Origin of the sequence: Bradyrhizobium sp. 191 (assembly GCF_023100985.1) — a bacterium.
Lineage (GTDB): Bacteria > Pseudomonadota > Alphaproteobacteria > Rhizobiales > Xanthobacteraceae > Bradyrhizobium > Bradyrhizobium diversitatis.
In genome coordinates this window covers 1,934,845-1,990,706 of the sequence record NZ_CP064692.1, presented here as the reverse complement: position 1 = coordinate 1,990,706, position 55,862 = coordinate 1,934,845, and the positions used below count along the sequence as shown (strand labels likewise).

At 64.8% G+C, this 55,862-nt stretch carries 51 protein-coding genes (2 of these 51 only partly in view); 29 read left to right on the top strand and 22 right to left on the bottom strand.

Annotated features, from left to right (window positions below; all coding sequences use genetic code 11):
- From paaC to IVB23_RS09100, 7 genes are all read left to right on the top strand, one after another.
- Positions 1-671, top strand: partial view of a 1,2-phenylacetyl-CoA epoxidase subunit PaaC gene (paaC, locus tag IVB23_RS09130; protein ID WP_247803287.1) — the 3' portion only. It extends 106 nt beyond the left edge of the window; only the last 671 of its 777 coding nucleotides appear in the window; its start codon lies off the left edge, out of view; the stop codon is at positions 669-671.
- On the top strand, positions 665-1,168 hold the full coding sequence (paaD, locus tag IVB23_RS09125) for a 1,2-phenylacetyl-CoA epoxidase subunit PaaD (RefSeq protein ID WP_247803286.1): 504 nt from the start codon (positions 665-667) through the stop codon (positions 1,166-1,168). Before paaC ends, paaD begins: the two co-directional genes overlap by 7 nt.
- A 136-nt stretch (positions 1,169-1,304) precedes the next feature.
- Positions 1,305-2,387, top strand: a complete 1,083-nt coding sequence (gene paaE / locus IVB23_RS09120; protein ID WP_247803285.1) for a 1,2-phenylacetyl-CoA epoxidase subunit PaaE — start codon at positions 1,305-1,307, stop codon at positions 2,385-2,387.
- A gap of 101 nt (positions 2,388-2,488) precedes the next feature.
- Positions 2,489-2,938 carry a hydroxyphenylacetyl-CoA thioesterase PaaI gene (gene paaI / locus IVB23_RS09115; RefSeq protein ID WP_247803284.1) on the top strand — a complete coding sequence of 150 codons (450 nt, stop codon included), beginning with the start codon at positions 2,489-2,491 and terminating at the stop codon, positions 2,936-2,938.
- A 38-nt stretch (positions 2,939-2,976) separates the two neighbouring features.
- Entirely contained in the window at positions 2,977-4,308 is a 1,332-nt protein-coding gene (gene paaK, locus IVB23_RS09110) for a phenylacetate--CoA ligase PaaK (protein WP_247803283.1), read from the top strand.
- Between the two features lie 51 nt (positions 4,309-4,359).
- Positions 4,360-5,364 carry a zinc-binding alcohol dehydrogenase family protein gene (locus tag IVB23_RS09105; protein ID WP_247803282.1) on the top strand — a complete coding sequence of 335 codons (1,005 nt, stop codon included), beginning with the start codon at positions 4,360-4,362 and terminating at the stop codon, positions 5,362-5,364.
- Positions 5,365-5,479: 115 nt separating this feature from the next.
- Positions 5,480-6,535: a YeeE/YedE family protein gene (locus tag IVB23_RS09100; RefSeq protein ID WP_247803281.1), complete on the top strand. Its 1,056-nt coding sequence runs from the start codon at positions 5,480-5,482 to the stop codon at positions 6,533-6,535.
- Here IVB23_RS09100 and IVB23_RS09095 read toward each other — a convergent pair.
- A complete protein-coding gene (locus IVB23_RS09095; RefSeq protein WP_131867030.1) occupies positions 6,514-7,428 on the bottom strand; it encodes a DMT family transporter in 915 nt (304 codons plus the stop codon). The genes IVB23_RS09100 and IVB23_RS09095 overlap by 22 nt on opposite strands.
- An 82-nt stretch (positions 7,429-7,510) precedes the next feature.
- Here IVB23_RS09095 and IVB23_RS09090 point away from each other — a divergent pair, with 82 nt between their 5' ends.
- Positions 7,511-8,959: a PLP-dependent aminotransferase family protein gene (locus IVB23_RS09090; RefSeq protein ID WP_247803280.1), complete on the top strand. Its 1,449-nt coding sequence runs from the start codon at positions 7,511-7,513 to the stop codon at positions 8,957-8,959.
- 9 nt (positions 8,960-8,968) lie between these two features.
- Here the strand turns inward: IVB23_RS09090 and IVB23_RS09085 are convergent, their stop codons facing one another.
- Genes IVB23_RS09085 through IVB23_RS09065 form a run of 5 tightly spaced genes read right to left on the bottom strand, consistent with a single transcriptional unit; the run spans position 8,969 to position 13,719 of the window.
- Positions 8,969-10,192: an alpha/beta fold hydrolase gene (locus tag IVB23_RS09085; RefSeq protein WP_247803279.1), complete on the bottom strand. Its 1,224-nt coding sequence runs from the start codon at positions 10,190-10,192 to the stop codon at positions 8,969-8,971.
- 25 nt (positions 10,193-10,217) lie between these two features.
- Positions 10,218-10,877 carry a sulfite oxidase-like oxidoreductase gene (locus IVB23_RS09080; RefSeq protein ID WP_247803278.1) on the bottom strand — a complete coding sequence of 220 codons (660 nt, stop codon included), beginning with the start codon at positions 10,875-10,877 and terminating at the stop codon, positions 10,218-10,220.
- Positions 10,878-10,880: 3 nt separating this feature from the next.
- Positions 10,881-12,203, bottom strand: coding sequence for an MFS transporter (locus IVB23_RS09075; protein WP_247803277.1), 1,323 nt, complete (start codon positions 12,201-12,203; stop codon positions 10,881-10,883).
- Between the two features lie 35 nt (positions 12,204-12,238).
- On the bottom strand, positions 12,239-13,459 hold the full coding sequence (locus IVB23_RS09070; protein ID WP_247803276.1) for a cytochrome P450: 1,221 nt from the start codon (positions 13,457-13,459) through the stop codon (positions 12,239-12,241).
- A gap of 50 nt (positions 13,460-13,509) precedes the next feature.
- On the bottom strand, positions 13,510-13,719 hold the full coding sequence (locus tag IVB23_RS09065) for a ferredoxin (RefSeq protein WP_197967088.1): 210 nt from the start codon (positions 13,717-13,719) through the stop codon (positions 13,510-13,512).
- A 136-nt stretch (positions 13,720-13,855) separates the two neighbouring features.
- Between IVB23_RS09065 and IVB23_RS09060 the strand changes: the two genes are divergently transcribed.
- Positions 13,856-14,503 (top strand): TetR/AcrR family transcriptional regulator, encoded by a 648-nt coding sequence (locus IVB23_RS09060; protein ID WP_247803275.1) that lies wholly within the window; start codon positions 13,856-13,858, stop codon positions 14,501-14,503.
- Here IVB23_RS09060 and IVB23_RS09055 read toward each other — a convergent pair.
- From IVB23_RS09055 to IVB23_RS09045, 3 genes are all read right to left on the bottom strand, one after another.
- Positions 14,500-15,150: an arylsulfatase gene (locus IVB23_RS09055; RefSeq protein WP_061878161.1), complete on the bottom strand. Its 651-nt coding sequence runs from the start codon at positions 15,148-15,150 to the stop codon at positions 14,500-14,502. The two genes, IVB23_RS09060 and IVB23_RS09055, sit on opposite strands and share 4 nt — an antisense overlap.
- A 10-nt stretch (positions 15,151-15,160) precedes the next feature.
- Positions 15,161-16,579 (bottom strand): amidase family protein, encoded by a 1,419-nt coding sequence (locus IVB23_RS09050; RefSeq protein ID WP_247803274.1) that lies wholly within the window; start codon positions 16,577-16,579, stop codon positions 15,161-15,163.
- A 111-nt stretch (positions 16,580-16,690) separates the two neighbouring features.
- Positions 16,691-17,467, bottom strand: coding sequence for an SDR family oxidoreductase (locus IVB23_RS09045; protein WP_061878159.1), 777 nt, complete (start codon positions 17,465-17,467; stop codon positions 16,691-16,693).
- A 154-nt stretch (positions 17,468-17,621) separates the two neighbouring features.
- Here IVB23_RS09045 and IVB23_RS09040 point away from each other — a divergent pair, with 154 nt between their 5' ends.
- Entirely contained in the window at positions 17,622-18,695 is a 1,074-nt protein-coding gene (locus IVB23_RS09040; protein ID WP_061878158.1) for a tartrate dehydrogenase, read from the top strand.
- Positions 18,696-18,750: 55 nt separating this feature from the next.
- The gene (locus IVB23_RS09035) at positions 18,751-20,169 is read left to right on the top strand and encodes an IS4 family transposase (protein ID WP_247803273.1); all 1,419 of its coding nucleotides are present in this window, start codon (positions 18,751-18,753) and stop codon (positions 20,167-20,169) included.
- A gap of 211 nt (positions 20,170-20,380) precedes the next feature.
- Here the strand turns inward: IVB23_RS09035 and IVB23_RS09030 are convergent, their stop codons facing one another.
- The 4 genes from IVB23_RS09030 to IVB23_RS09015 form a co-directional block, all read right to left on the bottom strand.
- Positions 20,381-21,454, bottom strand: coding sequence for a malate/lactate/ureidoglycolate dehydrogenase (locus IVB23_RS09030; RefSeq protein WP_247803272.1), 1,074 nt, complete (start codon positions 21,452-21,454; stop codon positions 20,381-20,383).
- An 11-nt stretch (positions 21,455-21,465) separates the two neighbouring features.
- Positions 21,466-22,377 (bottom strand): NAD(P)-dependent oxidoreductase, encoded by a 912-nt coding sequence (locus IVB23_RS09025; protein WP_247803271.1) that lies wholly within the window; start codon positions 22,375-22,377, stop codon positions 21,466-21,468.
- A gap of 12 nt (positions 22,378-22,389) precedes the next feature.
- A complete protein-coding gene (locus IVB23_RS09020) occupies positions 22,390-23,640 on the bottom strand; it encodes a Zn-dependent hydrolase (RefSeq protein WP_247803270.1) in 1,251 nt (416 codons plus the stop codon).
- A gap of 120 nt (positions 23,641-23,760) precedes the next feature.
- Entirely contained in the window at positions 23,761-24,678 is a 918-nt protein-coding gene (locus IVB23_RS09015) for a LysR family transcriptional regulator (RefSeq protein WP_061878154.1), read from the bottom strand.
- A 120-nt stretch (positions 24,679-24,798) separates the two neighbouring features.
- Between IVB23_RS09015 and IVB23_RS09010 the strand changes: the two genes are divergently transcribed.
- The 6 genes from IVB23_RS09010 to IVB23_RS08985 all read left to right on the top strand — a co-directional run bounded on the left by IVB23_RS09010 (position 24,799) and on the right by IVB23_RS08985 (position 30,377).
- Positions 24,799-25,614 carry a putative hydro-lyase gene (locus tag IVB23_RS09010; RefSeq protein ID WP_247803269.1) on the top strand — a complete coding sequence of 272 codons (816 nt, stop codon included), beginning with the start codon at positions 24,799-24,801 and terminating at the stop codon, positions 25,612-25,614.
- 89 nt (positions 25,615-25,703) lie between these two features.
- Positions 25,704-26,948, top strand: coding sequence for an ABC transporter substrate-binding protein (locus IVB23_RS09005; RefSeq protein WP_247803268.1), 1,245 nt, complete (start codon positions 25,704-25,706; stop codon positions 26,946-26,948).
- A 196-nt stretch (positions 26,949-27,144) separates the two neighbouring features.
- Entirely contained in the window at positions 27,145-27,978 is an 834-nt protein-coding gene (locus tag IVB23_RS09000) for a branched-chain amino acid ABC transporter permease (RefSeq protein ID WP_245524680.1), read from the top strand.
- Positions 27,978-28,961: a branched-chain amino acid ABC transporter permease gene (locus tag IVB23_RS08995; protein WP_247803267.1), complete on the top strand. Its 984-nt coding sequence runs from the start codon at positions 27,978-27,980 to the stop codon at positions 28,959-28,961. Before IVB23_RS09000 ends, IVB23_RS08995 begins: the two co-directional genes overlap by 1 nt.
- Positions 28,958-29,689, top strand: coding sequence for an ABC transporter ATP-binding protein (locus IVB23_RS08990; protein ID WP_194388663.1), 732 nt, complete (start codon positions 28,958-28,960; stop codon positions 29,687-29,689). The genes IVB23_RS08995 and IVB23_RS08990 overlap by 4 nt, the downstream gene beginning before the upstream one ends.
- Positions 29,673-30,377 carry an ABC transporter ATP-binding protein gene (locus IVB23_RS08985; RefSeq protein ID WP_158668161.1) on the top strand — a complete coding sequence of 235 codons (705 nt, stop codon included), beginning with the start codon at positions 29,673-29,675 and terminating at the stop codon, positions 30,375-30,377. The genes IVB23_RS08990 and IVB23_RS08985 overlap by 17 nt, the downstream gene beginning before the upstream one ends.
- Here IVB23_RS08985 and IVB23_RS08980 read toward each other — a convergent pair.
- Both IVB23_RS08980 and IVB23_RS08975 read right to left on the bottom strand, forming a co-directional pair.
- Positions 30,374-30,709, bottom strand: a complete 336-nt coding sequence (locus IVB23_RS08980; RefSeq protein ID WP_197967098.1) for a hypothetical protein — start codon at positions 30,707-30,709, stop codon at positions 30,374-30,376. The genes IVB23_RS08985 and IVB23_RS08980 overlap by 4 nt on opposite strands.
- A gap of 53 nt (positions 30,710-30,762) precedes the next feature.
- Entirely contained in the window at positions 30,763-31,437 is a 675-nt protein-coding gene (locus tag IVB23_RS08975) for an aldolase (RefSeq protein WP_247803266.1), read from the bottom strand.
- 105 nt (positions 31,438-31,542) lie between these two features.
- On the opposite strand from IVB23_RS08975, the gene ltnD reads away from it, so the two are divergent.
- The 7 genes from ltnD (at position 31,543) to IVB23_RS08940 (ending at position 42,853) form a co-directional block, all read left to right on the top strand.
- A complete protein-coding gene (gene ltnD, locus IVB23_RS08970; protein ID WP_247803265.1) occupies positions 31,543-32,457 on the top strand; it encodes an L-threonate dehydrogenase in 915 nt (304 codons plus the stop codon).
- Positions 32,458-32,472: 15 nt separating this feature from the next.
- On the top strand, positions 32,473-33,255 hold the full coding sequence (gene otnI, locus IVB23_RS08965; protein WP_247803264.1) for a 2-oxo-tetronate isomerase: 783 nt from the start codon (positions 32,473-32,475) through the stop codon (positions 33,253-33,255).
- Positions 33,252-34,523, top strand: coding sequence for a 3-oxo-tetronate kinase (gene otnK / locus IVB23_RS08960; RefSeq protein WP_247803263.1), 1,272 nt, complete (start codon positions 33,252-33,254; stop codon positions 34,521-34,523). Before otnI ends, otnK begins: the two co-directional genes overlap by 4 nt.
- A 167-nt stretch (positions 34,524-34,690) precedes the next feature.
- A complete protein-coding gene (locus IVB23_RS08955) occupies positions 34,691-36,382 on the top strand; it encodes a methyl-accepting chemotaxis protein (protein WP_061878144.1) in 1,692 nt (563 codons plus the stop codon).
- Positions 36,383-36,626: 244 nt separating this feature from the next.
- Positions 36,627-38,321, top strand: coding sequence for a PAS domain-containing methyl-accepting chemotaxis protein (locus tag IVB23_RS08950; protein WP_247803262.1), 1,695 nt, complete (start codon positions 36,627-36,629; stop codon positions 38,319-38,321).
- Positions 38,322-38,490: 169 nt separating this feature from the next.
- Positions 38,491-41,670, top strand: coding sequence for an efflux RND transporter permease subunit (locus IVB23_RS08945; RefSeq protein ID WP_247803261.1), 3,180 nt, complete (start codon positions 38,491-38,493; stop codon positions 41,668-41,670).
- Positions 41,657-42,853: an efflux RND transporter periplasmic adaptor subunit gene (locus tag IVB23_RS08940; RefSeq protein WP_247803260.1), complete on the top strand. Its 1,197-nt coding sequence runs from the start codon at positions 41,657-41,659 to the stop codon at positions 42,851-42,853. The genes IVB23_RS08945 and IVB23_RS08940 overlap by 14 nt, the downstream gene beginning before the upstream one ends.
- Positions 42,854-43,004: 151 nt before the next feature.
- Here the strand turns inward: IVB23_RS08940 and IVB23_RS08935 are convergent, their stop codons facing one another.
- Together IVB23_RS08935 and IVB23_RS08930 are read right to left on the bottom strand one after the other, a co-directional pair.
- Complete coding sequence (locus tag IVB23_RS08935; RefSeq protein ID WP_247803259.1) at positions 43,005-44,522, bottom strand: acetyl-CoA acetyltransferase; 1,518 nt, start codon at positions 44,520-44,522, stop codon at positions 43,005-43,007.
- A gap of 116 nt (positions 44,523-44,638) precedes the next feature.
- On the bottom strand, positions 44,639-45,772 hold the full coding sequence (locus IVB23_RS08930; RefSeq protein ID WP_247803258.1) for a nitronate monooxygenase: 1,134 nt from the start codon (positions 45,770-45,772) through the stop codon (positions 44,639-44,641).
- 360 nt (positions 45,773-46,132) lie between these two features.
- Here IVB23_RS08930 and yghU point away from each other — a divergent pair, with 360 nt between their 5' ends.
- Positions 46,133-47,008 carry a glutathione-dependent disulfide-bond oxidoreductase gene (gene yghU, locus IVB23_RS08925; protein WP_061878138.1) on the top strand — a complete coding sequence of 292 codons (876 nt, stop codon included), beginning with the start codon at positions 46,133-46,135 and terminating at the stop codon, positions 47,006-47,008.
- Between the two features lie 59 nt (positions 47,009-47,067).
- On the opposite strand, the gene IVB23_RS08920 is transcribed toward yghU, so the two are convergent.
- From IVB23_RS08920 to IVB23_RS08910, 3 genes are all read right to left on the bottom strand, one after another.
- Positions 47,068-48,345 (bottom strand): acyl-CoA dehydrogenase family protein, encoded by a 1,278-nt coding sequence (locus IVB23_RS08920; RefSeq protein ID WP_247803257.1) that lies wholly within the window; start codon positions 48,343-48,345, stop codon positions 47,068-47,070.
- 290 nt (positions 48,346-48,635) lie between these two features.
- Positions 48,636-49,016, bottom strand: coding sequence for a VOC family protein (locus tag IVB23_RS08915; protein ID WP_061878136.1), 381 nt, complete (start codon positions 49,014-49,016; stop codon positions 48,636-48,638).
- A 132-nt stretch (positions 49,017-49,148) separates the two neighbouring features.
- Entirely contained in the window at positions 49,149-49,928 is a 780-nt protein-coding gene (locus IVB23_RS08910) for an SDR family oxidoreductase (RefSeq protein WP_061878135.1), read from the bottom strand.
- A 189-nt stretch (positions 49,929-50,117) separates the two neighbouring features.
- On the opposite strand from IVB23_RS08910, the gene IVB23_RS08905 reads away from it, so the two are divergent.
- From IVB23_RS08905 to IVB23_RS08895, 3 genes are read left to right on the top strand one after another with little or no spacing between them, the layout of a single operon-like run.
- On the top strand, positions 50,118-50,906 hold the full coding sequence (locus IVB23_RS08905) for an enoyl-CoA hydratase/isomerase (protein WP_061878134.1): 789 nt from the start codon (positions 50,118-50,120) through the stop codon (positions 50,904-50,906).
- Complete coding sequence (locus IVB23_RS08900) at positions 50,903-51,889, top strand: phosphotransferase family protein (protein WP_247803256.1); 987 nt, start codon at positions 50,903-50,905, stop codon at positions 51,887-51,889. Before IVB23_RS08905 ends, IVB23_RS08900 begins: the two co-directional genes overlap by 4 nt.
- Positions 51,890-51,892: 3 nt before the next feature.
- Positions 51,893-52,270, top strand: a complete 378-nt coding sequence (locus IVB23_RS08895; RefSeq protein ID WP_061878132.1) for a DUF6285 domain-containing protein — start codon at positions 51,893-51,895, stop codon at positions 52,268-52,270.
- Between the two features lie 141 nt (positions 52,271-52,411).
- Here the strand turns inward: IVB23_RS08895 and IVB23_RS08890 are convergent, their stop codons facing one another.
- Complete coding sequence (locus IVB23_RS08890) at positions 52,412-53,191, bottom strand: enoyl-CoA hydratase-related protein (protein ID WP_247803255.1); 780 nt, start codon at positions 53,189-53,191, stop codon at positions 52,412-52,414.
- 214 nt (positions 53,192-53,405) lie between these two features.
- On the opposite strand from IVB23_RS08890, the gene IVB23_RS08885 reads away from it, so the two are divergent.
- Entirely contained in the window at positions 53,406-54,680 is a 1,275-nt protein-coding gene (locus IVB23_RS08885) for an acyl-CoA dehydrogenase family protein (protein ID WP_247803254.1), read from the top strand.
- 178 nt (positions 54,681-54,858) lie between these two features.
- On the opposite strand, the gene IVB23_RS08880 is transcribed toward IVB23_RS08885, so the two are convergent.
- Positions 54,859-55,862, bottom strand: partial view of a fatty acid--CoA ligase gene (locus IVB23_RS08880; RefSeq protein WP_247803253.1) — the 3' portion only. 574 nt of this gene lie beyond the right edge of the window; only the last 1,004 of its 1,578 coding nucleotides appear in the window; its start codon lies beyond the right edge, outside the window — the gene reads right to left on this strand; its stop codon occupies positions 54,859-54,861.

The window sequence follows — 55,862 nt, the reverse complement described above, 5'->3', positions numbered from 1 at the left end:
GGCACGCGCCAATGCTGGAAGAGGACATGGCGCTTTCCAACATCGCGCTCGACCTGATCGGCCAGGCACGGGAGCTCTACACCTTTGCTGCGAAGGCCGAACGTAGGGATAACGACGAGGACAAGCTCGCTTACATGCGCGACGTGCGGCAGTACCGCAATCTGCTCTTGGTTGAGCAGCCGAATGGCGACTTTGCCCAGACGCTGGTGAGGCAGTTCTTCTATTCCGCCTTCGCCGACCTTTACTGGCGTGCCATGATGAGCTCGCGCGATACGACGCTTGCCGCCATTGCCGCCAAGTCCGAGAAGGAGAGCGCATATCACCTGCGCCACGCCTCGGAATGGATCATCAGGCTCGGGGACGGCACAGACGAAAGTCATCGGCGGGCGCAAGCCGCGATCGATCATCTCTGGGCTTTCACCGGCGAGATGTTCTCGGTCGACGACGGCGAGCGCGCCCTGATCCAGGCCGGCATCGCCGTCGATCCCGAGACCTTGCGCGGTCGCTGGCTGCAGACGATCTCCGATGTCGTCAGCGAAGCCACGCTCGTCTTGCCGCAGAACAACTGGATGCAGCAGGGCGGCCGTACGGGTCGGCACAGCGAACATCTCGGCCATCTCCTCTCCGAGCTGCAATCGATGCAGCGCACCTTTCCGGGGTTGACATGGTGAGCGTGCTGGAGCGCGACAGCGAGCTGCGCCGGCGGGCCTGGGATGCTGCGGCGAGCGTGGTTGACCCGGAGATTCCGGTCTTGACCATCGCCGATCTCGGCGTGCTCCGTGAGATCGTTCTCGACGGCGATCAGGTCGAAGTCAAAATCACCCCGACTTACTCGGGTTGTCCGGCGATGAACATGATCGCGCTGGAAATCGAGCTGGCGCTGGAGCGCGCCGGTTTCCGTCATCCGAAGGTGCGAACCGTGCTGTCGCCGGCGTGGACCACCGACTGGATGAGCGAGGACGGGCGCCAGAAGCTGCGTGCCTACGGCATCGCGCCGCCGCAAGCGTCGAGCTCGCGCCGCGCGCTGTTCGGCGAGCAGGCCGTCGCGTGCCCGCAATGCGGCTCTGAGAACACCGAGCTGCTCTCCGAATTCGGCTCGACCTCCTGCAAGGCGCTGTGGCGCTGCAAGGCCTGCCGCGAACCCTTCGATTACTTCAAGTGTCATTGAGGCGCACGATGCCAACCCCGTCGTCATTGCGAGGAGCTCTTGCGACGAAGCAATCCAGACTGCTTCCGTGGAAGGACTCTGGATTGCTTCGCTTCGCTCGCAATGACGACAGAGAGACCGAACAAGGGTGTCCGTAATGTCCGCAGCCGCACCGCGCTTCCATCGCCTGGCCGTCAATGACCTCCGCCGCGAGGCGTCCGACGCGGTCTCGATGACCTTCGCCATTCCCGGCGAGTTCGCTCGCGATTACGCCTTCACGCCCGGCCAGTATCTCACGCTCCGCACGATGCTGGATGGCGAAGAGGTGCGCCGCTCCTATTCGATCTGCTCCGGCCCCGACGACGGCGAGATCCGCATCGCCGTGAAGAAGGTCGATGGCGGGGCGTTCTCGAGCTGGGCGGCGGACGAGTTGAAATGCGGCGATGAGCTCGACGTGATGACGCCGACCGGCCGCTTCGGCGTGGTCCCGCCGGCCGATCGCGCGCGCATCCATGTCGGCTTTGCCGCCGGCTCCGGCATCACGCCGATCCTGTCGATCGTGAAGGGTGTGCTTGCCCGCGAGCCGGACAGCCGCTTCTTCCTGTTCTACGGCAACCGTACCACCGACAACATCATGTTCCTCGAAGCGCTCGAGGAGCTGAAGGATCGCTTCATCGATCGCCTCTCGCTCTTCCACGTCATCTCCGGCGAGGAGCAGGACATCCCGATCCTGCATGGCCGTCTCGACGGCGACAAGGTGAGGGTGCTGCTGCGCTCGCTGGTGCCGGCGGGGAGCGTCGATCACGTCTTCATCTGCGGCCCGCTTGGCATGAGCGAGGAGATCGAGGCGACCTGCCGCGATCTCGGCATTGCCGAAGAGCGTATCCACGTCGAGCGCTTCGTCTCTGAGTTCGGCGGCAAGCCGCGGCCGAAGAAAGCCGCTGCGCCGGATGCGCCGCCGAAGGCGATTGCGTCGCTGATCATCGACGGCAAGCGGCGCGACGTGCCCGTCGCAGAGGATGAGGCGATCCTCGATGCCGCGCTGCGTGCCGGGGTCGATTTGCCCTTCGCCTGCAAGGGCGGGATGTGCTCGACCTGCCGTGCCAAGCTGGTCGAGGGCGAGGCGCCGATGGACATCAACTATTCGCTGGAACCGTGGGAGTTGAAGGCCGGCTTCGTCCTGACCTGCCAGGCAAAGCCATCGTCCGAGCGTGTCGTCGTCGATTATGACCATGTCTGATCGGGCAGATCAGACCCCATGAATGCAAATGCGTCGCATTATTTGACAGCTTGAGCCAACCAGCAGAACATCATGTGCGAGCATCTGGCCCGGAGAAGCGCGTGAACGTCAAAGCCGCCCTGTCGCCTGAGGATATTGCCCGCGCCTGCGCTGACGCGATGTGGGCGGAGGACGATGCGTCCAAGGCTCTCGGCATGGAGATCGTGGAGATCGGCCCGGGCTTCGCAACGCTCGCCATGACGGTGCGTCCGGACATGGTCAACGGCCAGCGCATCGCTCATGGCGGGTTCATCTTCACCCTCGCCGACTCCGCCTTCGCGTTCGCCTGCAATTCGCAGAATGAGCGCGTGGTCGCGGCGCAGGGGCAGATCACCTTCATTAAGCCGGGCAAGCTCGGCGACCGTCTCATTGCGACGGCGCGGGAGATCACTCGCGGCGGCCGTTCCGGCATCTACGACGTGCGCGTGACCGCGGGCGACACCGTCATCGCGGAATTCCGCGGACATTCTCGCGTCATTCCCGGCACGTGGCTGCCGGCGCCAGATCAATAAGACCAAGGAAAAGAACAAACCAATGTGGGGAAACGAGGATGGCTCTGACGAGGCTCAAGGAAGGTGCCGGTACCTATAGCGCCGAGATGGACGCACATGAGCGCGCCTCGCGCGACGAGATCATGGCGCTGCAGAAGCAGCGGCTGGCCTGGTCGCTGAAGCACGCCTACGACAACGTCGCGCATTATCGCAAGGCCCTCGACAAGGCCGGCGTGCATCCGTCCGACTTTCGTGAGCTGTCCGATCTCGCAAAGTTTCCGTTCACGGCGAAGACGGACCTGCGCGACAACTATCCTTTCGACATGTTCGCCGTGCCGCGCGAAAAGCTGGTGCGCGTGCATGCCTCGTCCGGCACCACGGGCAAGCCCATCGTCGTCGGCTATACCCAGCGCGATATCGACACCTGGTCGGAGGTGATGGCGCGCTCGATCCGCGCCGCCGGCGGGCGCACTGGGATGATCATCCACAACGCCTACGGCTATGGGCTCTTCACTGGCGGGCTAGGAGTGCACTACGGCGCCGAAAAGCTCGGCTGCACGGTGGTGCCGATCTCCGGCGGCATGACCGAGCGGCAGGTGCAGCTCATCAACGACTTCCGGCCTGACATCATCACGGTGACGCCGAGTTACATGCTGGCGATCCTCGACGAGTTCAAGCGCCAGAAGCTCGACCCGCGCCAGTGCTCGCTCAAGATCGGCATCTTCGGCGCCGAGCCCTGGACCAATGCGATGCGCGGCGAGATCGAGGACGCCTTCGACATGGACGCGACCGATATCTACGGTCTTTCCGAGGTGATCGGCCCCGGCGTCGCGCAGGAATGCATCGAGACCAAGGACGGGCTGCACATCTGGGAGGACCATTTCTACCCCGAGGTGATTGACCCCGAGACCGGCGCGGTGCTTCCGGACGGGGAGAAGGGCGAGCTGGTGTTCACCTCGCTCACCAAGGAAGCCTTTCCGGTGGTCCGCTATCGCACCCGCGATTTGACGCGACTGCTGCCGGGCACGGCGCGGCCCGGCATGCGGCGGATGGAGAAGGTGACCGGCCGCTCCGACGACATGATCATCCTGCGCGGCGTCAACCTGTTTCCGACCCAGATCGAAGAGGTGTTGCTCGCGACCGACTGGTGCGGCGGGCACTTCATCCTGGAACTGACTCGCGAAGGCCGCATGGACGAACTGACCATCATCGCGGAGGCGCGGCCCGAGAGCTGGGATGGCCGGGGTCTGCTCGACCATGCGGACCGGATCTCGACCCACATCAAGAACACGATCGGGATCAGCTCCAGGGTGCAGGTGGTCGCGCCCGCCACGCTGGAACGTTCGCTCGGCAAGGCCAAGAGGCTCTACGACAAGCGGCCCAAGGATTGACTTGACCGCGCCCAGGGGCGACAAGGCCCGCGAGAAATCGCGGGTCTTTCCATGTCGACAGCCGAAGCCAAAACCGTCGAAGCACGCTGTGTGCGCCTTGCCTCAAAGGCTGAAAGCGCCGCCGCGCTTGCGCCAGTCGTGGAGCGCCCGACACTCACGCGCGGTCCGAACGATGTTCTGATCGAGGTGAAAGCCGCAGCCGTCAATCCATCCGACGTCAAGGCCGCGACCGGGCTGATGCCCTATGCCGTGTTCCCCCGAACCCCTGGCCGCGACTACGCCGGCGTGGTGATCGACGGGCCGGCCGAGACAGTCGGCCACGAGGTGTTCGGCTCGTCCGGTGATCTCGGGATCCGCCGCGACGGCAGCCATGCGAGCCATCTCGTCGTCGAGGCCGATGCTGTCGTGGAGAAGCCCAAAACCGTGTCCTGGGAGGAGGCCGCCGGCATCGGCGTGCCCTTCGTTACCGCGATGGAAGGCTTTCGCCGCGCCGGCATTCCGAGGAGCGGCGAGACCGTGCTGGTGATGGGCGTCAATGGCAAGGTCGGCCAGGCCGCAGTGCAGATCGCGACCTGGCAGGGCGCGCGCGTCATCGGCGTGGTGCGCAAGGCGGAAGCCTACGAGGGGCATAGCAGCGCGCCGGTCGAAGTGATCGACGCCTCTGCCATTGACGTTGCTACACGCGTGCGCGAATTGACCGGCGGGAAGGGCGCCGACATCGTCTTCAACACGGTCGGCGATCCCTACTTCCAGGCCGCGCACAAATCACTTGCCCTTCGCGGCCGCCAGATCCTGATCGCCGCGATCGACCGCATCGTGCAGTTCAACATCCTCGAATTCTACCGCGGCCAGCACACCTATGTCGGCATCGACACGCTGGGCCTGCCGTCGGCCGCCACAGGCGCGGTACTGCGCGACCTTGGTCCGGGCTTTGCGAGCGGACATCTGAAGCCGTTTCCGATCAAGGCGAGTGCCGTCTATCCGCTCGAGCGCGCCAAGGAGGCCTATGTCGCCGTCGCCGGCTCCTCGCGCGACCGGGTCATCCTGAAACCGTAACCCACCGTTATTGCGAGCGCAGCGAAGCAATCCAGAAAAGCATCCGCGGAGACAGGCTGGATTGTTTCGCTGCGCTCGCAATGACGCGGAGTGTCGAGAGATCTGAGAACAGCCGATGGAAGTTAGCCAGATCGTCATCCTCGCCGGTCTCGTCATCGGGCTCGTCTACGGTGCTGTCGGCCTGCTCAGCGGCTTCTGCCTGATGAGCAGCATGCGCGGCTTTCTGGCGGAGGGAGACGGGCGGCTGGTGCGGAGCTATGCGCTGGCGATCGCCGTCGCGATCGCTGCGAGCCAGTTCCTTGCCGGCAACGGCATGGTCGATCTCGGCAAGTCGATCTACCTGCAGCAGTCATTCTCGGTGCCTGTGCTCTTCCTCGGCGGCCTGCTGTTCGGCTACGGCATGGTGCTGTCGAACGGTTGCGGCTCGCGGGCGCTGGTCCTGCTCGGCCGCGGCAATCTCCGTTCCTTCGTCGTCGTGATCGTGCTCGCCATTGCCGCACAGATGACGCTGAAGGGCCTGATCGCGCCGGCGCGCATTGCGGTGGTCCAGGCCTCGCAAACGACCGTCAGCGCAAATTCGCTGCCGTCCGTGCTGATGATGCTCGGTCTCACGGAATCGCTTTCGCGCGCGCTTGCCGCCGCCGCGGCGGTCGTCGCGCTGATGCTGTTCGCCTTCGCGCACCCAGCGTTTCGTCGTTCGCCGGGTCAGATCGCGGCAGGTGTCGTCGTCGGCCTGCTCGTCGCCGGCGGCTGGTACGTCACCGGCTGTCTCGGCGCAGACGACTTCAACCCCGTCCCGGTGACCTCGCTCACCTTCATTGCGCCGATCGCGGATACTCTGCAATACGCCATGCTCTCGACCGGTCTGACGCTGAATTTCGGCATCGCGACGGTGGCCGGCGTCTTCGGCGGCAGTCTGGTGACGGCGCTCGCTACGGGCCGGTTCAAGCTCGAAGGCTATTCCTCGCCGCGTCACATGCTGCGCTCAGGCAGCGGCGCGGCGCTGATGGGCATCGGCGGCGTGATGGCGTTCGGCTGCTCGATCGGGCAGGGGCTCACCGGCATCTCGACGCTTGCGCTGGGGTCGTTCGTGGCGCTCGCCGGCATCCTGCTCGGCACGACGGCGGGCCTGCGCGGTGCGCTTCGGGTTCAACCCCTCGCAGTGGCCTGACCGCGCAGCAGTCGGTCGCCGAGCGTCGCAAGGCCGATGCCGCTGACGATCAGTCCGGCCGCGATGGCAAGGCTCGCGTCGATCGGCTCGCCCAGCAGGATCGCGGCACTGGCGATGCCGACGAGCGGCGTCGCGGTGGTCCCGAGCGACGTCGTCAGCGCCGAGATGCTCTTGTTGACCATCGACATCGCCCAATAGGCCAGCACCGTCCCGATCAGGCCCGAATACAGGAACAGCGACACGAGCCGCCATGACCAGTCGACTTGCGGCAGCCCGTCGATGATCATCGCCAGTGTCGACAGCACGGCCGTGGCCACGAGCACCTGCCAGAGCAGGAGCTGGAGCGGGGACGCGATCCAGCGATGCGCGCGGATATAGATGATGTTCGCGGCCCAGGAGATCGCGGCCAGGATGACCATGCCGGCGCCGAGCAAGACGCCTGCATTGGTCCAGTCGATCGAGGACGGATTCAGGATGACGGCAAGCCCGAACAGCCCGAGCAGGGCGCCGGCAAGCTTCGGCGCGGTCAACGTGCCCTGTCCGAGGATGGGCGCGGCGAGTGCGACCCAGAGCGGCGTGGTGTAGCCGAGCACGACGCCCTTGCTCGCGGGCAGGAAGCGCAGGCCCGCCGCGACGAGGATCGAGAACAGCGTCATGTGCAGCAGCGCGACGCTGAGGATGACGGGTATATCGCGCCGTTCCGGGATTACCAGATTCTTGCTCAGTCCGAGGATCACGACGAGGCCGACCAGAGCGATCCAACTCCGGATCGCGGCGGTCCACAGCGGCGAGACAAATTCCACGAGTTGCTTCGTCACCGACCAGTTCACACCCCAGGCCAGCACGACGATGAGAAACAGGCCGACGGCCGCGCGGGGTGAAAGTGAGTTCATCTCGGAGTCCTTGAAGCAGTCCAGTTCGCCGGATAGCATCGCCGCTGGCACCGGAAAAAGCACCAGATCGGAGAATAATGAGATGCCAGTTTCGGAAGAGGTGATCTCCGCCCTGATCGACTTGAAACGGACGGACGACGCCGGGCTGGTGACGCAGCTGACGAGCCAGCTTAGAGACCTGATCGCGAGCGGCCGTCTCGGGAAGGGCCGTACGCTGCCGTCGAGCCGTCGGCTCGCGAGCGATCTCGGCGTCTCCCGCAACACCGTCACTTATGCCTACGAACAGCTTGCCGCCGAGGGATATGTTGCGGCATCGCACGGCCGCCGTCCCGTGGTCACGGTCGATGGTGGCGGAGATCGTCTAGGAGCGGGTGCTGCTGTGGTGCGCGAACGCTCCGGTAAGCCGCGACTGTCGCCCTGGGCCTTGAATCTCAAGCAAACCGACTGGCCGATGTCCTATCAGGCATCACTGAGGCCGTTGCGCCCGGGGCATGGCGATTTCAGAGAGTTTCCGGACGAGGTCTGGGCGCGTTGCTTGCGCCGCAATGCCGTGCGTGCAGCCAGGCGCGAGCTCGGCCCGGTCAACCGGACGCGCCTGCGCAAGGTGCTCGCGGATTATCTGGCGACCAGCCGGGGTGTCCGGGCCGCCGCAGGCCAGATCATGATCCTGCCGAGCGCGCAGGCTGCGTTGACCTTGATTGCCGCGACCATCATCACGCCCGGCGATGAGGTCTGGGTCGAGGATCCCGGTTATCCCGGTGCTGCGGCCGCCTTCCGGGCGTCCGGCGCACGCGTGAGCGGTATCGGACTGGACGAGCAGGGTATGCAACGGATGCCGGGCCTTGCGGCGCCAAAACTGATCTTCATGACGCCCTCGCATCAGCATCCGACGGGGCGGCTGATGTCGCTGGCCCGCCGCGCCGAGTTTCTCAGCCTGAGCAGGCCCGGCAAGACCTGGATCGTGGAGGACGATTACGACGGCGAATTCCACTATGACAGCAGGCCGGTGCCGGCCTTGCAGGGACTCGATGCCCATGGCCGCGTGTTCTATGTCGGCACTTTCTCGAAGGCGATGACGCCGGATATCCGGCTCGGCTATCTCGTGGCGCCGCCGGCACTGGCCAGCACCCTGGAGATCGCGCAGCGGCATATCGGGCTGATCGCTTCGAGTCACATCCAGGAAGCACTCTCCGAGTTCATCGCCGATGGGCATTTCCTCGCACATCTGCGCCGGATGCGCCGGCTCTATCACGCGCGCCGCGATCACCTCGTCGAGGAACTGGAGCGACAGCTCGGCGGGGTGCTCTCGGTCGAAGTGCCTCCTGGAGGCATCCAACTCGTCGCCCGACTCAAGCGCGGGCGCACTGATCAGGCGGCGGCGAAGCGGCTGGTTGCGGCGGGGGTCGAGACGCGCGCCCTGTCGAGCCTGGCGGTTGGCCGGCCCCGCGATCGCGGCCTGCTGCTCGGCTTCGCGGCGTGGCGCGAGAGCGAGATCAGCGCGGCCGTGCGGACGATGGCATCGTGCTTCTAGTGCTGGCGCCTAGTCCACCGCCTTCGTCACGATGCGGATCTCCGACGTCAGCGTCCGGTGCACCGGGCATTTGTCGGCGATCTCCATCAGCTTCTTGCGTTGCTCGGCATCGAGGGCGCCGTCCATCGTGATGTCGCGCTCGATCTGGTCGAGCATGCCGTCGCGGGTCTCGCATTCTTCGCAGTCTTTTGCATAGATCTTGGAATGCTTCAGCGTGACGGTCACGCGCTCGAGCGGCAGTGACTTGCGGTCGGCATAGAGGCGCATGGTCATGGAGGTACAGGCGCCGAGGCCAGCGAGCAGGAAGTCATACGGGCCGGGCCCCGCATCTGCGCCGCCGGCCGCGACCGGCTCGTCGGCCACCAGATGATGCGGCCCGACGGTGATGATCTGGTTGAACTTGCTCTTGCGGGTCTCCTGCACCACGACCTTTCGCGGATCCTCGGGTAGATCCATCGCTTTTGCGGGCTTTGCTGCGTCAATGTAGCGGCTCGCCCAGGCCGCGATGACGTCGGCCGCGTAAAGCGCGTCGGTGGGCTTCGTCAGCAGATGATCGGCATGATCGAGCGAGACGAAGCTCTTGGGATGCTTCGCCGCAACGAAGATCTTCGTCGCATTGTCGATGCCGACGGTGTCGTCGACAGGCGAATGCATCACCAGCAGCGCCTTGTGCAGGCCGGTGACGTCCTTCATCAGCTCGTGCTCGGCGATGTCGTCGAGGAATTCACGCCTGATCCGGAACGGACGTCCCGCGAGCGAGACTTCGACCTCGCCCTCGGTGCGGATCTTGTCGATATGCTCCTTGAACAGACCGGTGACGTGGGCGGGATCGGACGGCGCCGCGATGGCCACGACCGCCCTGGCTTCGGGGATCTGTCCTGCTGCCGCGAGGATCGCGGCACCGCCGAGGCTGTGGCCGATCAGGATCGACGGCGCCTTGCGGATGCTGCGCAGATGATCGGCCGCGCGCACGAGATCGGCGACATTGGAGGAGAACGTCGAATTGGCGAAATCGCCCTCGCTGGAGCCGAGCCCGGTGAAGTCGAACCGCAGCACCGCAATGCCTTTGGCGGCGAGCGCGACCGCGATGCGCTTGGCCGCCAGCGCGTCCTTGCCGCAGGTGAAGCAATGCGCGAACAGCGCGAACGCCGCGGCCTCGCCGTCAGGCAGCTCCAGCGCGGCCGAGAGCTGATGGCCGCCTTCTCCGGTGAATTGAAAGCGTTCGGTCGGCATGGGCTTCCCCCGTCCTTGCTAGAACTTAATCGCCCGAATAGCGTTGTTCGGCCCAGGGATCGCCGCGGTTATGATAGCCGCGGACTTCCCAGAAGCCCGGCGCGTCCTCGGTCAGGAATTCGATGGCCTGGAGCCATTTGGCGCTCTTCCAGAAATACAGATGCGGCACCACCAGCCGCACCGGGCCGCCATGCTGCTCGCTCAGGGGCTGGCCCGACCAGCTATGGGCGAGCAGCGCGTCCTCGGCGGCGAAGTCTTCCAGTGGGAGGTTGGTGGTGTAGCCGTCGTAGGAATGCAACACGACGAAGCGCGCATCCTCGCGCGGCTGACAGGCCGCGAGCAGCTCGCGCGTCGCGAGTCCCTCCCATTCATTGTCGTAGCGCGACCAGGTCGTCACGCAGTGGATATCGGAGGTGAACCGCGCCTGCTTCTGTGCAATGAACTCGTCGAAGGTCCAGAACACGGGGGTTTCGATCGCGCCGTAGACGTCGAGCCGCCAGCGCTCGCGCGAGACCGGCGGTACGACGCCCAGATCGAGCACCGGCCAGTCCTTGGTGAGGTGCTGACCGGGCGGCAGGCGCTGATCTTCCGGACGCGTGATCTTGCCGGTGAGGAACCGGCCCTCGCGCGCCCACTTCTCCTTGGTGCGCGTCAGCTTGCTGTCGGATGGCGTCTCGTCGGTCATGGCCTACTCGTGCCGATGCATTGCGGAGGCGTGCTTGGTATCGCGCATGGTTGAATAGATGATCAGCGACAGGCAGATGATGCCACTGAGATAGAAATAGAACCATTCCTCGTGCCCGATGCTTTTGAAATAGAGCGCGATCGCCGGCGCCGTGCCTCCGAAGATCGAGACCGTGATGGCATAGGGCAGGCCGACGCCGAGGGCGCGGACGTTGGTCGGGAACAATTCAGCCTTCACCACGGCGTTGATCGAGGTGTAGCCAGCCACGAACAGCCAGGCGGCGCAGATCAGGATGAACGCCATGAAGGGCGATTTCGTCTCCTTCAGCGCCATCAGCAGCGGAACGGTCGCGAGCGTGCCGGCGACGCCGAAGAAGATCAGCAGCGGCTTGCGGCCGATCTTGTCGGAGATCGCGCCGTAGATCGGCTGGAGGATGGTCGCGAAAATCAGCGTGCCGAAGATCACGAAGGTGGTCTGGTCCTCGGTCAGCCCGACCGAAAGCTTGACGAAAGTCTGCATGTAGGTGGTGAAAGTGTAGAACGCCGCGGTGCCGCCGGCGGTGAGGCCGACGACCAGCAAGAGCTCGCGCGGATAGCGCAGCAGATTGGTGATCGAGCCGGTCGGCTTCACCACCTTCCTGGCCTCTTCGAAGGCCTCGGTCTCGTGCAGGCCGCGCCGCATCACTGCGGCGAAGATCGCCAGCAGCGCGCCGATCGCGAAGGGGATGCGCCAGCCCCAGGCCTTCAGCTCTTCCGGTGTGAGGAAGACCTTTTGCAGGAGCAGCAGCACGATGATCGCGGTGAGCTGGCCTCCGATCAGCGTGACGTACTGGAAGCTGGAATAGAAGCCGCGATGCTTGGGATCGGCGACTTCGCTGAGATACGTGGCGCTGGCGCCGTATTCGCCGCCGAGGCTCAGGCCCTCGATGACGCGGGCGAGCGCGAGGATCACCGGCGCGGCGAAGCCGATCGTGGCATAGGTCGGCGTCAGCGCGATGATCAGCGAGCCGAAGCACATGAAGACGACGGACAGGGTCAGCGAGATGCGCCGGCCGAAATGGTCGGCGAGATAGCCGAAGAACCAGCCGCCCAGGGGCCGCATCAGGAAGGTCGCCGCGAACACGACGGCGACATTCAATTGCTGCACGACAGGGTCGTTGCCGGGAAAGAAGGCGGGAGCGAAATAGAGCGCGAATGCCGTATAGGCGTAGAAATCGTACCACTCGACGAGGTTGCCGATGGAGCCGATGAAGATCGCCTTGATCCGCCGCTCGGCGTCGGCGACGTCAAAAGTCTCGGAGGCCGGTTGGATTGCTTGCTCTGTCACGTCCGGCCTTCCGCTTCCTTTTGTCTGGGGAAGGCCTACATCGCCTTTCCCAGCAAAAATGGCAACTGTCGGGGGCCTCTCACCGTGCCCTGTGACCAGGTCACGGTGCCTGCCGGATCGAGGCGGAAGTCCGGAATCCGCTTCAGCCATTCCTCCAGCGCAACCTGCATCTCCATTCGCGCAAGGTTGGAACCGACGCACCGATGAATGCCGAGGCCGAAGGCAGCGTGGCGGTTCTCGCGGCGGTCGATCACGACTTTGTCAGCGTTCGGAAACATCTTGGGGTCACGGTTCGCGGCCGGGAAGGACAGCAGCACCATGTTGCCGGGCTTCACCGGACAACCCGAGACCGTGGTTTCCTTGACCACCTCACGCGCCATCGTCACCGGCGAATAGGCGCGCAGCAGCTCCTCGACCGCGGTCGGGATGAGCCCGGGCTCGGCGATCAGCCGCGCGCGGTCGGCCGGCGTCTTCGCAAGATGCCAGAGCGAGGAGCCGATCGCGCTCCATGTGGTGTCGATGCCGGCGATCAGAAGCAGGCGCAGCGAGCCCAGCACATGAGAGTCTTCGAGCGGATTGCCCTCCTTGTCCCGGGCGTTCATCAGATAGGAGATCAGGTCGTCGCTGGGCTTGTTCTTGCGCGTTTCGATGTGGCCGCTGAAATAGGCCGTCATCTCCTGCACGGCCTGGAGCAGCTTGCTCTCGTCCTTGATGCCGAGCTCGAGGATCATGTGAATCCAATTGATGAAAAGGTCGCTGTCGCTCTCGGGAATGCCGAGCATGTGCGCGATCGCCCGAACCGGGATGTATTTGCTGTAGCGTGCGGCGGCGTCGACCTTGCCGTCGGCGATAAACTCGTCGATCAGTTCGTTGCAGATGGCGCGAACCCGCGGTTCGAGCTTCTTCATCGCGTCCGGCGTGAAAGGCGGCAGCAGCAATTGCTTGGCCGGCTTGTGCTCGGGCGGGTCCGAGGTGATCGGCGGCGCCGCGTTCCTGGCGACTTCGGGGCGCACATCGCGGACGATGATGCGGCGTGAGGAGAAGTGCTGGGTGTCGTTGGCGATCTCGCGCACGGCTTCATAGGTCGTCGGCAGGTAGCAGCCGAGGAAGCGTTCCGTGTGCACCACGGGACTCGCGGCGCGCAGCTCGTCCCAGATCGGGAACGGGTCCTCCGTCCATTGCGGATCGGTGTGGTCGAAATCATGGACCCAGTCGGTCACGGGTGGATGGGCGATGGGCTGGTTGACGTCGGTCATGGCAGGGAATCCCTCGGCTCGTGTTCGCTGAAAGCACGCAGGTGGCCGCGCTACTCCTCGGTCACATCGATTGCGATTTCCGGGCAGTTGGCTTTCGCAAGCCAGGCCTTGTCCTCGAGCCCCGGCGGGACGGTGCCGTCGCCGGCTTCGTGCGCATTGCCATATTCGTCGAGCTCGAAAAGCTCCGGCGCGAGGGCCTTGCAGCGGGCGTGGCCCTGGCATTTCTCCGGATCGACGTGAACCCTTAGTCGCTCTGACATTGCGGCTTCCTCGGTCGTGTGCGCGCGGGGCCCGAAGGGCGGCGCGTTCCTCATCTGGGATTGTTCTAAGTTATATCGTATTACATTCGCGGCGGGCTTCCCCTGTCAAGCGCAAACTCATAGGCTTCGACTCAACATGAGTTCACAATTCGCTCGCAAATCAGAGAAGACCTATCACCATGGCGATCTCCGCGACGCCTTGATCAAGGCCGCATTGCGCGAAGCGGAACGGGGCGGCGCCGAGGCGATCAGCATCAAGGCGCTTGCCAGGCAGCTCGGTGTCTCGCAGCCGGCGCCATACCGGCATTTCGCCGACCGCGAGGCGCTGCTCGCGGCGGTCACGGCGGAGGCGTTCCGGCAACTCACAGCGGTTCTGCGCGAGGCGATGGCGGAGCCGTCGAAGCAGTCGAAGCTCTCGCGACTCGCGCAAGCGACGCTCGATTTCGGTTTGCGCCGTAACGGTATCTACCGCTTGATGTTCGCCTCGCGCACCGTGTCCTGCGCGGCCAAGGGCAGCGAGCTGCACGAGGCGACGCGGGAGACCTTTGCGCTCGTGATCGAGGCGCTGGAGGCCCCGGCGGTCGGCTACTTGCGCGAGCGGCAGGCGCTCAAGATCTGGGCCGCGCTGCATGGGGTGGTGATGCTGGCCGAGCAGGGCCTGTTCACCGGCGAGGCGGCGCATGCCACGCGTGAGGAATTGGTCGAGGATTTCGTCAATGAGACGAAGGCTGCGCTCGCGGTCGCGATCAAGGATGCGCGGCGCCGGACAAAGGCCGGCGCCTAAGCCTTGGCCTTCAGCAGCCTCATCAGCTTGTCGACGGCACTGTCCGGCGTCGTCACGACCGGGCGGCCGGTGGCCTCTGCAACCAGCGGCGCAGTCGCGGCGATGCTGAATTGCGCGAGCGCGATGACGTCGCAGTCGCGCAAATCGCGAGATGCTTCCGCGATCAGCCGGTCGTGCGTGGCGCGGTCGCCGCGATCGAGCGCGGCCAGCGCGCCCTCGGCCAGTTTCGGCACGATCTGGACGGAGGCAGGGAACTCGGGCGGCATCGAGGCCAGCGTCGGCGGAAAGCTCGAGAGCAGGCCGATGCGCTCACCCATGGTTACGGCACGTTCGATCATGGCCTCGTTCGGCTTCAGCACCGGCATCGAAGCATGTGCGCGCGCGACCGCCTCGATGCAGGGGCCGAACGCGGAACAAGTGAACAAAATTCCATCCGCCGCCGTCGCCGCTGCGTAATCGCCCAGCGCGAGGAAGCGCTCGGTCATGGCCTCGGTGAGCGCGCCGTCGCGCGCCAGATCCGCAGACAGGCTGTCGTCGAGCAGGTTCATCAGTCGCGCCTCAGGCCACGCCGTCGCGAACGCCGCCTCGATCGGCGTGATGGAGTGCTTGAGGGCGTGGATGAGGGCGATGCGAGGCGGCGTCGTCATCAGGTATATGTCAGTTCTTCACTTTCGGATCGATCGGGGTCGTGCCGCGCAGGTCCAGAATATCCTCCAGCACCTTCGCGCCGGCGATCACCTGTGCGTCGGCCCGCGGTGCGCCGACGACTTGCACGCCGACCGGCAGGCCCGATGCCGTGAAGCCGCACGGCAGCGAGAGCGCGGGACAGCAGGCGAGCGTGATGGCGTAGACGATGCCGAGCCACTCGACGTAATTGTCGAATCTCTTGCCGGCGCATTCGGCGACATAGCGGTGTTCGATCGGGAAGGGCGGCACGATCGTCGTCGGCACCAGCAGGAGATCGTAGGACTTGAAGAACTCGACCGCCCGCGCAGTCATGCCGACGCGCTGCGCCTCGGCGCGCGCGAGCTGATCGACCGTGAGCTTGAGGCCTTCCTCGATGTTCCAGATCACCTCGGGCTTGAGCATGTCGCGCTTGGTGCGCAGCAGGTTGGCCTTGGTGATCGCGAAATCGAACGCGCGCAGCACGTGAAAGCATTCATGCGCCTCGCGCCAGTCCGGATGCGCCTCCTCCACGATCGCGCCGGCCTCCGCGAAGCGCTCCGCGGCCTTGCGCGTGATAGCCTTCACTTCTGGATCGACCGGCGTGATGCCGAGGTCGGGTGAATAGGCGACGCGCTTCGGCTTCTTGCCTGCCTGTGCCGCCGAAAGGAACGAGGTCGTTGGCGCCGGCAGCGACAGCGGATCGTCCGCATAGTCGCCGCTCATGGCGTCCAGCAGCAGCGCGAGATCCTCGACGTTGCGCGCCATCGGGCCGACCACGCCGAGATTGCGATCGATACCTGACTTCGGGGTATGCGCGACGCGGCCGATGCTCGGCCGCATGCCGACGACGCCGCAGAAAGCCGCCGGGTTGCGCAAGGACCCGCCCATGTCGGAGCCCTGCGCGAGCCAGGCCATGCCGGTTGCGAGCGCCACGGCCGCCCCGCCGGAGGAGCCCGCGGCCGATTTCGTCGTATCCCAGGGATTGAGGGTCGCACCGAACACCTCGTTGAAGGTGTTGGCGCCGGCGCCGAATTCCGGCGTGTTGGATTTGGCGTAGACCACCGCGCCGTTCGCCTCGAGGTTCTCGACCATGAGGTCGGACTGCGCGGGGATGTTGTCCTTGAAAATCGGCGAGCCCTGCGTGTTCAACACGCCCGCGACGTCGGTGAGATCCTTGATCGGCACCGGCAGCCCTGCGAGCAGCCCGCGCGCCCCGGCCGGCTTCTGCATCAGCGCCTTGGCGCTATCCCGTGCGCGATCGAAGCACAGTATCGGCAGCGCGTTCACCTTGCCGTCGACCTCACCGATGCGCTTCTCCAGCACATCCAGGAGCTCGAGTGGCGAGACGTCGCCGGAGCGTAGCTTGTCGACGACGGCGCATGCGGTTTCGCGGATCAGGTCTTGAGACAATTAGTTTACTCCTACCTCTTGATTGTCATTCCGGGGGCGGCCGAAGGGCGAACCCGGAATCTCGAGGTTCCGGGTTCGATGCTTTGCATCGTCCCGGAACGACGTGAGCAATTAACCCCACCCGGCGCTGATGCCGCCGTCGACCGTGTAGATCACGCCCGACGTGTAGCCAGAGCGATCCGACGCCAGGAACGCCATGAGGTCGCCGATCTCGCGCGCATGCGCTGGCCGGCCGAGCGGCAGGCTCTTCTGGAATTCCTTGTAGCGGCTCTCGTCGCCGAACTGGTGCTTGGCCCGCGTCTTGAGCAGGGTGACGTGGCGATCGGTGCCGACGGGACCGGGATTGATGCCGACGACGCGGATGTTGTCGGCGAGGCTCTTGCCGCCGAGCGCGCGCGTGAACGCCATCAGCGCGGCGTTGCCGGCGCTGCCGCAAATGTAGTTGGCGTCGAATTTTTCGCCGGCCGCGCCGATGTCATTGACGATGACGCCGCCGCCCTTCGCCTTCATCTGCGCATAGATATGCCGCGTCAGGTTGATGTAGCCGAACACTTTCAATTCCCAGGCGTGCCGCCAGGCCGCCTCGTCGATCTTGTCGATCGAGCCGCCGGGGATATCGCCGGCATTGTTGACGAGCACGTCGATGTCGGCGGCTTCTTTCGCCAGCCGCGCCACGTCCTCCTCCTTGCGCAGATCGACGATGCTCGTTGCGGCGTCGATCTGGTGTGCGGAGCGCAGCCGGTCGGCCAGCGCCTTCAGCGCCTCGCCACTGCGGGCGGCGAGCAGGAGATGCGCGCCTTCCTCGGCAAACGCCTCGGCGGCGGCTGCGCCAATGCCCTTGGACGCGCCGGTGATCAGGACGCGCTTGCCACGCAGATGCAGATCCATGGGAGTACTCGCAGGATAGGAACAGGATCAAACCAGTAGGCGCTCGGCCGCGCCATGGTCAACATTGCAGTGCAGCGTTGCACCATCAGCGACTTTGGTCCATTGCAGTGCGGTCAAAACGCGGCGGCTGCCGGACCAACCAAGGACGTTCTCGATGAGCAAGAAACAATACCGGATCGCGGTCATTCCCGGCGACGGCATCGGCAAGGAAGTCATGCCGGAGGGCCTGCGCGTTCTGGAGGCTGCGGCGAAGAAGCACGACGTCTCCGTGCATTTCGACCATTTCGACTTCTCGTCTTACGACTATTACGAGAAGCACGGCCAGATGATGCCTGATGACTGGAAGGAGAAGATCGGCAAGCACGATGCGATCTATTTCGGCGCGGTCGGCTGGCCGGCCAAGATCCCGGATCACGTCTCGCTGTGGGGCTCGCTGATCAAGTTCCGCCGCGAGTTCGACCAGTACGTGAACCTTCGCCCGGTGCGCCTGATGCCCGGCGTGCCGTCGCCGCTGGCGGGCCGCAAGCCCGGCGATATCGACTTCTGGGTGGTGCGCGAGAACACGGAAGGAGAATATTCCTCCGTCGGCGGCCGCATGTTCCCCGATACCGACCGCGAGTTCGTGACACAGCAGACGGTGATGACCCGCATCGGCGTCGACCGTATCCTGAAGTTCGCCTTCGAACTCGCGCAGTCGCGGCCGAAGAAGCACCTGACCTCGGCGACCAAGTCCAACGGCATCTCGATCACCATGCCCTATTGGGATGAGCGCGTGGAGGCGATGGCCAAGAAGTTTCCGGGCGTGAAGTGGGACAAGTACCACATCGACATCCTGACGGCGAACTTCGTGCTGCATCCGGATTGGTTCGACGTCGTGGTCGGCTCGAACCTGTTCGGCGACATCCTCTCCGATCTCGGGCCGGCCTGCACCGGCACGATCGGCATTGCTCCGTCCGGCAACATCAACCCCGAGGGCGATTTCCCCTCGGTGTTCGAGCCGGTGCACGGCTCGGCGCCCGATATCGCAGGCCAGGGCATCGCCAATCCGATCGGCATGATCTGGTCGGGCGCCATGATGTTCGAGCATCTCGGCGAGAAGGAAGCAGGAAAATCGATCGTCGACGCAATCGAGCGCACGCTGGCCGAACGCACGTTGCGGACGAAGGATCTCGGCGGCAATGCCGATACCACGGCCTGCGGCAAGGCGGTTGCGGATATGGTGGATTGACGGGCGACTTTCCCTCTCCCCTTGTGGGCTAAGGCGTGCACAGAATTTTCTTGCCTTGAGTGAATCGAGTCTGATTCTTTGTAATGCGGTTAAGAAGGATAACCGCATTGAAGGCAGGAATGGATTGGTCGGTCGGCCGTTTTGGAGACGTTCGACTGGCCAAAAAGGGGCGCTGTTGTTGCGGCGCGCCGTCGAACGCGTGACGATGAATCTGCGAGCAGCGGCCGATGGCCGCGCCGAATGGGTCGGCTTCAGCCGGTGGCTGAACAATCCGAGCGTAACGGTGGACGAGATCGTCGGGCATGGCGCAGAGGTGCTGTCGAAGCAGTGTGCAGGCCTGCATGTGCTTGCGATCCAGGACACGACGGAACTGAACTACGCGAGGCATGCGGGCCGGGTCCGCGGCCTTGGCCCTTCCGGGAACGGGATTGACCCAGGCCTGTTTGTGCATCCGGTGTTGGCCGTTGACGCCGGGAGCGGAGCCTTGCTCGGGCTCGCTGGGATGCAGATTTGGACGCGCCAGGGGCCTGCGTCGCCCGATTACCAGAGCCAGCCAATCGAAGAGAAGGAGTCCTATCGTTGGATAAAGAGCGCGGCCGACGCCAAGAGTGCGCTTGCTGCTGCGGCGATGGTCACGGTGGTTGGCGACCGTGAGAGCGACATTTACGAGGAATTTGACCGGATTCCTGACGCACGGACCCATTTGCTTACACGTGCCTGTCGCGATCGCGCCCTGGTGGGCGGCGGAAAGCTGTTTGATATTGCCGAAAGTTGGCCGGTCCAGCATAGCTTCGACTTGGAGGTTCGGGCACAGCCCGGCCGTGCGGCACGAACGGCCAAGATCGCACTGCGCTTTGGCGGGGTGACCATCAAGCGCCCGGCCAACTGCAGCGACCGGAAAGCTGCGCGTCAATTGACGTTGCGCTTGGTTGAAGTGAAGGAACTGGATCCCGTTATCGGGGAGTCGATCCACTGGCGCCTTCTCACCACTCATACGGTGACGACCGTGAAGCAGGCGCTGCAGATCGTTGATTGGTACCGTCAGCGCTGGCACATCGAGCAGTTGTTCCGCACCAGTAAAAGCCAAGGCCTCGACATCGAGAGCAGCCAAGTCGAGGCGGCTGAGGCATTGTTCAAGCTCGCTGCCATCGCGATGACGGCAGCTACCAAGATCATGCAGCTCGTCCTCGCCCGTGATGGCACGGTCGACCGCCCCGCCACCGACGTGGTGCCTCCGGACCAACTGCCGATCCTCGAAATCTTGCAGGTCCAGCTCGAAGGCAGGACTGACAAGCAAAAGAACCCTCACTCCAAGCACTCTGTCGCATGGCTCGCATGGATCATCGCTCGCCTCGGAGGATGGACCGGCTACGCCTCGGAGCGGCCACCAGGTCCCATCACTATGCGCAGAGGGTGGCACCGCTTCAAGCAAATGTCAGCCGGTTGGAGGCTCCGAGATATGTGCACGCCTTAGCTTTGTGGGAGAGGGTGGCTCGCCGCACAGCGGCGAGACGGGTGAGGGGTGTCTCTCCGCGAGCACCTTCACATGTGAGTTTGCCGAAGCAACCCCTCATCCGGCGCCATAGCCGAAGCTTCGCTTCGGCGTTGTAAATAACGGCGGCCGAAGGTCGCGCCACCTTCTCCCACAAGGGGAGAAGGAAGGAGCGCATTGCGCGCCGAGCGGTTCAGCCCACGATCTTCTCGATCGCCGCCTGGTCCAGTCCGAACTTCTTCCCGGCCTCGAGAATCTCCTGCCAGGTGGTCGGGTCGACCGGAATGCCTTCGGCGAGGCGCTTCTTCTTGGTCTCGCGCTCTGGCTCGCCCGCGATCTTGACCTTGTCAACGCCGGGGCCGGGCGGCGAGGCCGTGTGCCAGGCCACGAAGCTCTCGACTTCGCGCGCGAGGTTCTCGCCGGTGCCGAGCTTGCCCGGGTCGATGACGATCGAGAGCATGCCGTTGAGGACGTTGTGCTTGCCGTCGGACGGGCCCTTGACCACCTGCCCGCCTGAGAGCGCGCCGCCGAGGATTTCGCACACCAGCGCGAGCCCCGAGCCCTTATGCTCGCCGAACGGCAGGATGGCGCCGTACGGCGGGATCACGGTGTAGCGCGGATTGACGGTGGGTTTGCCTTCATTGTCGATGATGGTACCGGGCTCGAGCTCGACGCCCTTGTTGTGGGCCACGCGGGTCTTGCCTTGTGCGATCCTGCTGGTGGCGAAGTCGAGCACGATCGGCTCCTTGCCCCTGCGCGGGATGCCGACGCAGAACGGGTTGGTGCCGTGGCGAGCATCGCTGCCGCCCCAGGGCGCCACGATCGGCCGCGAGATCACGTTGACGAAATGGATCGAGACCAGCCCATGGTCGATGCACTGCTCGGCCCAGTGACCGATGCGGCCGATGTGATGCGCGTTGGAAAGGCCGACGAGGCACACGCCGTTGCGCTTGGCGCGCTCGGCCGCCAGCTCCATCGCTTCATGGCCGATCACCTGGCCATAGCCCGTGAGGCCGTCGAGGGTGAGAAGCGGACCGGTGTCGAGCACGATCTTGACGTGCTGGTTCACGGCGAGGCCGCCATTGGTGACGCTCTGGACATAGCGCGGGATCATGCCGACGCCGTGCGAATCGTGTCCCTTGAGATTGGCCTCGACAAGGTTGGTCGAGACGAGCTCGGCCTCGCGGTCCGAGGAGCCGCCGGCCTTGACGATGGCGCGGACGACGTTGGTGAGCGGCTCAGCCCTGATGGTGCGATAGTCGGCCATTGTTGTTGCTCTTATCCCTTCACGATCCGGCGGCAGTGGACCCAGGCCGCTTCAATCAGGTTCTCGCTCGCCTCCGGCGTGCGGAAGGCCGAATGCGCCGACAGCGTCACGTTCGGCAGTTTCGTCAGCGGATGATCGCCGGGCAGCGGCTCCGTGTTGAAAACGTCGAGGCCGGCATGGCGGATGTGGCCGGACTTCAGCGCGTCGATCATGGCGGCTTCGTCGACGATCGCAGCGCGGGCAGTGTTGACGAGGATGACACCACGTTTCATCGCGAAGATCTTGTCGCGCGTGATCATGCCGCGGGTTTCGTCGTTGAGCAGCAGATGCAGCGACACGACGTCGCTCTTCGCCAGCACCGTATCGAGATCGGTGAATTCGACACAGGGATAGCTCTTCGGCGAGCGGTTCCAGGCGATCACCTTCATGCCGCTTCCCGTGGCGATGCGCGCGACCTCGGCGGCAATGCCGCCGAACCCAATCAGGCCGAGCGTCTTGCCGGTGAGCTGCATGCCGTCCTCGCGCAGCCAGTTGCCGGCCCGCATCTCGCGGTCCATCATCGCGATGACGCGGGCGGAGGCCCACATCAGTGCGATCGCGCATTCGGCCACTGCCGTGTCGCCATATCCCTTGATCAGATGCACGGAGATGCCGAGCTCGGCGAGCTCCTCCGGGTTCATGTAGCTGCGCGCGCCGGTGCCGAGGAACACGACGTGCTTCAGCCCCGTGCATTTCCTCGCCACTTCGGTGGGAAGCGCGGTGTGGTCCACGATCGCGATCTCGGCGCCGTCGAGGATTTCCGGGTATTGCTCGGGCTTGATGTCGGGGTCCCTGTGGATCCGCACCTTGGGATCGCCGGGTTTCTCCAGCCGCTCCATGATCACGGCGAGGGCCTCATTGGCGTCGACGAAAACTCCGCGCATGGCTCTCTCCGATCAGGACGCGACGCCGGCAATCGCCAGCACGGTGTGCATGAGCACGTTGGCGCCAGCAGCGCAGTCGGTCTGCGTGGCGTCCTCCAGCTCGTTGTGGCTGATGCCGTCCTTGCAGGGGACGAACACCATTGCCGCCGGCATGACGGTGTTGAGGTTGCAGGCGTCGTGGCCCGCGCCGGAGGTGATGCGGCGAGAGGAGTAGCCCAGCGTCTTCGCGGCGTTCTCGACCGCCGCGATCAGCTTCGGATCGAAATGCGTCGGCGGCTTGCGCCAGACGAGATCGATCTTGACCTCGACCTTGCGTCGCGCGGCGATCTCGGCAATGGCGGCGCGCAGGTCGCGGTCGAGCGCATCCATGATGGCGCCATCGGCACTGCGGCAGTCCATGGTGAAGGCGATCTCGCCGGGAATGACGTTACGCGAGGGATTGGCGATCATGGCCTCGCCGATGGTGCCGACGGCGTTCGGTCCGTGCTTCTTCGCAATCGACTCCATCGCCAGCACGATTTCGGACAAGGTCGCCAGCGCATCGCGCCGCAGCGGCATCGGCGTGGAGCCCGCATGGCTCTCGAACCCGGAAATCTTGCCGTCATACCAGAGCACGCCCTGGCCGGAATCGACCACGCCGATGGTCTTGGCTTCCGCTTCCAGAATGGGACCCTGCTCGATGTGCAGTTCGACGAAGCATCCGAGCTTCTGGAAGCCGACCGGCTTGTCGCCGCGATAGCCGATGCCGTCGAGCGCCTGACCGACGGTGATGCCTTCGGCGTCTTTGCGCGACAGAATGTCGTCGGTGGTGAAGTCGCCGACATAGGCGGCGGAGGCCATCATCGCAGGTGCGAAGCGCGAGCCTTCCTCGTTGGTCCAGTTGACGACGCAGATCGGAGCCTCGGTCTCGATGCCGGCGTCGTTCAGCGTCCGGATCACCTCCAGCGCGCCGAGCGTCCCCAGGATGCCGTCATATTTGCCGCCGGTCGGCTGGGTATCGAGATGCGAGCCGATGCCGACGGGCAGCTTCGACATGTCGCGGCCCTTGCGCAGGCCGAACTGTGATCCGAGCGCGTCGACGTGGACGTCCAGTCCAGCATCCTCGCAGGCCTTGCGGAACCAGTCGCGCACCTGCTTGTCTTCCGGGCTCAGTGTCAGCCGCCGCACGCCGCCCTTGGCGGTCGCGCCGAACTGTGCGGTCTCGTGGATGGAGCCCCAGAGGCGGGCAGAATCGATTTGCAGATTGGTGGCGGCTCGGCTCATGCGGTCAGTCTCTCAGTTGTCATTCCGGGGCGCTCGAAGAGCCGAACCCGGAATCTCGAGATTCCGGGTCTGGTGCTGCGCACCATCCCGGAATGACGTTGAAGGTTGTCCGGCGCTTTTTCAATGACGCGCCTGCGCGGGCGCGTCAACCGCGAGGCTGCTCTGCGCAATCTGCCTTGCCAGCTCGGCGACGCGCTCCACGGCGACGACGTCGGGCGAGGCGAGCCAGCTCGCCGTGAAGGTCAGCGGCGCGATGGCGAGATCGGTGTCGAGCAGTTGCAGCCGTCCGTCGGCGAGCTCGTTCTCGACGATGGCGTCGGGGATCACGGCGATGCCGAGTCCCTCGACCGCCATGTGGATGACGGTCGCCAGCGAGGCAGAGGCATGCAGGCGGATCGGCGGCAGCTCCGGCCGGTCGAACACCTCGCGCACGACCTCGTAAGGCTTGGTCTTGCGCGGGAAGGTGATGATCGGAAACCGCGCGAGCTCCGCCGGCGTCACCGGCCCCTTGCCGAGCCCGAGCGAGGGACTTGCGAGGAATCCGATCGGATAATCGGCGAGCACACGGTTGTGCACACCGGAGGCGGACAACGGCCCGACGACGAAGGCGAGCTCGATTTCCTGCGCGAGCAGGCGCGCGGTGAGGTTCGGCGTGATGTCGACCTCGATCTCCAGCGACAGGTTCGGATAGACCTGGTTCACGCTTTTCACGAGACGAGGCAGCCAGGTGTGCACGATGGTCTCGGCGACACCGAGGCGCATCACGCCGCGCATCGCCGACCGGTCGCCGATCTCCGCCATCATCGCGGCACGCAGACCGATCAGCTTTTCGGCGTAGACCATCATCTGCCGGCCGCTCGGTGTCGGCGAGGCGATGCGATGATCGCGATTCAGGAGCTTCACGCCCATCTCGCGCTCGAGCTGTGCAATGCGCTGCGAGATCGCCGGCTGGGTGGTGTTGAGCCGCTGTGCGGCGCCACGGAAGCTGCCGAGCTTCACAACCCAGAGGAACGTCTCGATCGACCTGAAGTCCAGCATTGGAAGGATGTTCCCGATCGATAAATTGGATTTATCGATATTGATTAGAAACGACGATTAGACTTTATAGCACGCTTGGTGTTGGCTTGTCTTTGTCGAGTTTATAGGCAGGTCGATCACATGACTGTTTTGGTGGCAGCGCAGCAAACTGAAACGCCCGACGCCCTTCCGAGCCGCAAGGCCCGGCTCGCCTATCGCGAGGGGCTGGTCGCCTCCACCGCCGGCGTCGCTCCGGGGTTTGTCCAGGGCAATCTGGCGATCCTGCCGGCGGACTATGCCGGCGCCTTTCACCGTTTCTGCCAGCTCAATCCCAAGCCGTGCCCGATCATCGGCATGTCCGACGTCGGCAGCCCGCACATCCCGTCCCTCGGCGCCGATCTCGACATCCGCACCGACGTGCCGGGCTACCGCGTCTGGCGCGACGGCGAGGTCGTGGACGAGCCGACCGACGTGAAGAGCTATTGGCGCGACGACCTCGTCACCTTCGTGCTCGGCTGCTCGTTCTCGTTCGAGGAGGCGCTGCTCGAGGAGGGCATGCCGATCCGCCACATCGAAAAGAACGTGCGCGTGCCGATGTACCGCACCAACATCGCCTGCGGCGAGGCCGGGCCGTTCGCCGGTCCGATGGTCGTGTCGATGCGCCCGTTCAAGCCGGCCGATGCGATCCGCGCGGTGCAGATCACCTCGCGCTATCCCGCCGTGCACGGCGCACCCGTGCATCTCGGCCATCCGCATCTGATCGGCATCAAGGACATTGCCAAGCCCGACTACGGCGATCCGGTACCGGTCGCCGCCGACGAGATTCCGGTGTTCTGGGCCTGCGGGGTGACGCCGCAATCGGTGATCAACGCCGCGAAACTCCCGTTCGCGATCACGCATTCGCCCGGCCTCATGCTGGTGACGGATCTGAAGAACAGAAACATGGCCGTGATTTAGTAGGCAGCGCCTGCTGCTTCTTCAGGCTTTACCGCATCCATCAATCGCTTCATTCGATCAGCCGAAATTCAGTAACAGGGGACTTTGCCATGACGATCACTCGCCGCGACGTGTTGTTGGGAGCCACCGCCACTGCCGCTCTCGTGCCGCTGGCAGCGCGTGCACAGACCTCGGAAGTCGTGATCGGCGTGATCTATCCGTTCTCCGGCGGCAGCGCGCAGCAGGGCGTCGACGCGCAGAAAGCCTATGAGACTGCGCTCGAAGTCATCAACAGGGACACCGCTTTCGACCTGCCGCTGGCGAAAGGCGAAGGCCTGCCGGGCCTCGGCGGCGCGAAGATCCGTCTCGTGTTCGCCGATCACCAGGCCGATCCGCAGAAGGGCCGCGCCGAGGCCGAGCGCCTGATCACGCAGGAGAAGGTCTGTGCCATCATCGGCACCTACCAGAGCGCCGTCGCCGTCACCGTCAGCCAGATCTGCGAACGCTATCAGGTCCCGTTCGTGTCCGCCGACAATTCCTCGCCCAGCTTGCATCGCCGCGGCCTGAAATATTACTTCCGCGCCGCGCCGCATGACGAGATGTACTCGGCCGCGATGTTCGACTTCTTCGATGCCATGAAGAAGAAGGGCACCAAGATCGAGACGCTGTCGCTGTTCCACGAGGACACTATCTTCGGCACCGACTCCGGCAATGCCCAGACCAAGATCGCCGGCGAGCGCGGCTACAAGATCGTCACCGACATCAAGTATCGCGCCAACTCGCCCTCGCTCTCGGCCGAGGTGCAGCAGCTCAAGACCGCCAATGCCGACGTGCTGATGCCGTCGAGCTACACCACCGACGGCATTCTCCTGGTCAAGACCATGGCCGAGCTTGGCTACAAGCCGAATGCGATCGTGGCGCAGGACGCCGGCTTCTCCGAGAAGGCGCTCTATGATGCCGTCGGCGACAAGCTCGAAGGCGTGATCTCGCGCGGCACCTTCTCGCTCGACCTCGCGCAGAAGCGTCCGATGGTCGGCAAGATCAACGACATGTTCAAGGCGAAGTCGGGCAAGGATTTCAACGATCTCACCTCGCGCCAGTTCATGGGCCTGATCATTCTCGCCGACGCCATCAACCGCGCCAAGTCGACCGACGGCGAGAAGATCCGCGACGCGCTTGCCGCGACCGACATCCCGGGCGATCAGACCATCATGCCCTGGAAGCGCGTCAAGTTCGACGAGATGGGCCAAAACAACGACGCCGACCCGGTGCTGCTGCAATATGTCGGCGGCAAGTTCGTCACCATCTTCCCGCCGCAGGCCGCGATCGCCGAGGCGATCTGGCCGATGAAGTAAGAGTGGGAAGCGGGAGCTCAGATGTAGCTCCCGCCCTCATCCTGAGGAGCGGGCGTAGCCCGCGTCTCGAAGGACGAGGGCTGGGCCATCCTTCGAGACGCGCGCTGGTGCGCGCTCCTCAGGATGAGGATCTATTTCGGGGGACAGACTTTTGACAGCCCAAGCCATAATCCAAAGTCTCGCGAGCGGCCTCCTCATGGGCCTGCTCTACGGACTGATCGCGGTCGGCCTCGCGCTGATCTTCGGCCTGATGGACGTCACGAACTTCGCCCATGGCGAGTTCCTGATGCTCGCGATGTACCTGTCCTTTTTTCTGTTCGCGTTCTTCGCCATCGACCCCTTGCTGTCGGCGCCCTTGGTCGCCGCGGCGCTGTTCGTTTTCGGAGCGGTGATCTACCTGCTCATTGTACGCTTCGCCATGCGGGCCAAGGCCAATGCCGGCATGGTGCAGATCTTCACCACCTTCGGCCTTGCCATCGTCATGCGCGGCCTCGCGCAATACTTCTTCACGCCGGACTATCGCAGCATTCCGCAGTCCTGGCTCGGCGGCAAGACCATCTCGATCGGCGGCATCTTCCTGCCGGAGCCGCAGCTGGTCGGTGCGCTGGTGTCGATTGCGGCCTTCGCCGGTCTCTACTTCTTCATCCACCGCACCGATTTCGGCCGCGCGATCGAAGCCACCCGCGAAGATCCCGGTGCGGTGGCTCTCGTCGGCATCGACAAGAACCGCGTGTTCGCGTTCGGCTGGGGCCTCGGCGCTGCGCTGGTCGGTCTCGCCGGCGCGATCATGGCGGTGTTCTTCTACATCTATCCCGATGTCGGCGCGTCCTTCGCGCTGATCGCCTATGTCACGGTGGCGCTGGGCGGCTTCGGCAGCGTGTTCGGGGCCTTCGCCGGCGGCATCATCGTCGGTCTCGTCGAGGCGGTCACGGCCTTGGTGCTGCCGCCGTCGCTGAAATCGGTCGGCATCTACGCCGTCTATCTGCTCGTCGTCTTCATCCGGCCACGCGGCCTGTTCGGGTCGATGTGATGGACAAGAACTTTGCAACGCGGCGCCGCCGCGACCTCATCATCGCCGCAGGACTGGCCGGGATCGCCGCACTGGCGCCGCTGTTCGTCAAGGACGTCTACGTCCAGAACATCCTGATCCTGACGCTGATGTACGCAGCGCTGTCGCAGAGCTGGAACATCCTGTCCGGCTATTGCGGACAGATCTCGCTCGGACACGCGCTCTATTTCGGCATCGGCGCCTACACCACCGAGCTGCTGTTCACCAAGTTCGGCGTGCTGCCCTGGTTCGGCATGCTCGGCGGCGGCGTGATTGCTGCGTTGATCGCGATGGGGCTCGGCTATCCCTTCTTCCGCCTGCGCGGCCATTACTTCGTGATCGCGACCATCGTCATCGCCGAGATCGGTCTGCTCCTGTTCCAGAACTGGGAATGGGCGGGAGCCGCGATGGGCATCACCATTCCGATCCGCGGCGACAGCTGGCTGAAATTCCAGTTCCTGCGCACCAAGCTGCCGTATTTCTATTTCGCGCTGGGCCTGTGCTGCCTCGCCTGGTTCGTCACCTGGTGGCTGGGAGATTCCAAATGGGGCTTCTGGTGGCGCGCGGTGAAGGACAATCCCGAAGCGGCCGAAAGCCTCGGCGTCGTCGTGTTCAATTCCAAGATGGGCGCGGCCGCCGTCTCGGCCTTCCTCGTCGCCATCGGCGGTGCCTTCTACGCGCAGTTTCTCGCCTATATCGATCCTGAAAGTGTCATGGGCTTCCAGTTCTCGCTGCTGATGGCGTTGCCGGCCGTGCTCGGCGGCATCGGCACCCTCTGGGGCCCGGTGTTGGGGGCCGCCATCCTGATCCCGATGACGGAGCTGACCCGCTCCTATATCGGCGGCTCCGGGCGCGGCGTCGATCTCATCGTCTACGGCACGCTGATCGTGCTGATCTCGCTGGCCCTGCCGCAAGGTCTGGTGAGTCTGTTCTCCCGTTCGAAAGCAAAGGGAGCAACGCGATGACGGCGCTCCTTGAAACCCGCGGCGTCTGGCAGCGCTTTGGCGGCCTCATCGCCAACAGCGACGTGTCGATCTCGGTCGGCCGCGGCGAGATCGTCGGCCTGATCGGCCCGAACGGCGCCGGCAAGTCGACCCTGTTCAATCTCATCGCGGGCGTGCTGCCGCCGACCCAAGGCTCGATTCTATTCGACGGCGAGGATGTCACCCGCATGCCGGCGGCCGAGCGCTGTCAGCGCGGGATCGGCCGGACCTTCCAGGTCGTCAAGAGCTTCGAGACCATGACGGTCATCGACAACGTCATCGTCGGTGCGCTCGTACGCAACACCGTGATGCGCGAGGCGCGCCGCAAGGCGCACGAGGTGCTGGAGTTCACCGGTCTTGCCGCGCGCGCCGACGTGCTCGCCAGCGACCTCGTGCCGGCCGAGAAGCGCCGTCTCGAAGTTGCCCGTGCGCTCGCGACCGAACCGAAGCTGCTGCTGCTCGACGAAGTCCTCACCGGGCTCACGCCGACCGAGGCGCAGACCGGCGTTGCCTTGGTGCGCAAGGTGCGCGATGCCGGCATCACCGTCTTGATGGTCGAGCATGTCATGGAGATCGTGATGCCCTTGGTCGACCGTGCCATCGTGCTCGACCTCGGCAAGGTGCTGGTCGAGGGCAAGCCCGCCGACGTCGTCCGCGATCCCAAGGTGATCAGCGCATATCTGGGAGATCGTCATGCTGTCGGTGCGTGAAGTCACGACGGCCTATCAGGGCCTGGTCGCGATCTCCGCGGTCTCGATCGAGGTCCAGAAGGGCGAGATCGTCTGCGTCGCCGGGGCCAACGGCGCGGGCAAGTCGACGCTGCTGAAATCCATCGCCGGTGCCGAGCGTCCGCGCTCGGGCACGGTGACGTTCGACGGCAAGCGCATCGACGGCATGGCGCAGCACCACATCACCGCCGCGGGCATCGCCTATGTGCCGGAAAACCGCCGCCTGTTTCCACGGCTGTCGGTGCGCGACAATCTTCGCCTCGGCAGCTACCTCTACCGTGGCGAAGCCAACCGCGAAGAGCCGCTCGATCTCGTCTTCAAGCTGTTCCCGCGTCTTCAGGAACGTTTGGAGCAGCGCGCCGAGACGCTCTCCGGCGGCGAGCAGCAAATGCTCGCGATCGGCCGCGCGCTGATGACACGTCCGCGGCTTCTGATGCTGGACGAGCCGTCGCAGGGCATCATGCCGAAGCTCGTGGACGAGATCTTCCAGGCGGTGAAGCGCATCCGCGACGCCGGCATGACCGTGCTGATCGTCGAGCAGCGTATGGCCGAGTGCCTGGAGATCGCCGACCGCGCCTACATCCTGCAAACCGGCCGCGTGTTGATGCAGGGCGCCGCAAGCGAAATCAAGGGCAATCCGGACGTGCGGAAGGCGTATCTGGGGCTCTAAGCCGAGTCAGAGATCAAATTAGGCAACAATGCGCTCGGAGCCATCAAGTCTGCCTCGTCTTCGTGGACAAGGAGTCTGCCTCCCAGAATGAAGCCTTTCCATCCTCGTCCCGAAAGCGCGTAGACGTTGAGGCCTTGCTCGAGCAGATCGATGGGATTGCTCGGGAAACCCTGCAGGTAGCCATGGTCAACTTGCCTAATTTCGATCCCCTCGAACCAAGATCGAATCTCCATCGCACGCACGTCGAGGATCAGCACGTCGAGCCGAGTAGGGTAATTGTCCGTCTTGCCACTCCTGAGCAGCAGTGGCCCATGGCTGGCCGCGTAGCTCATCAAGGAAAACTTCCTCTCTGACTTGAAGTGAGCATGGTTGCTTTGCATCGTGCCTACTCGTGATCGTGGTGCTCCGGCAGCGTCACCCCAAACACCTTCACCAGATCGTTCACCTGCTCCGGTGACAAGTACCGCGGGTTCATCCCGCGCAGCAACAGGTACAGCTTCGCCGTCTCCTCCAGCTCCTCGGTCGCGAACACGGCGGCCTCCAGCGTGTCGCCCGCAACCACCGGGCCGTGATTGGCGAGCAGCACGGATGAATATTTTCCCGCCAGTCCCTTGATCGCATCCGCAACCGCGGGATCGCCCGGGCGGTAATAGGGCACGAGCGCGGTGGCGCCGCATTTCATCAGGTAGTAGGCCGTCATCGGCGGCAGCGCGGCGCGCGGGTCGATCTCGGGCAGCATCGACAGCGCGACCGAATGGGTCGAGTGCAGGTGCACGATCGCCCGCGCACTCCCACGCGTCTCGTAGAGCGCATTGTGCAGCGGAACTTCCTTGGTCGGCGCGTCGCCCGACAGCAGCCGGCCCTGATCGTCCAGCCGCGACAGCTTTGCGGGATCAAGAAAGCCGAGCGAGGCGTTGGTCGGCGTCACCAGCCAGCCGCCATCGTCCAACTTGACGCTGATATTGCCGGAGGAGCCCGGCGTCAGCCCGCGCTCGAACAGGGAGCGTCCGAAGCGGCAGATATCCTCACGCAGCAATGTTTCGTTGCTCATGGCCGTCATGCCTGCTTGTCTCACGCTTTGGCAGCGCGGCCAAGCCGTGATATCGGTTTCGCTGAGCCGCCGCAAAGGCGGACCATCCGGGAAACGTTCGCAAGGGTCAGTTGCATGTCCTCTACGTCACCAAATCAGCGCATCGCCGTCGTCGGCCTCGGCTCGATGGGATACGGCATGGCGAGCTCGCTGAAGCGCGCCGGCCACACCGTGACCGGCTGCGATGTCTCGGCTGACGCGGTGGCGCGCTTCGTGAACGATGGCGGCGCGGGGGCAAGGACTCCGGCCGAAGCGGCCAGGGAGGCCGATATCGTCGTCAGCGTTGTCGTCAATGCCGCGCAGACGGAGGCGATCCTGTTCGGCAAGGATGGGGCCGCCGAGACCATGCCGAACGACAGCGTCTTCGTATCCTCCGCCACCATGGACCCGGACGTGGCGCGGCGCCTTGCCAAGCAGCTCGAGGAGAGCGGCCGGCATTATCTGGATGCGCCGATCTCCGGCGGGGCGCAGCGCGCCGCGCAAGGCGAGCTGACGATCCTCGCCTCCGGCAGTCCCGCCGCTTTTGCGAAGGCGCGGCCCGCGCTCGATGCCATGGCCGCAAAGCTCTACGAGCTCGGCGATGCCGCCGGGCAGGGCGCTGCGTTCAAGATGATCAACCAATTGCTCGCCGGCGTGCACATCGCCGCCGCCAGCGAAGCCATGGCGTTCGCGGCCAAGCAGGGCCTCAACATCCGCAAGGTCTACGAGGTGATCACGGCGTCCGCCGGCAATTCCTGGATGTTCGAGAATCGCATGCCGCACGTGCTCGACGGCGATTACACGCCGCGCAGCGCGGTCGAGATCTTCGTCAAGGACCTCGGCATCATTCAGGACATGGCACGCACCGCCCGCTTCCCTGTGCCGGTTTCCGCCGCCGCGCTCCAGATGTTCGTGATGACGTCGGCCGCCGGCATGGGCCGCGACGATGATGCCTCAGTGGCGCGCATGTATGCGCAGGTCACCGGCGTCAAGCTGCCCGGCGACAAATAAGCAAGAGGAACTCCAATGCCCCGTTTCGCCGCTAATCTCTCGATGATGTTCACCGAGGTGCCGTTCCTCGACCGCTTCGACGCCGCAGCGCAGGCCGGCTTCACCGCCGTCGAGTTTCTCTTTCCCTACGAGCATCCGGCGGAAGCGATCGGCGAGCGGCTCCAGCGCAATGGTCTGACCCAGGCGCTGTTCAACCTGCCGCCGGGCGACTGGAACGCCGGCGAGAAGGGCTTTGCGGCGCTGCCCTCGCGGTTCAACGATCTCAAGGCGAGCCTGGAGACGGCGCTGCCTTATGCCAGGGCGACCGGCGTCAAGCGCCTGCACCTGATGGCCGGCATCGCCAATCGCGGCGAACGCGTGGCAATCGAGGCGTTCTACAAGTCGGTGGCCTGGGCCGCGGAATTCTTCGCTCCGCACGGTATTGACGTCGTGATCGAGCCGATCAATGCGCGCAATGTGCCCGGCTACTTCCTCAACGATTTCGGCTTCGCGCGCGACCTGATCCAGGAATTGCGGCTTCCGAACCTGAAGCTCCAGTTCGATATCTATCACTGCCAGATCATCCACGGCGACGTCACCATGCGCTTGCGCGAGATGATGCCGATCGTCGGCCACATCCAGATCGCCAGCATCCCCTCGCGCAACGAGCCCGATGGCGAGGAGCTGAACTATCCGTTCCTGTTCGACGAGCTCGACCGGCTCGGTTATGCCGGCTTCGTCGGCTGCGAGTACAATCCGCGCGGCAAGACCACCGATGGGCTCACCTGGTTCAAGCCTTACGCTGGAGTGAAGTCGTGACACTTGCGTTGGGCTGCATCGCCGACGATTACACCGGCGCCTCCGATCTCGCCAACACGCTGACGCGCGCGGACCTGCGCACCGTGCAGACCATCGGCGTGCCCGCCGACGATCTCGCGCTGCCCGAAGTCGATGCCGTCGTGGTGTCGCTGAAGAGCCGCTCGATCGAGGCCGGCCTCGCGGTGTCGCGCTCGCGCGCGGCGGAGACGTGGCTGCGTGGCCGTGGCGCGCGCCACGTGCTGTTCAAGATCTGCTCGACCTTCGATTCCACCGACGCCGGCAATATCGGCCCGGTGATGGACGCGTTGCGGGCCGATTGCGGCGAAGCCGTCGTGCTGGTGACACCGGCGTTCCCCGAGACCGGCCGCACCGTCTACCAGGGCAACCTGTTCGTCGGTGCCGTGCCGCTCAACGAGAGCCCGCTGAAAGATCACCCGCTCAACCCGATGCACGATTCCAACCTGGTGCGTGTGCTCGCGCGTCAAAGCGGGACGCAGACCGGTCTCGTCGACCTCGCCACCGTCGCACGCGGCACGGAGGCCGTGCGGGCGCGATTGGCCGAACTCGCGGGCAAAGGCATCGGCGCCGCGATCATCGACGCCGTCTTCGACCGCGACCTCGAAACCATCGGTCTCGTCGCCGCCGAGCATCGGCTGTCGGTCGGCGCCTCGGGCATCGGCCTTGGGCTCGCACGGGCTCTGGTATCGACTGGAGGGGTCAAGGCAGCGGCAACCAGTGATGCAGGCGCTCCGGTCGGCGGGCTGGCGGCCTGCCTTGCCGGGAGTTGCTCGCAGGCGACGCTTCAGCAGATCGCCAATGCCGAACGCATCATGCCGGTGTTTCATCTCGATCCGGACCGTATCATTGTGGGGGCAGACGAAGTGCAGCGCGCGCTGGGCTGGGCAGCACCGCGACTGGCCGAGGGTCCAGTGCTGATCGCATCGAGCTCGACACCGGATCAGGTCGCCGCGTTGCAGGCACGCCACGGTCGCGACGCTGCAGGCCATGCCATCGAGCAGGCGATGGCCGATATTGCAGAGAGCCTCGTAAAATCGGGCGTCCGGCGACTGATAGTTGCCGGCGGCGAGACGTCCGGGGCCGTTGTCGATCGGTTGAAGATTCCCGGGTTTCTCGTGGGAGTGGAAATTGCCGCAGGCGTTCCGGTGCTGCGCGCGGTGGGTGCCGAAAGCGACATGCTGCTCGCTCTGAAGTCCGGAAATTTCGGCGGAGCAGAGTTTTTCTCCGACGCACTTAGGCTCATGCGCTGAGCGCAGAGCATTTTTAGCTGCCTGTTCATTTCTTTCGGGCTCCGTGCTCGCATGGAGCCGTCGTTAACATCTGCACAAGTGCTCTGGTGTTGGATGTCGGCGCTGCTCCCTTTGGTTGATTCGTAGAATTCCGACGCGCGCCGGCGCCAATACAGCGAGACCCGATTATGTTCGCCAAACTCTCCATCCGCACCAAGATCATCAGTGTCGTGGCATTCCTGCTGGTTGCGATGGCCGGCATGGGCCTGCTTGCCGTCATGAAGATGCGATCGATCAACGCCAGCACCGTGGACATCACCACGAATTGGATGCCTAGCGTGCGGACAATCGGGGATTTGCGTGCCAGCGTCATCACCTACCGCAACGTGGTTCGCCAGCACATGCTTGCCGAGTCGCTGGACGACAAGCTCGCGACGGAGAAGACCGCAGCCACCGTGACCGAAGCGCTCGCCAAGGTGCGCGCCAAGTACGAGCCGATGATCACCTCCCCGGAAGAGCGGGCGCTTTACAGCCAATGGTCCAAGCTCTGGGATGACTACAAGAAGGGCACCGAGGAGGTCATGGCGTTGTCGCGCAAGGAGGCCGGCAAGCTCCCGCGCGAGGCGCAGGAGCTCAACTCCAAGACCGTCAACAAGATCGGGCTCCAGGCCGACGAGGTCCTGAACAAGGACATCGAGCTCAACACCAAGGGCGGCGATCGGGCCGCTCAGGATGCTGCCGACAGTTACGCCTATGCCTTCATGCTGGTCTCGGTCATTCTCGGCGCCGCTGTCGTGATCGGCCTTGGGCTCAGCTTCTATCTCGTCCGAGACGTCTCCAGCGGCATCAACTCGATCATCGAACCGATGCAGGCGCTGGGCAAGGGCAACCTTTCCGCAGAGGTCCCCCACCGCGGCGAGAAGACCGAGATCGGCGCCATGGCCGACGTGCTCCAGATCTTCAAGGAGGCGCTGATCGCCAAGAAGGCCGCCGACGAAGCCGCCGCGGCGGACGCCGAAGCCAAGATCGAGCGCGGCCGCCGTGTCGACAATATCACCCGCGAATTCGAAACGATGATCGGCGAGATCGTTCAGACCGTGTCGTCGGCCTCGACTCAACTCGAAGCCTCCGCCTCGACGCTGACTACGACCGCGGACCGCTCGCAGCGGCTGGCAACCACGGTGGCCGGCGCTTCGGAGGAAGCCTCGACCAACGTGCAATCGGTCGCTTCGGCGACCGAAGAGATGGCTTCGTCGGTCGGCGAGATCAGCCGCCAGGTGCAGGAATCGGCGCGGATGGCGGGCGATGCCGTCGGCCAGGCGCGCGCCACCACCGAGCGCGTCAGCGAGCTCTCCAAGGCCGCCGCGCGCATCGGCGACGTCGTCGAGCTGATCAACACCATCGCCGGCCAGACCAACCTCCTGGCCCTGAATGCCACAATCGAGGCGGCGCGCGCGGGCGAAGCCGGCCGTGGTTTCGCCGTGGTCGCTTCCGAGGTGAAGGCGCTCGCCGAGCAGACCGCGAAGGCGACCGGCGAGATCGGCCAGCAGATTTCCGGCATCCAGGCCGCGACCAACGACTCGGTCGGCGCCATCAAGGAGATCTCCTCGACCATCGAGCGTCTGTCGGAGATCTCCTCCGCGATTGCTGCCGCGGTGGAAGAGCAGGGGGCCGCGACCCAGGAGATCGCCCGCAACGTGCAGCAGGCGGCGCAGGGCACGCAGCAGGTGTCGTCGAACATCACCGACGTGCAGCGCGGCGCGACCGAGACCGGCACGGCCTCCTCCCAGGTGCTGTCGGCGGCTCAGATGCTGTCGAACGATTCGAACCGGCTCAAGACCGAGGTCAGCAAGTTCCTGACCAACGTCCGCGCGGCGTAAACCGCGGTCCATCCATCAAACCCATCCATCAAACCCATGAGCGGCGCCGAAAGCGCCGCTCATTTTTTTCGGTAGCATGATGTCGTTTGAAGGAGGCGTCCGAGGCTTTCCCAGTAATCTTACGGGCGCGCCGTTTCATGGATGGTTAAACCGGATTCACGAATGTTGGGCGAGGGCAGCCCAGCAAGGGGCGAGGTTCCCATTGGAATGATTTCACACTGAACCGATCTTTTTGGGGAATCCGATGCGCAAGAATTTTCCGGTCACGGCCGTCGAATATCCCGTCAGTGACGAGACGCTGATCGTTTCGCGAACCGATCTCAAGGGCAAGCTCACCTACTTCAATGAGGATTTCATTGCCGCTGCCGGCTTCACGTCGGCGGAACTCATGGGCCAGCCGCACAACATCGTCCGCCACCCCGACATGCCGCCGGAGGCGTTCGACAATCTCTGGGACACGCTGAAGGCCGGCAAACCCTGGCTCGGCGCAGTGAAAAACCGCCGCAAGAACGGTGACTTCTACTGGGTGCTGGCGACGGCCTCACCGATCCGCGAGAACGGTCAGGTCAAGGGCTATACCTCGATCCGCACCAGGCTGCCGGCCGACCAGCGCAAGCTCGCCGAGGAGGTCTACGCTGCAATTCGTGAGAAGAAGCCGCACGGCTATCGCATCGACGCCGGTATCATCCGTCGCCGCTCGCTGCTCGACCGCTTCAGCATCTTCACCGGGACGCTGAGGGCCCGCCTGGTCACGACGATGGTGCTCCAGGCGCTGTTCATGCTTGCACTCGGCATCGGCGGAGCCCTCTCCACCGGCGGTTCGGCCGGTCTGATCCTGTCGCTGCTGGCTGTCGTCGGCGCTGCCACCGTCGGCTTCGCCGGCCTTGCAACCATGCGAGCGATCCAGGGGCCGATGCGGCAGCTCAATGACACCTTGATCAACCTCGTGCAGGACAAGTTCGACAACCGCATCGTGATCGAGCGCGACGACGAGATCGGCGAGGCGCTGCGCAACCTTCAGACCGTGCAAACCATCATCCGCTTCAGTCGCGACGAGGTGCAGGCGGTGCAGCGCCGCGCCGAGGCGCAACGCAAGGCCGACATGACCAAGCTCGCCAACGGCTTCGAGGCAGCGATCGGCGAGATCGTCGAGACCGTGTCGTCGGCGGCGACCGAGCTCGAGGCCTCGGCCTCGACGCTGTCCTCGACCGCGGGCCGGGCGCAGGAATTGGCGACGGCGGTCGCAACCGGCTCGGAAGCCGCGTCGACCAATGTCCATTCGGTGGCCTCGGCCGCCGAAGAGATGTCCTCCTCGGTGCGCGAGATCGGCCGGCAGGTGCAGGATTCTTCCCGGATCGCGAGCGAGGCGGTCAGTCAGGCCCACGCGACCACCGAACGTGTTAGCGAATTGTCGCGGGCCGCATCGCGGATCGGCGACGTCGTCGAGCTGATCAACGCGATTGCCGGCCAGACCAACCTGCTGGCGCTCAATGCCACGATCGAGGCGGCGCGGGCGGGCGAGGCCGGTCGCGGCTTCGCGGTGGTGGCCTCCGAGGTCAAGGCGCTGGCCGAGCAGACGGCCAAAGCCACCGGCGAGATCGGCCAGCAGATCGGCGGCATCCAGGCGGCGACGCAGGATTCCGTCAGCGCCATCGGCGAGATCAGCGGCACCATCGCGCGTCTGTCGGAGATCGCCTCGGCGATCGCCGCGGCCGTGGAGCAGCAGGGCGCAGCAACCCAGGAGATCGCCCGCAATGTTCAGGAGGCGGCCAGAGGAACGCAGCAGGTGTCGTCCAATGTCGGCGACGTCCAGCGCGGCGCCTCCGAAACCGGCTCGGCGTCGTCGCAGGTGCTGACTGCGGCGCAGATGCTGTCGCGCGACTCCAACCGCCTCAAGCTCGAGGTCGGCAAGTTCCTGAACTCGGTCCGCGCCGCCTGAGGCGCGCGGCCGCATAGCTGCGATGTCGATTTCGCAGTGCGGTAGCAGGGAAGTGAATGCGGGATAATCGGCGGGGATTAGCGTTTCCGGCGGTGCTCAGGTAAAGGGGGAAGGGGATCGCCGTGGGGGCGGATTCCATATCCTCGCTTGACCTGGAATTGCCTGGCGCATGATTGCTCTGGTCCGTATTGCCCTGAGCCGGCCTTATACGTTCGTGGTACTGGCGCTGCTGCTGCTGATTATCGGGCCGCTCGCGGCGCTGCGAACCCCGACCGACATCTTCCCGGATATCCGTATTCCCGTCATCGGCGTGGTCTGGCAGTACACAGGCCTGCCGCCGGACCAGATGTCCGGCCGTATCACCACGCCGTTCCAGCGCGCGCTGACGACCACGGTCAACGACATCGAGCATATCGTCGCCAATTCCTACAACGGCTTTGGCATCATCAAGATCTTCTTCCAGCCCAACGTCGACATCCGCACCGCCAACGCCCAGGTCACCGCGATCTCGCAGACGCTGCTCAAGCAGATGCCGCCGGGCGCGACGCCACCCTTGATCCTGAACTACTCGGCGTCCACCGTGCCGATCCTCCAGGTAGCGCTGTCGGGCGATGGCCTCACCGAGCAGAACCTCGCCGACATCGGCATCAACCAGCTTCGTACGCCGTTGGTCACGGTGCCGGGCGCGGCGATCCCCTATCCGTTCGGCGGCAAGCAGCGCCAGGTCCAGATCGACCTCAATCCTACCGCGCTCCAGGCCCGCGGCCTCTCCGGCCAGGACGTCGCCAATGCGCTGGCCGCCCAGAACCTGATCACACCGGTCGGAACCCAGAAGATCGGCCAGTTCGAGTACAACATCCAGCTCAACAACTCGCCGCTCCGGATCGACGAGCTCGGCAATCTGCCGATCAAGACCGTCAACGGCGCCATGGTCTATGTGCGCGACGTCGCCACCGTGCGGGACGGCAATCCGCCGCAGACCAACATCGTTCATGTCGACGGCAACCGCTCCGTGCTAATGATGGTGCTGAAGGCGGGCGCGACATCGACGCTCGATATCATCGCCGGCATCAAGCAGAAGGTCATCGACGTCAAGGATCAGCTGCCCGACGCACTGAAGATCGGCTTCATCGGTGATCAGTCGGTGTTCGTCCGCGGCGCGATCCAGGGTGTCGCGTTCGAGGGCGTGATCGCGGCGCTCCTCACCAGCGTCATGATCCTGCTGTTCCTCGGCAGCTGGCGCTCGACCATCATCATTGCGGTCTCGATCCCGCTGTCGGTTCTGGGCGCCATCATCATGCTGTCGGCGATCGGCGAGACGCTGAACATCATGACGCTCGGCGGCCTCGCACTCGCGGTCGGCATCCTCGTCGACGATGCCACGGTCACGATCGAGAACATCAACTACCATCTGGAGCAGGGCAAGCCGGTCGAGCAGTCCATCCTCGACGGCGCCAACCAGATCGTGACGCCGGCCTTCGTTTCGCTGCTGTGCATCTGCATCGTGTTCGTGCCGATGTTCTTCCTGACCGGCGTCGCGCGCTTCCTGTTCGTGCCGATGGCGGAAGCCGTGATGTTCGCGATGATCTGGTCGTTCATCCTGTCGCGCACGCTGGTGCCGACTATGGCGAACTATTTGTTGCAGGCGCACGTCCATCACGAGGATGGACCGCCGAAGTCGCGCAATCCGCTGGTCTGGTTCCAGCGCGGTTTCGAGGCGCGGTTCGAGCGCATCCGTGGTGGCTATCGCGGCCTCCTTGGCCTGGCGCTGGCGCACCGGGCGGTGTTCGTCATCGGGTTCATCTGCATCGTCGGCGCGTCCTTCGCGCTGGTGCCGTTCCTCGGCCGCAACTTCTTCCCATCCGTCGATGCCGGCAACATCCTGATGCATGTCCGCACGCAAGTAGGCACCCGAGTCGAGGAGACCGCGAACCAGCTCGCCGATGTCCAAAAGGCGGTGCGCAAGCTGATCCCGGGCGAGATCGACACCATGACCGACAACATCGGCATGCCGATCTCCGGCATCAACATGACCTACAACAACACCGGCGTGATCGGCCCGCAGGACGGCGACATTCAGATCAAGCTGAAGGAAGGCCACAAGCCGACCGAAGAGCATGTCCGCGTGCTGCGCGAGCAGTTGCCGCGGCTGTTTCCAGGCGTGAGCTTTGCGTTCCTGCCGGCCGACATCGTCAGCCAGATCCTGAATTTCGGCGCGCCGGCGCCGATCGACCTGCAAATCCGCGGCGCCAATGTCAGCGCGAATTTCGCCTATGCCAACAGCCTGCTGGCGAAGGTCCGCAAGATTCCCGGCGTTGCCGATGCGCGCATCCAGCAGTCGCCGAACAACCCGACCTTCAACATCGATGTCGACCGCACCCGCGCGCAATATGTCGGCCTGACCGAGCGCGACGTCACCAACAGCCTCGTGGTCAATCTCGCCGGCTCCTCGCAGGTGGCGCCGACTTACTATCTCAATCCCGACAACGGCGTGTCCTATTCGATCGTGATGCAGACGCCGCAATACCAGATCGACTCGCTCAGTGCGCTGCAGACCCTGCCGATCACCGCGGCCAGCAATGCGCAGTCGCCGATCCTCGGCGGCATCGCCGACATCAAGCGCTCGACCTCGAGCGCCGTGGTCTCGCAATACGACATCCAGTCCATGGTGCAGATCTTTGCCACGACCTCGGGCCGCGATCTCGGCGCGGTTGCCGCCGACATCCGCCAGCTGATCGCCGACACCGCGAAGGATGTGCCGAAGGGCTCTTCCGTGGTGCTGCTCGGCCAGGTGCAGACCATGAACAGCGCCTTCACCGGCCTGCTGTTCGGCCTGCTCGGGGCCGTCGTGCTGATCTACTTCCTGATCGTCGTGAACTTCCAGTCCTGGTCCGACCCGTTCGTGATCATCACCGCGTTGCCGGCCGCGCTCGCCGGCATCGTCTGGATGCTGTTCATGACCGAGACCACGCTGTCGGTGCCGGCGCTCACCGGCGCCATCATGTGCATGGGGGTTGCCACCGCCAACAGCGTGCTCGTGATCTCCTTTGCCCGCGAGCGCTACGAGGAACTCGGCGATCCCATCGCCGCCGCGCTCGAAGCCGGTTTCGTCCGGTTCCGCCCGGTGCTGATGACCGCGCTCGCCATGATTATCGGCATGGCGCCGATGGCGCTCGGGTTGGGTGAGGGCGGCGAGCAGAATGCACCGCTCGGCCGGGCCGTGATCGGCGGCCTGATCTTTGCAACCTTCGCCACGCTGATGTTTGTTCCCGTGGTGTTCAGCATGGTTCACAAGAAGCAAGGCGCCGAAGCCGCCGCCTCATTGGAGACTCCGCATGTCGCCCACTGAACCCCGCTCCCCGGTCTCGTACCGGAAACTGGGCATCTTCGGCGTGGTGGCGCTGATTGCGGCAGGCCTCTTCGTGGGCACCGGCATCAGAGCCCGCGAGGAGCAGGGCTCCAAGCTGAAAGAATGGACCGACGACCAGGCCATCCCCAGCGTGGCGGTGACGCTGCCCAATGCCAAGGACCTCAATGCCACCATCGAGCTGCCGGGCCGGTTGGAAGCCTACTACCGCGCCCCGATCTTCGCGCGCGTGTCGGGCTACCTGACGAGGTGGAGCGCCGACATCGGCGCACGCGTCAAGGCCGGCCAGGTGATTGCCGAGATCGAGGCGCCCGACCTTGATCAGCAGCTGCTGCAAGCCCGCGCCGACCTCGCCAGTCAGCAGGCCAGCGCCAGGCTGTCGGAGGCAACGCTGAACCGGCGCAAGACGCTGGTCGCCTCCAACTTCGTCTCCGCGCAGGAGATCGACGAGCGTACTGCCGACCTTTCCAACAAGAAGGCCGCCGTCAATTCGGGGCAGGCCAATGTCGAGCGGCTGGAAGCGCTCGCCGGCTACAAGAAGATCACCGCGCCGTTCGACGGCGTCGTCACCGCGCGCGACACCGACGTCGGCGCGCTGATCAATGCCGGCGGCGGCTCGGGCCCGGCGATGTTCGTGATCTCGGACATCACCAAGCTGCGCGTCTACGTCAACGTGCCGCAGAACTACGTGCCGGCGATCAAGATCGGGGCCAAGGCGATCATCACGCTGCCGGAATATCCCAACCGGACTTTTCAGGCGACGGTGGAGGCTTCCTCGCAGGCCGTCGACGTCGCTTCCGGCACCACGCGCATGCAGCTCGGGCTCGACAATTCCAAAGGCGAGCTGATGCCCGGCGGCTATGCCAGCGTGAAGCTCAGCCTCCAGCGTGACTCCGCGCCGCTCAGCATCCCCGCCAGCGCCCTGATCTTCAACGGCAGCGGCCTGCGTGTGGCGACGGTCGGTGCGGACGACAAGGTGCTGTTCAAGCCTGTGACGATCGCGCGCGATCTCGGCCGCGAAATCGAGCTCGCGTCGGGCATCGCGCCGGACGATCGTGTCATCACCGCCCCGCCGGATGGTCTCTCGGATGGCGATGCGGTCCGCGTCGTCGGCGCCAAGGGCAAGCCGGCAACGGCGTCCGAGAAGCAGGCACCGAAGAGCTGAGACGGTCTCGTGCCCCGGACGCAGCGCGGCATGCAATGATGCGCTGCTGAGCCGGGGCCCATCTCTTCTTCTGTGCCGTGCTGCCTTTTTGAGTCCCGGCTCTGCGGAGCGGCATTACATGCCGCACCGCGTCCGGGACACGAGAGCGAGATCACGCCACCCGCCACTCCGGCACGCCATCCGCCGCCATCGCGATCTCGCCGATTGAGCCGACCGGCGTGCGATCCATGTCGAGCAGATGCGCGAGCGTCGCGCCGTCGGTCGCCGGAATCCGCGCCAGCGTGCGGCGGTCGTCATCCGTGCGCAGCATCACCACGCCGTGCTCGACATCGCCGCTGCGGCCATAGAGCACCGTAAAGCTCTCGACCTTGCCTTTGCCTCCGGCCTCGGTGACGAACTCCGGCACCGCGCGCTTGTTGCGGTCAGCCTCCGTTTGCACGCTCGTCTCCTGTACCAGCGCCTCGCGCGGCGGGGTCTTCGACACCACCAAGGCATGATGCTTGGTGACGAAGCCGCCCTGGCCGTAGAGCAGGCCGAGCTCGGCGCCGCGGCGCAGGCGCCGCACCATCGCACAGGCTGCATGCGTCATGTAGGTGTTGAGCGGCGCCCCGAAGAAGGTGAGCCCGCCGGTCACGGTCGGCTGCACGTCCGCGCCCAGGCCAAGTGTCCGCCGCGCCATCTTGGGCACGCAGGGGAAGCAGCTATAGAGCTCGATCGCGTCGAACTTTCTGCCGTCGCCGCCGGCGAGGTCCATCACGGCGTTCAGCACCGCGTTCTGCGGATGGCTCTCGTAAAATTGGTCGCGCAGCAGATAGTCGCGCGGCTCCTCCGCCGAGGCGCCGCCGAGCGGGTAGACCAGCCTGTCCTCGGGAATCCCCGCGGTGCGCGCCTTGGCAAGGCTGGTGAGCAGCAGCGCGCCGCCCATATTGACGCTCGGGTTGGCAACCATGAGCTTGTTGTAGGGCCATGCGATCAGGCGGTTGTCGGCAGTCGGCGTCGTGATCTCCTCGGGCGCATAGCGCCGCTTCAGCCAGGCATTCGGATTCTGCGCGGCCGCTTCCGAATAGCGCGACCACAGCACACCGGACTCCGCCATCGCCTCGCGCGGCGTCTGGCCCCAATGCGCGGAGGAGGCCGCCTCGTAGAACGGATAGACCGTGACGGGACGGAACACGCCGAGCTTGACCGCTAGCGGCTTCTGGAACGCCGCGCCGCGTTTGGGCTCCTCGACGTCATGCGCGAACGGGGTCCATGGCAGCTTCGCGCAGGCGCGCTCTGCCTTGGTCGCGCTCGACTGCGCCTCCGCCCCGCAGACTGCCGCGACGCTGCACTCGCCGCGCGCGATGCGCTTTGCCGCCTCGTGGATGTAGCGGATCGGGCTCTCGCCGCCGACCGGGCCGTAATAGCAATGCGTGGGCGCGATCCCGAGCCGTTGCGCCAGAAGCTGCTCCGGATCGCGATAGCGCCAGCTCAGGAAGTTGACGACGTCGAGCGACTGCACCTCGCCGAGCAGTTTTGCGCCCGCATCGGCCTCGGCGCGCCGCAGCGCCTGTTCGAGCAGGTCGAGCGGCTCGAGACCCTCGGTGATCGCTTTCGGGCGGTCGACGATCTCGCCGACGCCGACGATGACGGGAATGCGGTCTTCGGGATTCTTGTTCTTGTCTGTCATGCTTCAATTCACGATGTCAGTTGTTTCGTCATTGCGAGCGCAGCGAAGCAATCCAGAATCTTTCCGCGGAGGCAGTCTGGATTGCTTCGCTGCGCTCGCAATGACGGGTGGGATTGTTACTCCGCCACCAGCGCATTCATGTGCTCGACGGCCTCGGCAAAATCTTCCTTGAATTCCTGCACCACGGCGCCTGCCGACTTGACGCTGTCGACCAGGCCGACACCCTGGCCGACGAAATAACTCACGAGATCGCGAGCTTTCGCATTCCCACTCGCCGCCGCGCGGTCGATGGAGTTGAAGGCGTCGCGGCTGATGATGCTTTGCAGCGGCATTGGCAGCGCGCCGGGGCTTTCCGGCGAGCGATCCCAGGCATCGGTCCAGACCGAGCGGAGTTGCCGGGCCGGCTTGCCGGTGCGGCCCTTCGAGCGCACAGCGTCGCGCGAGGAGGCCGCGATCATCTTCTCGCGAAAGATCTCCGTCGTCTCGGCCTCCACCGTCGCAAGCCACACCGAGCCGGTCCAGGCGCCGGCCGCGCCCATCGCCATGCAGGCGGCCATCTGCCGTCCCGTCATGATGCCGCCGGCCGCCAGCACCGGCACGTCGCGGATCTTCTTGATTGCCTTGATCACCTCCGGCACCAGCACCATGGTCGAGACCTCGCCGCAATGGCCGCCGGCCTCGGTGCCCTGCACCACGAGGATGTCGACGCCGGCTGCGACCTGACGCAGCGCGTGCTCCTTGGCGCCGACCAGTGCCGCAACGGGGACGCCGTATTTCCTGCCCATCTCGATCATCGCCGTCGGCGGCACGCCCAGCGCGTTGGCGATCAAGCGGATCGGATGACGAAAAGAGACTTCGAGCAGCTCAAGCGCGGTCTTGGCGTCGAACGGCTGCGGCTGGTCATCCGCGACCTCCGTGGTGGTGAGTTCGATGTCGTACTTCTTCAGGAGATCGCGCGTATAGTTGCGATGCTCTTGCGGCACCCGCGCTTCCAGGCTCTTCCAGGTGACGTCCTTCTCGCCCGCGGTCGAGATGTTCTCGGGGATCAGCACGTCGATGCCGTAGGGCTTGCCGTCGACATGCGCATCGATCCACGTCAGCTCACGCTCGAGCGTCTCAGGCGTATGCACGGTCGCGCCCAGCACGCCAAAGCCGCCGGCGCGGCTGACGGCGGCAACGACGTCGCGGCAATGGCTGAAGGCGAGCAGCGGGAACTCAACCCCCAGCATGTCGCAAATCGGCGATTTCATGATCCCTCCCGACGGCTTTCGCGTTGCTTTCGCTCGCCAAGCGAACTGACGCTAGCCGATCGTCGCTCACGATGACATGCCGAATTCTGCGAGGCATCTTGTGTGCAGGCGTTGCGGCCTGCCGTCTAGAGGCTGACATTCCGGGGCTCGCGTCAGCGAGAACCCGGAATCCACGTCTCCGAGCATCCTTGCGGCCCAATGGATTCCGGGCTCGCCCTGCGGGCGCCCCAGAATGACGGGGAGGGAGCTTGCCATGACGAAACGGTGAGATGCCCCGCCCGGCAATGCGTCTAGGAGGGCTTGCCATCGGCCGATCGCGGGCTAATTAATGCAGACGCATCCTTTTTCCCGGAGCCCCGCATGACCGACGCCCCCGCCTACGTGCCGCCCAAAGTCTGGACCTGGAACAAGGAGAACGGCGGGCAATTCGCCAGCATCAACCGCCCGATCGCCGGGCCCACTCACGAGAAGGAGCTGCCGGTCGGCAAGCACCCCTTGCAGCTCTATTCGCTGGCGACGCCGAACGGGGTCAAGGTCACCGTGATGCTGGAGGAACTCTTGGCGCTCGGCCACAAGGGCGCTGAATACGACGCCTGGCTGATCAAGATCGGCAACGGCGATCAGTTCGGCAGCGGCTTCGTCGATATCAATCCGAACTCGAAAATCCCGGCGCTGATGGATCGCTCCGGTCCGGAGCCGATCCGCGTGTTCGAGTCCGGCTCGATCCTGTTCTACTTGGCCGAGAAGTTCGGCGCCTTCCTGCCGAAGGACATCAAGACACGCACCGAGGCGATGTCCTGGCTGTTCTGGCAGATGGGCAGCGCGCCGTATCTCGGCGGCGGCTTCGGACACTTCTATGCGTACGCGCCGTTCAAGATCGAATACGCCATCGATCGTTTCGCGATGGAAGTCAAACGCCAGCTCGACGTGCTCGACCGCCGCCTCGCCGACAACGAATATCTCGCGGGCAAGGAATACACCATCGCCGACATCGCGGTGTGGCCGTGGTACGGCGCGCTCGCCAAGGGGCTGGTCTATGGCGCCGGCGAATTCCTTTCGGTGCAGGACTACAAGAACGTGCAGCGCTGGACCGACCAGATCGCCAAGCGTCCAGCCGTGAAGCGCGGCCGCATGGTCAACCGCATCTCCGGCGATCCCGCCAGCCAGCTCCACGAACGCCACGACGCGAGCGATTTCGAGACCAGGACGCAGGACAAGCTCGAGGCGGCAACGTAGGGCGGTTCTCGCCTCTCTGGACCTTCTCCCCGCAAGCGGGGAGAAGGGGAAGAAGACGATCACGCCATGCTCAGCTCGTGGCGTCCCACCACCATCCAGTGCACCTCGTCCGGACCGTCGGCGAAGCGCAGATGCCGCACGTCCTGGTACATCTCCGCGAGCGGGGTCCAGTGCGAAATGCCGGTTGCGCCGTGCATCTGGATGGCCTGGTCGATGATCTTGCAGGCGCGCTCCGGCACCATGGCCTTGACCATGGAGACCCAGACGCGTGCTTCCTTGTTGCCGAGCACGTCCATCGCCTTGGCGGCCTTCAGCACCATCAGCCGCATCGCCTCGATCTCGCAGCGCGCCTGCGCGATGATCTGCATGTTGCCGCCGAGATGGGCGATCTTCTTGCCGAAGGCCTCGCGCGTGAGGCCGCGCTGCACCATCAGGTCGAGCGACTTCTCGGCCTTGCCGATGGTGCGCATGCAGTGATGGATGCGGCCAGGGCCAAGGCGGAGCTGCGAGATCTCGAAGCCGCGGCCTTCGCCGAGCAGGATGTTCTCCTTCGGCACGCGGACGTTGTTGAAGCGCATGTGCATGTGGCCGCGCGGGGCGTGGTCCTGGCCGAACACGTGCATGGGCCCGAGCACCTCGACGCCGGGCGTGTCGCGCGGCACCAGGATCTGCGATTGCTGCTTGCTCGGCGCTGCATCCGGGTTGGTCTTCACCATGACGATGAGGATCTTGCAGCGGGGATCGCCGAGACCCGAGATGTAGTACTTCTCGCCGTTGATCACCCATTCGTCGCCGACGAGTTTCGCGGTGGTCGAGATGTTCTTGGCATCGGAGGAGGCGACGTTCGGCTCGGTCATGACATAGGCCGAGCGGATCTCGCCGTTGAGCAGCGGCTTGAGCCACTTCTCCTTCTGCTCCTTGGTGCCGACGCGCTCCAGCACCTCCATGTTGCCGGTGTCGGGCGCCGAGCAGTTCATGGTCTCGGAGGCCAGCGGGCTCTTGCCGAGCTCGGCCGCGATATAGGCGTAGTCGAGATTCTTCAGGCCCTGGCCGGTCTCGTCATCGGGCAGGAAGAAGTTCCAGAGACCTTCCTGCTTCGCCTTGTTCTTGGCCTTCTCCAGCACCTCGAGCTGCTTCGGCGTGAAGCTCCAGCGGTCCTGCTTGCCTTCTCCCGCCTTGGCGAACTCGATCGACATCGGCTCGACGGTGTCGCGGATGAACTTCTTGACGTGGTCATAGAGCGGCCGGACCTGCTCCGACATCCTGAGGTCGTTGAGCTCGTCGCCGGGATTGAGGGTGTAGTTGGTGGTACGGGGAATGTAGGCGTGTTTTGTCATTGTTCCTCCCGGGGTCACTGAGATCGCATTGGGCCGGAGAATAGTCGCAGCGCAGCCAAAGCGCGAGCGCGCATTTTTCACGCGCACCATGCCATGCGATGGAATTTCGTGAGGGCGTTTGAAATGTTGTTTGAATGGAGGGGCGCGCTGGGCACGCCCGCGCCACACTCTCCGCAGTCATCGCCCGCGCAGGCGGGCGATCCAGTACTCCGAGACAGCGATGATTGAATCGAGAAGCCGCGGCGTAGTGGATTCCCCGCCTTCGCGGCGAATGACAGCGGTGGATGTGGCTAGCTCGCCATCCGATGCATGGCGCAGATCTTGTTGCCGTCGAGGTCGCGCAAGTAAGCCAGATAGAGATTGCCGCCGGGGCCCTGGCGAATGCCGGGCGGATCCTCGATGGATTTTGCGCCGGCTGCGATACCAGCCGCGTGCCACGCGTCGACCTGCTCCGGGGAATTGCAGGCAAAGCCGATCGTGCCGCCATTCGCGCAGGTCGCCGGTTCGCCGTTGATCGGCTTCGACACCGAGAACACGCCGGTTTTGGTGATGTAGAAGATGCGATGGCCGTCGACCCTGGCCGGCCGCACTTCGAGCGTGCCGAGCAGTTGGTCGTAGAACGCCTTTGCCTTGTCCAGGTCGTTGGTGCCGATCATGACGTGCGAGAACATTTGCCCATTCCCTTCTGCGCTCACAAGACGAGGTGCCGTAGGGTGGGCAAAGCGCAGCGTGCCCACCACGACATCCGAAAAATGCTCATGGTGGGCACGGCGCAAGAGCGCCTTTGCCCACCCTGCGAAATCTCAAAACGCCGTATAGCCGCCGTCGATCACGAAGGTATCAGCGGTGTGATACGACGACGCCTTGCTCATCAGATACACCGCGATGCCGCCGAAATCGGATGCTTCGCCGAAGCGCCGCATCGGAATGCGCGGCATGACGTTGGCGACGAACTTGTCGTTGGCCATGAGCCCCGCCGTCATGTCGCTCTTGATCCATCCTGGCAGGATCGCATTGGCGGTGACGCCGTGGCGCGCCAGCTCGACGCCGAGCGCGCGCACCAGCGCGTTGATCGCCGCCTTCGTCGCGGCATAATGCTCGTTGCGTGCCGTGCCGAAGATCGAGGCGAGACTCGAAGTCGCGACGAGGCGGCCGAAGGGATCGCCGGCATTGGCGCGATCCGTCATGTGCTTCGCGGCGGCCTGGAAGGCGTGAAACACGCCGTCCAGATTCGTCGCGAACATCGTGCGCCATTCCTCCTCGGTGCGCTCGATGAAGGAGCGCCGGCCGCCGCCGCCGATGCCGGCATTGGCGAAGCAGCCGTCGACCCGGCCAAACGCATCGAGTGTCGCCTTCATCGCGGAATTCACCGACGCGGGATCGGTGACGTCGCAGACGCGGGTCTCGACCTTGCCGGCAAGGCCGGCCATGCTGGCGGCCGCAGCCTTGTTCTTGTCCGCATTGCGGCCCCAGATCGAGACGTTGCAGCCCTGGGCGGCGAGCGCCTGGGCGATGCCGAGCCCGATGCCGCCATTGCCGCCGGTGATCACGGCGACGCGGCCGGTAAGGTCGAAGAGGTTCATGGCGTTCCCTGCTATTGGCAAGTTCTCAGCAAGTCATCCTGGCATGCCGCAGCATCAGCCGCTGCGCACAAGATTGCTTGCCATGCTGCGATCACCATGGACAAGGTCGCGACAAAAATCAAATATGCGCCCCGGCAAAAGTAATTCCGGTCTGCGAAACTGACGCAGGCCGCAACCGACGAGGAAACCATGCAGTTCAAACACGTCACGCTCGATTTCGATGGCGCGGTCGCGATCCTCAAGCTCGACCATCAGGAGGTGATGAACGCGGTCTCCGTGGACATGCTGGGCGGCCTTTCCGAGGCGCTCGATGCGATCGAGGAGAAGAAGGACGAGGTACGCTGCGTGGTGCTGACCGGCGCGGGCCGCGCGTTCTGCACCGGTGCGAATCTCCAGGGCCGCAACAACCAGTCGAAGAAGACCAAGGCCGGCCTGACGCTGGAAACCGGCTTCCACCCTTTCCTGCGCCGCATCCGCAATCTGCACTGCCCGATCGTCACCGCGGTCAATGGTCCCGCCGCCGGCGCCGGCATGAGCTTCGCGCTGCTCGGCGACATGATCCTGTGCGCGCGCTCGTCCTATTTCCTGCAAGCCTTCCGCCGCATCGGCCTCGTGCCGGATTGCGGCTCGACCTGGCTCCTGCCGCGCCTCGTCGGGCGGGCGCGCTCGATCGAATTGTCGCTGATGGGGGAGCGGCTGCCGGCCGAGAAGGCGCTGGAATGGGGCCTCGTCAATCGCGTCTACGACGACGGCGTACTGATGGAAGAGGCGATGAAGCTCGCGCGCGATCTCGCTAGCGGCCCGACCGTCGCCCTCTCCCTGATCCGCAAGCTCTATTGGGACAGCCCAGAAAATTCCTTCGAGGATCAGCTCAATCTCGAGTTCCAGTGCCAGCTCCGCGCTGGCGACACCCAGGATTTTCGCGAGGGCGTCGGCGCGTTTCTCGAGAAGCGTCCCGCGCAGTTCAAGGGCAAATGATCGAGGCCGAACTCTCCCGCAGCGTCGCGCGCTGGTGCAGCGGGGCGAGCGGCGTCACTGGAGCGGCCAAGCTGTCGGGCGGCGCCAGCCAGGAAACCTGGCGCTTCGATATCGTGCATCCTGATGGACCGATCGGCGCGATCCTCCGTCGCTCACCGAAGGGCTATGGCGCAGCACCGACGCGTGCGGCGGGTCTTGCCGCGGAAGCGCAGCTGATGCAGCTCGCCTACGAGGGCGGTGTGCCGTCACCGCGCGTGATGCATGTGCTGGTGCCGGAAGACGATCTCGGCACCGGCTTCATCATGCAGCGGGTCGAGGGCGAGACCATCGCGCGCAAGATCCTGCGCGACGACGAATACGCCACGGCGCGGCCGCTTCTGGCGCGGCAGATCGGCGGCATTCTTGCGGCCCTTCACAGGCTGCCGCGGAACAGGCTGCCCGAACTGCGCAGCCGGGGCGCGACCCAGGAGATCGCCGAATTCGAGCGCGACTATCGCAGCCTGAACTGGCCCAAGCCCGTGTTCGAGCTGGCGCTGCGCTGGCTGCGTGACCACGATCCCGGTCCCGCGGCCGAGACCACGCTGGTGCATGGCGATTTCCGCAACGGCAATCTCATCATCGGCGCCGACGGCGTCCGTGCCGTGCTCGACTGGGAGCTCGCCCATCTCGGCGACCCCATGGAGGATCTCGGCTGGGTCTGCGTCAACTCCTGGCGCTTCGGGGAGATCGACAAGCCGGTCGGCGGTTTTGGAACACGCCAGGAGCTGTTCGCCGGCTACGAGGCGGCGGGCCGAAAAGTCGATCCGGCGCGCGTGAAATTCTGGGAAGTGATGGGCACGCTGCGCTGGGGCATCATGTGCGGCGGCATGATGCAGCGATTCCGCCAGGGGCCCGACCATTCGATGGAGCGGGCCATGATCGGCCGCCGGGCCTCCGAGACCGAGATCGATCTGTTGCGGCTCTTGGTGCCGCGCGGGAGCTGACGCATGCAGGACGAACCGACACCGATCGAGCTGACGAAAGCGGTCGCCGATTTCCTCCGCAACGACATCGCGCCGCTGATCTCGGGCCATCAGGCCTTCAAGCTGCGCGTCGCCATCAACATCCTCGATCTCGTCACGCGACAGCTGACGCGGGAGGAGGGGAGTGATGCCAACGAGGTCGAGCGCTTGCGCGCGCTGCTCGGCGAGGACGGCTCGGTCATGGAGCTGAACCGCGCACTCGCCGAGCGGATCGCCAAGGGAGAAATCGATCTCGCAACCCCGGGCCTCGCCGAGCACCTGTGGGCGACCACGATGGACAAGCTCGCCGTCGATCAGCCGAACTATGCGTCCTACAAGCGGGAGCTGGAGCGGGGCGGGTAAACGACGCTCCATCCGCCGTCATTCCGGGGCGTCGCACAGCGACGAACCCGGAATCCATTCATCTGCGCGTTCTGCCGCCTAATGGATTCCGGGCTCGCGCCTGTCGGCGCGCCCCGGAATGACGAGCGGAGAGAAACGCGGTCACCTCCCCACCCATTTCGGCGGCCGCTTCTCCGAGAACGCCTTCGGGCCCTCGATGTAGTCCTGCGAGGCGACCATCGCCTTCACCGCCGAATACTCGCGCTGCTCCTCAATCGCCTGCTCCAGCGACACGCCAAGCCCCTTCTGGATCGCCTGCTTCGAGGCCCGGATCGACATCGGCGAATTCTTGGCGATCATCTCGGCCCAGCGCAGCGCGCCCGCGAGCGCCTCGCCCTGCGGCACCACCTCGTTGACGAAGCCGAGCTCGAGGCCTTCCTTGGCGCTGACATGGCGCGCGGTGAGGATCATGCCCATGGCGCGCTTCAGCCCGATCTGGCGTGGCAGCCGGTGCAGGCCGCCGGCGAGTGCGGCCAGGCCAACGCGCGGCTCGGGCAGGGCGAAGGTGGCGTTCTCCGAAGCGATGATGAGGTCGCAGGCGAGCGCGATCTCGAAGCCGCCGCCCATGGCGACGCCGTTCACGGCGGCGATGATCGGCTTGTCGCAGTCGAAGCGGGAGGTGAGGCCGGCAAAGCCGCCCTTGTCCCAGCCGCGCTTGCCGCCGGCCGCCTGCCACTTCAGATCGTTGCCGGCGCAGAACGCCTTGTCGCCGGCGCCGGTGACGATCGCGATCCACTGCTCGGGATCCCCTGAGAAATCGTCGAACACCTTCTGAAGCTCGAAATGCGCATCGGTGTGCAGCGCGTTGTAGACCTCGGGCCGCGACAGCGTGACGATCGTGATCGGCCCGTTGCGTTCCACCTTTGAGAATTTCAGCTCCATCGCGCGCTCCCGCATTTTCTCGTGAAGGAATATTTGTCGTCATACTACCGCGCGCTGGCGGCGGAGCACCATCGAATTGCGCTGGTGCGCCTTGCGCGCGCCACACGCCTCGGCTTGCTTGACTTGCACGCGCTCTTCTCACCTTAATCATGCGAAACATGAGTGCGCCTAGCGCCTTAACGCAAAACGACAAAATCAATCCGGGAGAGAAGCTTTGGATTTCTCATTGCCTGCCGATCTCGTCGCCTATCTCGGAGAACTCGAACGTTTCATCGAACGCGAGATCAAGCCGCTGGAGGAGGCCGACGACAACATCCGCTTCTTCGACCACCGCCGTGAATGGGCACGCACCGATTTCGAGAATGGCGGCCTGCCGCGCCACGAATGGGAAGCGCTGTTGCGCAAGGCCAAGGATCTCGCCGACGCTGCCGGCCATCTGCGTTTTCCGGTACCGAAGCAATATGGCGGCAAGGACGGCTCCAACCTCTGGATGGCCGTGATCCGCGAGCACTTCGCGGCCAAGGGCCTCGGCCTGCACAACGACCTCCAGAACGAGCATTCCATCGTCGGCAACTTCCCCGTCGTTACCATGCTCGACCGCTACGGCCGCGACGACCAGAAGGCGATGATCGACGGCTCGATCAGGGGCAAGTACCGCATCACGTTCGGCCTGACCGAGCCGCATCACGGCTCGGATGCCACCCACATGGAGACGCGCGCGGTGCCCGCGACCCGCGACAACGTCAAGGGCTGGATCATCAACGGCGAGAAGATGTGGACCACCGGCATGCACGTCGCCACGCACTGCGCGCTGTTCGCGCGGACAAGCGGCAATGACGGCGATGCCCGCGGCATCACCTGCTTCCTGGTGCCCGCGAAGAGCCATGGCGTGAAGGTCGAAGAATATATGTGGACCTTCAACATGCCGACCGATCATCCCCGCGTCAGCTTCACCGACGTCTTCGTGCCGGAAGATGCGCTGTTCGGCGAAGTCGGCCGCGGCCTGTCGCTGGCGCAGTGCTTCGTGCACCAGAATCGGATCCGCCAGGCGGCGAGCTCGCTGGGCGCTGCGGTCTACTGCATCAACGAGAGCGTCAAATACGCGCGTGAGCGAAAACCGTTCGGCAGGGCGCTCGCCGAGAACCAGGCGATCCAGTTCCCACTGGTCGAGCTCGCGACGCAAGCTGAGATGCTGCGCCTTCTGATCCGCAAGACCGCCTGGGAGATGGACCAGCTCACCGAGGAGCAGATCGAGCGTACGCTCTCCGACCGCGTCTCCATGTGCAACTACTGGGCAAACCGCCTCGCTTGCGAATCCGCCGATCGTGCCATGCAGGTCCACGGCGGCATGGGCTACTCACGCCACAAGCCGTTCGAGCACATCTACCGCCACCACCGGAGATATCGCATCACCGAAGGCAGCGAGGAGATCCAGATGCGCAAGGTTGCGGGGTTCCTGTTCGGCTATATGGGGCCGGGGAAGCATTGAGTCGTTACCGCGCGTTATCTCTCCCGAGTCGTCCCCGCGAAGGCGGGGACCCATAACCCCAGGGAGAAGTGTGGCGCCGGAAAGCAATTCCGTGTCGTCGCCAAACTCTACCCTGTGGATATGGGTCCCGGGCTCGCGCTGCGCGCGCCCCGGGATGACGAAATGGATAGACCGCGGTTCAATTCACCCTTCGATCCTTCTCCGCCCAATAGGGCTCGCGCAATTGCCGCCGCAGGATCTTGCCTGAGGGATTGCGCGGCAGTGCCGGCAGGAACTCCACGCTCTTCGGGGTCTTGTAGCCGGCGATGCGCTCGCGGGTGAAGTTGATGATGTCGGTGGCGCTCGCCTGCTTGCCCGGTTTCATCACCACCACCGCCTTCACCGCCTCGCCCCATTTGTCGTCGGGCACACCGATCACGGCGGCCTCGGCAACATCAGGATGATCGCACAGCGCGCTCTCGACCTCGGCCGGGTAGATGTTCTCGCCGCCGGAGATGATCATGTCCTTGATGCGGTCGTGAATGTAGAGATAGCCGTCCTCGTCCATGTAGCCGGCATCGCCGGTGCGCAGCCAGCCGTCGCTGCGCAGCGTCGCGGCGGTCGCTTCAGGCAGGTTCCAGTAGCCCGCCATGTTCGAGCCCGAGCGCGTCGCGATCTCGCCGACCTGGCGCGGCGGCAGCGGCTTGCCGTCCGCGTCCAGGATCGCGATCTCGACGCCCGGCAGCGCCTTGCCCGCCGAGCGCATCCGCTCCAGCCCCTCGACGTGATCCTCCGGCGGCAGTGCCACGATCGTTCCTGTCGTCTCGGTCATGCCGTACATCTGCACGAAGCCGCATTTGAAGACGTCGATGCACTCCTTCAGCAGCGCCGCCGGAATCGGCGAGGCGCCATACAGCATGTATTTCAGCCGCGAGAAGTCCACCGTCCTGGCGCGCGGCTGCCGCACCACGAACTGCATCGCCGCCGGCACCATGAACAGCTTCGTGATGCCCGATTGCTCGAAGAAATCCAGCACCTTGGTCGGATCGAATTCGCGCGCGATCACGCCGCGGGCACCGTGATAGAGACCCATCACGCCCCAGCCGGAGCCGCCGATGTGGAAGACCGGCATCGCGACCAGCGACACGTCGTCGGTCGACCACCGGTTCCACTCGGGCTTGTCCTCGGCATTGCCGGTCTGCA

What these genes read in the sequence shown, in the direction of transcription:
- paaD (WP_247803286.1), top strand. Translation starts at nt 665, where the DNA reads ATGGTGAGCGTGCTGGAGCGCGACAGCGAGCTGCGCCGGCGGGCCTGG.
- paaE (WP_247803285.1), top strand. Translation starts at nt 1,305, where the DNA reads ATGTCCGCAGCCGCACCGCGCTTCCATCGCCTGGCCGTCAATGACCTC.
- paaK (WP_247803283.1), top strand. Translation starts at nt 2,977, where the DNA reads ATGGCTCTGACGAGGCTCAAGGAAGGTGCCGGTACCTATAGCGCCGAG.
- IVB23_RS09105 (WP_247803282.1), top strand. Translation starts at nt 4,360, where the DNA reads ATGTCGACAGCCGAAGCCAAAACCGTCGAAGCACGCTGTGTGCGCCTT.
- IVB23_RS09100 (WP_247803281.1), top strand. Translation starts at nt 5,480, where the DNA reads ATGGAAGTTAGCCAGATCGTCATCCTCGCCGGTCTCGTCATCGGGCTC.
- IVB23_RS09095 (WP_131867030.1), bottom strand. Translation starts at nt 7,428, where the DNA reads ATGAACTCACTTTCACCCCGCGCGGCCGTCGGCCTGTTTCTCATCGTC.
- IVB23_RS09090 (WP_247803280.1), top strand. Translation starts at nt 7,511, where the DNA reads ATGCCAGTTTCGGAAGAGGTGATCTCCGCCCTGATCGACTTGAAACGG.
- IVB23_RS09085 (WP_247803279.1), bottom strand. Translation starts at nt 10,192, where the DNA reads ATGCCGACCGAACGCTTTCAATTCACCGGAGAAGGCGGCCATCAGCTC.
- IVB23_RS09080 (WP_247803278.1), bottom strand. Translation starts at nt 10,877, where the DNA reads ATGACCGACGAGACGCCATCCGACAGCAAGCTGACGCGCACCAAGGAG.
- IVB23_RS09070 (WP_247803276.1), bottom strand. Translation starts at nt 13,459, where the DNA reads ATGACCGACGTCAACCAGCCCATCGCCCATCCACCCGTGACCGACTGG.
- IVB23_RS09065 (WP_197967088.1), bottom strand. Translation starts at nt 13,719, where the DNA reads ATGTCAGAGCGACTAAGGGTTCACGTCGATCCGGAGAAATGCCAGGGC.
- IVB23_RS09060 (WP_247803275.1), top strand. Translation starts at nt 13,856, where the DNA reads ATGAGTTCACAATTCGCTCGCAAATCAGAGAAGACCTATCACCATGGC.
- IVB23_RS09055 (WP_061878161.1), bottom strand. Translation starts at nt 15,150, where the DNA reads ATGACGACGCCGCCTCGCATCGCCCTCATCCACGCCCTCAAGCACTCC.
- IVB23_RS09045 (WP_061878159.1), bottom strand. Translation starts at nt 17,467, where the DNA reads ATGGATCTGCATCTGCGTGGCAAGCGCGTCCTGATCACCGGCGCGTCC.
- IVB23_RS09040 (WP_061878158.1), top strand. Translation starts at nt 17,622, where the DNA reads ATGAGCAAGAAACAATACCGGATCGCGGTCATTCCCGGCGACGGCATC.
- IVB23_RS09030 (WP_247803272.1), bottom strand. Translation starts at nt 21,454, where the DNA reads ATGGCCGACTATCGCACCATCAGGGCTGAGCCGCTCACCAACGTCGTC.
- IVB23_RS09025 (WP_247803271.1), bottom strand. Translation starts at nt 22,377, where the DNA reads ATGCGCGGAGTTTTCGTCGACGCCAATGAGGCCCTCGCCGTGATCATG.
- IVB23_RS09020 (WP_247803270.1), bottom strand. Translation starts at nt 23,640, where the DNA reads ATGAGCCGAGCCGCCACCAATCTGCAAATCGATTCTGCCCGCCTCTGG.
- IVB23_RS09015 (WP_061878154.1), bottom strand. Translation starts at nt 24,678, where the DNA reads ATGCTGGACTTCAGGTCGATCGAGACGTTCCTCTGGGTTGTGAAGCTC.
- IVB23_RS09010 (WP_247803269.1), top strand. Translation starts at nt 24,799, where the DNA reads ATGACTGTTTTGGTGGCAGCGCAGCAAACTGAAACGCCCGACGCCCTT.
- IVB23_RS09005 (WP_247803268.1), top strand. Translation starts at nt 25,704, where the DNA reads ATGACGATCACTCGCCGCGACGTGTTGTTGGGAGCCACCGCCACTGCC.
- IVB23_RS09000 (WP_245524680.1), top strand. Translation starts at nt 27,145, where the DNA reads ATGGGCCTGCTCTACGGACTGATCGCGGTCGGCCTCGCGCTGATCTTC.
- IVB23_RS08995 (WP_247803267.1), top strand. Translation starts at nt 27,978, where the DNA reads ATGGACAAGAACTTTGCAACGCGGCGCCGCCGCGACCTCATCATCGCC.
- IVB23_RS08990 (WP_194388663.1), top strand. Translation starts at nt 28,958, where the DNA reads ATGACGGCGCTCCTTGAAACCCGCGGCGTCTGGCAGCGCTTTGGCGGC.
- IVB23_RS08985 (WP_158668161.1), top strand. Translation starts at nt 29,673, where the DNA reads ATGCTGTCGGTGCGTGAAGTCACGACGGCCTATCAGGGCCTGGTCGCG.
- IVB23_RS08980 (WP_197967098.1), bottom strand. Translation starts at nt 30,709, where the DNA reads ATGAGCTACGCGGCCAGCCATGGGCCACTGCTGCTCAGGAGTGGCAAG.
- IVB23_RS08975 (WP_247803266.1), bottom strand. Translation starts at nt 31,437, where the DNA reads ATGACGGCCATGAGCAACGAAACATTGCTGCGTGAGGATATCTGCCGC.
- ltnD (WP_247803265.1), top strand. Translation starts at nt 31,543, where the DNA reads ATGTCCTCTACGTCACCAAATCAGCGCATCGCCGTCGTCGGCCTCGGC.
- otnI (WP_247803264.1), top strand. Translation starts at nt 32,473, where the DNA reads ATGCCCCGTTTCGCCGCTAATCTCTCGATGATGTTCACCGAGGTGCCG.
- IVB23_RS08955 (WP_061878144.1), top strand. Translation starts at nt 34,691, where the DNA reads ATGTTCGCCAAACTCTCCATCCGCACCAAGATCATCAGTGTCGTGGCA.
- IVB23_RS08950 (WP_247803262.1), top strand. Translation starts at nt 36,627, where the DNA reads ATGCGCAAGAATTTTCCGGTCACGGCCGTCGAATATCCCGTCAGTGAC.
- IVB23_RS08945 (WP_247803261.1), top strand. Translation starts at nt 38,491, where the DNA reads ATGATTGCTCTGGTCCGTATTGCCCTGAGCCGGCCTTATACGTTCGTG.
- IVB23_RS08940 (WP_247803260.1), top strand. Translation starts at nt 41,657, where the DNA reads ATGTCGCCCACTGAACCCCGCTCCCCGGTCTCGTACCGGAAACTGGGC.
- IVB23_RS08935 (WP_247803259.1), bottom strand. Translation starts at nt 44,522, where the DNA reads ATGACAGACAAGAACAAGAATCCCGAAGACCGCATTCCCGTCATCGTC.
- IVB23_RS08930 (WP_247803258.1), bottom strand. Translation starts at nt 45,772, where the DNA reads ATGAAATCGCCGATTTGCGACATGCTGGGGGTTGAGTTCCCGCTGCTC.
- yghU (WP_061878138.1), top strand. Translation starts at nt 46,133, where the DNA reads ATGACCGACGCCCCCGCCTACGTGCCGCCCAAAGTCTGGACCTGGAAC.
- IVB23_RS08920 (WP_247803257.1), bottom strand. Translation starts at nt 48,345, where the DNA reads ATGACAAAACACGCCTACATTCCCCGTACCACCAACTACACCCTCAAT.
- IVB23_RS08915 (WP_061878136.1), bottom strand. Translation starts at nt 49,016, where the DNA reads ATGTTCTCGCACGTCATGATCGGCACCAACGACCTGGACAAGGCAAAG.
- IVB23_RS08910 (WP_061878135.1), bottom strand. Translation starts at nt 49,928, where the DNA reads ATGAACCTCTTCGACCTTACCGGCCGCGTCGCCGTGATCACCGGCGGC.
- IVB23_RS08905 (WP_061878134.1), top strand. Translation starts at nt 50,118, where the DNA reads ATGCAGTTCAAACACGTCACGCTCGATTTCGATGGCGCGGTCGCGATC.
- IVB23_RS08900 (WP_247803256.1), top strand. Translation starts at nt 50,903, where the DNA reads ATGATCGAGGCCGAACTCTCCCGCAGCGTCGCGCGCTGGTGCAGCGGG.
- IVB23_RS08895 (WP_061878132.1), top strand. Translation starts at nt 51,893, where the DNA reads ATGCAGGACGAACCGACACCGATCGAGCTGACGAAAGCGGTCGCCGAT.
- IVB23_RS08890 (WP_247803255.1), bottom strand. Translation starts at nt 53,191, where the DNA reads ATGGAGCTGAAATTCTCAAAGGTGGAACGCAACGGGCCGATCACGATC.